Here is a 43,650-nt window from a genome sequence, read left to right as displayed (position 1 = left end):
ACTTCATGAACTTCTTAATCAAGGTGAAATTCATTTTCTGAATCTCCATCAAATCATTAATAATCGGTTTAATATTCTCTTCTGAAACTAATTTAAGACGTACTGAAATTAATAATTGCGTAATTAATTCGTTTGATGAACCATTCGCGATACCCAGAAAGTTTTTAAACTCGCCATCGGTATTTCTTCCAGCACCTTCCGCTATATTAGATGGGATTGATACCGCACATCTTCTTATTTGACTTTTTAATCCAAATTTTTCTTCAGGAGGAAATTGAGAAGAAAGTGTATAAACCTCTTCTACAACGGCCATGGCCATTTTCCAAATTTTAAGTTCCTGAAAGTTGTGCATTCTTTTATCTTCTTACGTCTAAAATCTCAGATCTATTATCTAGTTTCTTAAAGGTTTTCCTTTTTTCAACATATGCTGAAGACGTTCCAGCGTTTTTCTCTCTCCGGTCAAGGACAGAAATGCTTCTCTTTCAAGATCAAGTAAATACTGTTCACTTACCATCTGGCTGGATGATAGATCTCCACCGGCCATAACATATGCCAGTTTGTTCGCGATCTTATGATCATGTTCGCTAATGTACTTACCTGCAGCCATCTGGTCTGTTCCTACCATGAATGCTCCAAGAGCCTGTTTTCCTAATACCTTAATATCTGAGCGTTTGATTGGCATGGTATACCCATTTTCTGCCATCAACAACGCATGTTTCTTCGCGATCGCCAATTGTCTGTCTGGATTGATCACTACTATATCTTTTCCTTTCTGAAGAATATTAAGATCAAATGCTTCATATGCTGAAGTAGATACTTTTGCCATTCCAATTGCCAGGAAATTTTCTCTTAATCGGTTTAACTCTACATCATCCTTCTCAAAAGTATCAGAAGCGCGCAACGTCATCTCCTTGGTTCCACCACCGCCAGGTATGACCCCAACACCAAATTCAACAAGTCCGGTATAAGTTTCTGCAGCGGCAACAACCTTGTCTGCATGCAAAGAAAGTTCACAACCTCCTCCTAAAGTCATTCCATGTGGAGCGGCTACCGTTGGAATAGAGGAGTAGCGCATTCTCATCATGGTATCCTGGAAGTATTTGATGGCCATGTTCAATTCTTCATATTCCTGTTCTACCGCCATCATAAAGATCATTCCAATATTGGCTCCTACAGAAAAGTTCTTTCCATTATTCGCCACTACCAGACCCTGATAATCTTTTTCAGCCATATCAATGGCTTTGTTGAGTCCGTCAAGAACGTCACCACCAATAGAATTCATTTTACTTCTGAATTCTACGTTAAGGATCCCGTCGCCAAGATCTTCTACCACGACTCCGCTATTCTTAAATACCTGCTTGGATTCCCTGATATTGTCCAGGATGATAAAACTATCCTGGCCAGGAACTTTAGTTTGCTTCTTGTCATTGATGTTATAATAGTAAGTATTACCATCTTTTACAGTATAGAAGCTTTTACTTCCATTTTTCAGCATTTCACTTACCCAGGCTGCAGGTTCATAACCTTCAGCTTTCATCATCTGAATACCCTTTTCAACTCCAATGGCGTCCCAGATCTGGAATGGTCCATGTTCCCATCCAAAACCAGCTTTCATCGCATCATCGATCTTGTATAACTCGTCTGAAATTTCTGGAATACGATTCGAAACATAAGCGAATAGTGCAGAGAAATTCTTTCTGTAAAAATCACCGGCTTTATCTTTTCCTTTAATCAATACTTCGAAACGATCTGCTACATTATCGATAGACTTGGTCATTTCAAGAGTTGCAAAAGACGCGCTTTTACGATCTCTGTATTCCATGGTATCAAGATCCAGAGATTTGATCTCGCTTGAACCATCTTTATTTTTTACTTTTTTATAGAATCCCTGACCCGTTTTACTTCCAAGCCATTTGTTCTCCATCATAGTATCGATAAAGTTAGGCAGGGCAAATAGATCATGCTGCTCATCATTTGGAACATTTTCGTGAAGACCGTTTGCAACATGCACGAGAGTATCCAAGCCTACAACATCCACTGTTCTAAAGGTTGCCGACTTCTGGCGTCCTATCACCGGACCAGTCAATTTATCAACTTCCTCTATGGTCATTCCCATATCTTTAACGGTATGGAACAAGCTCATAATCGAGAAGATACCAATTCTGTTACCAATGAATGCAGGAGTATCCTTAGCTAATACAGCATTTTTCCCAAGAAATTTTTCACCGTACATTTTCAGAAATTCCAGAACTTCAGAAGAGGTTTCCTTTCCTGGTATGATCTCAAATAATCTTAAATATCTTGGTGGATTAAAGAAGTGAGTTCCGCAGAAATGCTTTTTAAAATCATCAGATCTTCCATCGGTCATGAAATTGATAGGAATACCTGAAGTATTTGAAGTTATAAGAGTTCCTGGTTTTCTGTGCTTTTCAAGGTTTTCAAATACCTGTTTCTTAATGTCCAAACGTTCTACTACAACCTCTATAATCCAGTCTACTTCTGAAACTTTTGAAATATCATCTTCCAGGTTTCCTGTAGTAATACGGTTAACGAAATCCTTGTGATAGATTGGTGATGGTTTGGATTTTACTGAAGCCGTTAAAGCGTCATTCACAATCCTGTTTCTTACGACCTTGTCATCCAGGCTAAGCCCTTTTTTCTGTTCTTTTTCATTGAGCTCACGGGGAACGATATCAAGTAGAAGTACTTCCACTCCAATATTTGCAAAGTGACATGCAATACCACTTCCCATTATACCGGACCCAATAACTGCAACTTTATTAATCCTTCTTTTCATTATTTGATTTTTATGGTTCAAAAAAACCAAACCTGTCAAGGCCTGGTTTATTATTGTTTTACACTAATTTCTTCAGTATATATTTTCTTCTCACTAATAAGACCAGTAATGGTGTTGGCTACCTGTATAAAAGTTTTAAGATCCTTATCGCTCACATTTTCCTTTACAGACTCATCGAATCTCAATACAACTCTCTTAGAATAATCGCGCATTTCTTTTCCGAAGTCTGTTAAATAAATAAGTACACTACGTCCATCATGTGGATTACGTTTTCTTTCTATTAAACCTTTTTCTTCCATGGTTTTTAAAATTCGCGAAAGGCTGGTAGCTTCCATTCCCATTTTTGGACCCAATGAGGTAGATGGCGTTCCATCTTCCGGATCGATACTCAATAAGGCAAAACCTGTAGCCATCGTACTTCCAGCCTTACCTGCTTCTTCATTATACATTTTAGAAACAGCCATCCAGGTGGCACGCAAAACATAATCTATGGTTTTCTCCTTCATGGGGGATTTTGGATTGATTCCAAAGTTAGGAAAAAATATTATGCGTGCATAATAAAATGTCTTTAAAAATACTAATATGTTGTTTTAATACTATTTAAATTCCTAAAACCAAAAAACTCCCCGGTAGTTGGGGAGTTTTTATTAGCATATTCTTAATGATAGATTAGAATCTACCATATAGTTTCTCGTAAAGATCCTGGTATCGATCACGAATATTACGTCGTTTTAGCTTCATAGTAGGAGTAAGGTGCTCGTCTTCTACCGTCCATGGTTCTGGGGTTAATTCAAATGTTTTAACTCTTTCCCATTTCCCGAATTTCTGGTTGTAGAAATCTACTTCTTCCTGAATACGTTCACGCACCATGTTGTTACGAGATATATCTGCAGGATCACCTGAGTCAAGATCGATATTCTTTCTCTGTGCCCATTCTGTTATGAATTCGAAGTTAGGCTGGATCAAAGCTGCCGGCATTTTTTCTCCATCTCCAACCACCATGATCTGCTCAATAAATCTAGATTGTTTCATGGTATTTTCGATAAGCTGCGGAGCAACATATTTCCCTCCAGATGTTTTGAACATCTCTTTCTTGCGATCTGTGATCTTAAGAAAACCATCTTTATCGATCTCTCCAATATCTCCTGTATGGAAGAATCCTTCAGAGTTAATTACTTCCCGGGTCTTTTCTTCATCCTTATAATAACCTTTCATTACATTAGGCCCTTTGGTAAGGATCTCACCATCTTCAGCAATTTTAACTTCAACATTATCCAGAACTTTTCCAACAGTTCCAATTCTGAAACCTCCATTACGTTCATCATTCACTGCGATTACCGGAGATGTCTCTGTGAGACCATAACCTTCCATCACCGGAATTTCAGCTGCGGCAAAAACTCTGGCAAGTCTTGGTTGCAATGCTGCACTTCCAGATACGATTAGGTCTATATTACCACCCAAACCTTCTTTCCACTTTGAAAATATAAGTTTACGGGCAAGTTTTAATTTTGTTTCGTACCACCAGCCATTCTGGCCGTATGGTTCATATTCAAGTCCAAGCTCTACAGCCCAGTAAAATAATTTTTGCTTCACGCCACCTAGTGCAGTTCCTTTAGCAATGATCTTATCATATACTTTTTCCAGCAATCTTGGAACGGCAGTAATTACATGTGGTTTTACCTCTTTCAGGTTATCGCTTATCTTTTCGATAGATTCAGCAAAATAAACCGATACCGAATAATACTGGTATAGATAAAGGATCATTCGCTCGAAAATATGGCAAATAGGGAGGAAGCTCAAACCTACGTAAGTTCCGGTATCGAAAGGAACACGAGGTGCACTTCCAAGTACGTCACTTACAATGTTCTTATGAGTTAACATGACACCTTTTGGTCTTCCTGTAGTTCCGGAAGTATAAATTAAGGTAGCCAGATCATCTTCTGTAACTGCCTTCTTAAGTTTTTCTACTTCATCCTGGTTTGCCTTATCTTCTCCAGATGTTAGAATTTCTTTCCAGTTCTTACAGCCAGCGATCTCGTCAAAACTATATACTTCCAGTAGACTGGTTGTAGCTTTGATACTGTTTAGCTTATTAAGGATCTCTTCATCTGAAACAAAGCAGTAAGTAGCTCCACTATGATTTAGAACATATTCATAATCTTCTTCGGATATCGTTGGGTAGATTGGCACATTTTGAGCGCCGATCTGAAGGATTCCAATGTCCATTATATTCCACTCAGTTCTATTATTAGTGGAGATAACTGCAATTTTATCATTCGGTTTCACGCCAAGTCGAAGAAGTCCCCGACTAATTGCATTCGCCTTATCAATATATTGCTGAGTCGAAACAGTTTCCCATTTTCCATCATATTTAGTAGCAAAAGCAACCTCCAGCGGATGATTTTCTAATTGATAGTAAGGAAAGTCAAATAGACGTTTAATGTCGTTCATGAAAAGGAAAGATTTTAGATATACCTTGCAAAATAGCAATTTTCAAAGCTCATTCAAATCAAATATGATAAAAAAAAATCTTATTGTTTGAGTATTTACTAAAAACTGACTAATAAGTGCTATCTCCTAAAACTGTTAATTATTCCTTAAACTCTTCAGTATCAATCTAAATTCGGCTTCATCAATAGATTATTATTCCCTAAATTTTTAAAGCTTTTCCAACCAAAAAAACTTGAATATTTAAGTCAAAACCAATTTGTTAATCTATTTTTTAAAAATATCAGCGCATTTGTGGATTCAATCTGCAATAGGTTTATGCATTTCTCGATTCTGAAATTCAGTATCTCAAAGAAGTGGTAGATTTTATTGATATGCGAAAACTCACTGCGACGTAAAATTATGCTGCTTATTGAAAAGAAAAAAGGAACCATTCGGTTCCTTTTTATACATTATTTCTCCAGCCATTTTCTGGCATTCACAAAGCCTTCCAGCCAAGGTGACACTTCATCTTCGCGTCCATCTGGATAATTTGCCCAGTTCCATTGGAACGTAGATCGTTCCATATGTGGCATCATTACCAGGTGCCTACCACTTGCATCTGTAAGTGCGGCAGCATTGTAATGTGACCCATTAGGATTTGCCGGGTAGCCTTCATAAGCATATTTTCCCACGATGTTATAGCGGTTTTCCTCATAAGGGAAACTGAATTTACCTTCACCATGTGCTGCCCATATTCCTAACGTACTTCCCGATAAAGTGGAAAGCATAACAGAATTGTTCGGCGGAATCTCTACGGAAGTAAAATTACACTCAAATTTCTGCGATTCATTATGTAGCATCTTCGGTTTTTGCTCATGTTCCGCATTAATAAGGCCTAGCTCAACAAACAGCTGACATCCGTTACAAACTCCAAGACTTAATGTATCTTCTCTCTTAAAGAAATTTTCCAGTGCAGCCTTTGCCTTTACATTATATAAGAAGGCTCCAGCCCATCCTTTTGCACTACCAAGAACATCTGAATTTGAGAATCCTCCAACAGCTGCAATGAAATGTATGTCTTCAAGGTTTTCTCTTCCGGAGATCAGGTCGGTCATGTGCACATCTTTCACGTCAAAACCTGCGAGGTACATCGCCCGGGCCATTTCCCTTTCAGAATTAGAACCTTTTTCACGAATGATCGCGGCTTTTATTCGCGGTTTCTTATCATCCAGTTCAGGTAATTTTCCAGTAAAATGTTCTGAAAATTTAAATTCGAGTGGTTGCCTCTTATAGTTGTTGAATCGCTCAGTTGCTTTATCGATCCCGCTTTGACGTTCATCCAGTAAAAAACTGGTTTTGTACCAGGTATCTCTTAATTCAGCAATATGAAAATGGAAATCATCATCACCAACTTTAATATTTAGCGCAGCACCTTCAGTCGCAGTTCCAATCTTATAATAGTCTATTCCAAGTTCCTTCATGAAAGATTCCGCAGTATCGTCCTTAGCCTGGAATACTATTCCGCAGTTTTCATTGAAGAATAACTTAATGATATCTTTTTCGCCTAGTGCACTCAGGTCAAGGTTTGCACCTAAATTGACATCGGCAAAACACATTTCTAGCAAAGTAGTGATCAATCCGCCAGATGCTACATCGTGACCAGCTGCGATCATATCGCTCTTGATCATGGATTGCATGGCGTTGAAGATATTGCTGAAACGCTCATCGTTCTTTACAGTAGGAGCTTCATCGCCAACTTTATTGAGAATCTGGGCGAAAGTAGAGCCTCCCAGTTTATAATCATCTCCGGAAAGATTGATATAATAAATACTTCCTGCGTTTTTCTTTAAAACCGGTTCTACAACCGCTTTAATATTGTCACAATGCCCGGCAGCAGAAATTATCACCGTCCCTGGTGAAAGAACATCGCCATCTTTGTATTTCTGTTTCATGGAAAGAGAGTCCTTCCCGGTTGGTACATTGATCCCCAGAGAAATTGCAAAATCTGAAATTCCTTTTACCGCTTCATAAAGTCTCGCGTCTTCACCTTCGTTATTACAGGGCCACATCCAGTTCGCGGAAAGTGATATAGATTTAAGTCCTTTTTCTAAAGGAGCCCAGATGATATTTGACAAGGCTTCTGCTATAGAATTACGGGAGCCAGCTACAGGGTCAATCAATGCAGAAATAGGGGAGTGTCCAATGGAGGTTGCAACTCCTTCCTTGCCTTTGTAATCCAATGCCATCACTCCGCAATTGTTTAAAGGCAACTGTAAAGGTCCTGCAGTTTGCTGTTTAGCAACGCGTCCAGAAACACAACGATCCACTTTATTAGTTAGCCAGTCTTTACAGGCCACAGCTTCTAGTTGCAAAACTTGTTGTAAATACTCGTGAATTTTCTCCTGTTGATAATTGAGTTTTTCATAATTGCGAGTAATCGTTCTGTCTTCCATGATCGTTTTAGGAGAGCTTCCAAACATATCTGCCAGAGCAAGATCCATTGGTTTATCGCCAGATTTCATGCCTTCAAAGGTGAATCTATAATCACCGGTTACGTTTCCAACTTCATACATTGGAGAACGTTCACGATCTGCGACTCTTCTCAAAGTATCGAGATCTTTCTCGCCAATGACCAGTCCCATTCTTTCCTGGGATTCATTTCCAATAATCTCCTTAGCAGAAAGGGTTGGATCTCCAACAGGTAAACTATCAAGGTCTATTTTTCCACCTTTTTCTTCTACCAGCTCACTTAAACAGTTCAAGTGACCACCAGCGCCATGATCATGAATGGAAACTATGGGGTTGTTCTCGCTTTCTACCATTCCACGAACCGCATTCGCAGCTCTTTTCTGCATTTCTGGATTGGAACGCTGGATGGCATTCAATTCTATACCACTGCTAAATGCACCAGTATCTGCTGAGGAAACAGCAGCGCCACCCATTCCAATTCTATAGTTTTCTCCACCAAGAACGACGATCCTGTCATTTTCTTCAGGAATATCCTTTAATGCCTGGTCCTTTTTTCCGTAGCCAATACCACCGGCGAGCATGATCACTTTATCGTAACCCAGGGAGCGCTCGTGTTCGCTATGTTCGAAGGTAAGTACAGATCCTGATATTAGTGGCTGACCAAATTTGTTACCGAAATCTGAAGCTCCATTAGATGCTTTTATTAAAATGTCCATTGGTGTCTGGTACAACCATGCACGTTTTTTCATTCCATTTTCCCACGGTCGATCTTCTTCAAGTCTGGAATACGAGGTCATATAGACTGAAGTTCCTGCCAATGGAAGTGACCCTTTACCCCCAGCAAGCCTGTCCCTGATTTCTCCGCCACTACCAGTCGCGGCTCCGTTGAATGGTTCCACAGTCGTTGGAAAATTATGAGTTTCAGCTTTAATGGAAATAACAGATTCAAAGTCCTTTATTTCGTAATATTCCGGAACATCGGGAGCTTTGGGAGCAAACTGTTCAACAACAGGTCCATTTATAAACGCAACGTTATCCTTATATGCTGAAACGATCTCGTTTGGATTTTCTTCGGAAGTTTTTCTTATCAGTTTAAAAAGAGATACTGGTTTTTCCTCGCCATCAATAACAAAAGTTCCATTAAAGATCTTGTGTCTGCAATGTTCTGAGTTCACCTGGGAAAAACCAAAAACTTCAGAATCCGTAAGTTTTCGATCCAGTTTTACTGAAAGATCTTCCAGGTATTTAACTTCTTCAGCATTCAATGCTAAACCTTCCTGTTTATTATAGGCTGCGATATTATCGATCTCTATAATTGGCTTGGGCTCAACATGAATATCAAAGATCTCCTGATCGAGTTGCTTGTATTTCTGAGATAACATTGGATCAAAGTCAGAAAAATGTTCGTCAACTTTCAGAAATTCTTCGATTCTAATGATTCCGGTAATTCCCATGTTCTGAGTGATCTCAACAGCATTCGTACTCCAGGGAGTGATCATTGCGGCACGTGGACCAACAAAAAAATCTGCCAAAGCAGATTTATTTATTTGAAGAGTATTTCCAAAAAGCCAGTTTAGTTTTGAAATAGACTGTGCAGAAAGGTTGGAATGCGTTTCAACCGCAAAAACCTTGGTAGTTTGATTTCCGAAGAAAAGGATCATGTAAGTTGTGTTTGTGTTGTTTTGAACAGGACACAAATTTACTTTTTTGCCTTCAATTCATGAAATTAAAACTTGTCAATATCTTATTTATAAATGGACAAATTTTAATGCTTTGGAAGTATTCCTATTTCTAAGCCTGTTTTTCCAGTAGCGCCATATAGAATCCATCATAGCCACTTTCGCTGGATAGAATCTTCTTTTCTCTTAGCAAACGGAATTCTTTACCATCATCTGTTTTTAGAAACTTCTGAACCTGTTTATCATTTTCTGAAGGAAGGATGGAACAGGTTGCATACACCATTTTTCCACCTTTTTTCAAGATCCTGGAATATTGCTGAAGGATCTCAGCCTGAGTTTTGTTGATCTTTTCCAGAAATTCTGGTTGTAATTTCCATTTCGCATCTGGATTTCTACTAAGAACTCCGAGTCCGCTACATGGAGCATCGATTAAAACCCTGTCTGCCGAATTATACAATTTTTTGATCACTTTCGTGGTCTCAATACTTCTGGTTTCCACATTATGAGCGCCAGCACGTTTTGCACGTCGTTTTAACTCCTTCAACTTATTCCCATAAATATCCAGCGCAATGATCTGGCCTTTATTCTCCATAAGTGCAGCCAGGTGAAGGGTTTTTCCACCTGCGCCTGCGCAGGTATCTACAACTCTCATTCCTGGTTGTACGTCAAGAAATTCTGCCACTCTTTGAGAATTTGCATCCTGAACTTCGAAAAGGCCATCCTGGAAGGCTTTCGTTCTAAAAACGTTAGAGCGCTCTTTGAGCTCCAGTGCCTCAGGGTAATTTCTAACTTTATTAGTTTCAATACCTTCTTCCAGTAGTATACCAGCCAGTTTATCAGGATGAGTTTTTAAGCTATTGGCTCTTAGAACTACCGGTGCCTGTGTATTTAAAGCGCTTAATTCCTGCGTCCATATTTTTTCACCTAATTCCTTAACACCAAGTTCATCCAACCAGTCTGGTACAGATTCTCTGTATTTTCGAGTTCTGCTTAGCTCGTCAAATTTCCCTTTGATTCGTCTTACCGGAGTACCTTCAAACTGTGGCCATTCCGGGATCTTAACGCCTCTAAGCACACACCATACAGCGAAGATCCTAAACAGGTCCTCTCTGGAAAATGGTTCTTTTACTTCAGCAATTTCAGCATATAGTCTTTTCCAACGAACTATATCGTACGTGGTTTCAGCAATAAAACTGCGATCTCTTGATCCCCATCTTTTATCACGCTTCAGCGTCTTTTCAATTACCTTGTCGGCATATTTTCCATCGTTGAAAATTTCAGCAAGAGCATCTATAGTTGCAAAAACGAGATTTCTGTGTAGGCGCATAATTCTTCTTTAAGCCGGCAAAGTTACGTTTTTTTGATTCGGAAAAATCTATATTTGAATCAAATCTATTTTATGAAAAAACTGGTACTACTTCTATTAGTCCTAACTGCAAGTTGCAAAAATAATAATGAGTCTGAAGCTGATGATTCAGCCTCTACAAGTAAGCGGGAAAAGTTTAGTGAGGTTCATATCGAAAATATACTGGAAGATGATTCATTGAGCATCAGGGCGATACAGGTGATTGGTGAGAACCTGGCCTTTGCAGCGAATAAAGGGACTTATGGCTTGTATAATGCAACGACCAAAACCTGGAAGACGAATACTCAGGCTTATGATAGTGTTTATCCAGAGTTTCGAGCCATCGCAAGCACTTCGAACGACTTCTTTATGCTTGGGGTAGGAAGTCCTGCGTTATTATACAAAACTGGTAATAATGGCCAGTTGGAACTGGTCTATAAAGAAGATGATGAGAAGGCGTTTTATGATTCCATGACTTTCTGGAATGATACAGAAGGAATTGCGATGGGCGATCCTACTGATGGCTGTATTTCTATTATAATCACGAGAGATGCTGGAAAAAACTGGGAAAAACTTGACTGTGAGCAACTACCTGCAGCTGTCGAGGGTGAAGCAGCTTTTGCAGCCAGTAATTCAAATATTGCAATTTATAAGGATGAAACCTGGATCCTTACAGGCGGGATGAAATCGAGAATTTTGTATTCACCAGATAAGGGGAAGAACTGGGAGATTTTTGATACCCCACTTGTTCAGGGAACTGCCACTTCAGGCGGTTATAGTGTTGACTTTTTTAATTCTGAAATTGGATTCATCATTGGTGGAGATTATACCAAATCAAAAGAGAATAACGGAAACAAAGCGATCACTACAGACGGTGGTAAAACCTGGAATTTAGTTGCAGAAGGGCAGGAGCCGGGCTATAGAAGTTCGATTAAATTCGTTCCCGGTGGTGATGGGGAGGAATTAGTTGCCGTAGGTTTTGAAGGCATTGATTATAGCAAAGATGGTGGAGAGACCTGGTCAGAATTGAGTAAAGAAGGATTTTTCACCATTAGATTTATCAATGACTCCACTGCATATGCGGCTGGAAGTGGAAGAGTAGCAAAGCTTAGATTTAAATAAAAACAGGCCCGACATTTAAAGCCGGGCCGTTTCATTCTAACCAAATACTTAACCAATATTATTCGTCACTCGATCTATTATTTTCCTTTTTCGCTCTGTATTCTCTAATGAGTTTTTTATGAAATTCGTCCTCGAGTTTATGTAGTTTTATAATGTCTTTCGCTGTAATAATTTGTTTCAAATCCTTGAAGAGTTGTTTTTTGATTTTGTATTCTTCGTTTTCTACAGAAAGGAATTCATTAAGAAGATCTTCAGCCTGGTCCTCATTATAGCAACTTACATCTTCCAGTTCTATATGCTCACGTTCGTGAAGTTTTCTCTTCTTACGCTCGTATTCATTATAAATTGGCCAGAATTCCTGAGCCAGTTTATCGGTGAGCTCGAGTTCCTGAGTAATAAAAGCTACTTTTAGAGCTTTGATCCTTTTGTGTTGTGCTTCCCGATCTTCGTTTTTTTCCTGTGCCAGTAAAGTATTCGCTGGCAAAAAAAATAGAATTATTAGTAGGTATCTTTTCATAATTAGTCCATTATATAAGATGGATCTTCCACGTTTTCATCGATATATTCGAAAGCTGCTTCAGTATCAATTTCAGTAAAGTCAGCTTCCAGATTACCTTGAGTAATCAAATCTGAATATTCAACACTATTAAGGTCGATACTTCCCATTTCATAACTGTCGTACAGGTAATTTTCTAAAGCCGTAACCTCTATATCATCCCAACCAAGATCGTTCGTTTGATTGGAAGGAAAGAAGTTGCCTAGCATGATGACCATGATTGCAGCTATGGCCGAAGCATACAGCCAGTATTCTTTCTTAAATAACGTTACAACTTTAGTTTCAGGAGCTAAAGATTTTGAGAGGATATTATCTTCAAGCTTATCAAAATAATTATGTGGCGTCGTAAAGCCTGAACTTTCGATTGCAGGTAGTTCATTTTCGTAAGAAATTTTATCCATAAGACTATTTTCAAAATCCTGGAAATAAGTTTCCGGGACTTTGAATCCAGAGTTATTCTTATGTTTAAAATTATCAAGTTTCATCGTACTTATGACTTAGTATTTAAGTAATGGTTTAATTAGACTTTAAAAATTCTTCGATCTTCTTGGTCGCAATGTGATACGAAGCTTTCAAGGCTCCCTCACTAGTACTCAAAATCTCTGCCATTTCTCTATATTTCAGTTCTTCGAAATATTTCATATTAAAGACCTGTTGCTGTTTCTGCGGAAGCGTGGCGATAGCTTTTTGTAATTTCAATTGTATTTCGCTTCCTTCAAAATAAACATCACTTTCAAGATTGTCAATAATTTGATCCTGGAGTTCTTCTGAAGTGATCTTTAAGCGCCGCGCTTTTTTATTGATGAATGTAATGGCTTCGTTCGTCGCGATACGATACATCCAGCTGTACAATTTGCTATCACCCTTAAATTTATCAATATTTCTGAAAATCTTTATGAAGGTATTCTGCAGAATATCATCTGTATCATCATGACTTTTTGCAATATTCCGGATATGCCAGTACAACCGCTCTTTATAAAGCGTTATTAATTCCCTGAAAGCTTCCTGGGAAGTGGATTGCTTCTGCAATCTTAGGATAAGATCCTGTTCAGCTTCTGGTGTGTTGGACATAATAGACGTTCAATACAAAGATATTTAATTCGATCATCGTTCAAAACGATGTTTAAAATAAATGCATGTAAGTAATAGCTTACAGGATAACTCAATAATCAGATGAAAGGAATGATTTTCGGATTAAATGCAAAATAAATTTGGTGAATATGTATTTTAACGTATATTTACAACAGTTAAAAGATTTAATCCTTTTTTTGCCCCTTAAAAATTGAATTATATCGAATTATTCTTGCTGCCCCAAGTGAGAATAATAATTAAAAAAAGGATGATACCTATGTAGTCATCCTTTTTTTTATGTCATTACTTCATTTGGTCATTCAAAAGACTGCATAGCTACCAGTTTCTTATAAGTACCATTGGCATCAATCAATTCCTGATGTTTTCCCTGTTCCACTATCTCACCTTTTTGCATCACGACAATCTTGTCTGCATTCTGTATCGTAGATAATCTGTGCGCGATCACAATAGAGGTCCGGTTCTTCATCATATTTTCCAAAGCTTTCTGAACCAGTTTCTCACTTTCAGTATCCAGGGCAGAGGTTGCTTCATCCAGTATCATTACTGGTGGATTTTTAAGTACAGCCCTAGCAATAGATAAACGTTGCTTCTGGCCACCACTCAATTTGTTCCCGCTATCTCCAATATTTGTATCCAGTTGTTTTGGAAGTTCTTTTACGAATTCCCAGGCGTTGGCAATTTTTAACGCCTCAATAATTTCTGCATCTGTAGCATCATCTTTACCAAGTGCGATATTACTACGAATACTATCATTAAATAATATTGAATCCTGAGTAACCAGGCCAAGCAAATCCCGGAGATCAGATTTCTTTATCTTCCTGATATCGATTCCATCGATCTTAATAGTTCCGGAATTTACATCGTAGAATCTGGTGATCAAATTTGCAATCGTAGATTTTCCAGATCCAGATTGTCCTACCAAAGCGACGGTTTCACCTTTGTTCACGTTAATAGAGAATTGTTTTAATACCTTATCATCTTCATAAGCGAAATCCACATTTGAGATCTCTATGCCTGTTTCGAAATTCTTTTTATCAATGGCGTCTGGATGGTCTGTTATGGTAGATGGTGTTTCGAGAACCTGCAGGATCCTTTCTGCTGCCGCATCACCTTTCTTTACGCTGTAAGTAGCTTTAGAAATTTGTTTTGCCGGAGTCAGGATGTTGTAAGCCAATCCCAGAAAAGCTATAAAAGTTGCTGCATCCAGAGATTCCTCAACAAGAACCATATTACCTCCAAACCATAAAATTACAACAATAACAAAGATCCCCAGAAATTCACTGGTCGGTGATGCTAAATTTTGCCTGTTAATAAGACTATTCAGGATTTCCTTGAGTCTATTTGTGCTTTGCTGAAACCTCTCATAAAATTTACTTTCTGCATTAAAACCTTTTACGATCTTTAAACTGGAAAGTGTCTCCTCAACAATACTAAGAAAATGTCCGTTTTCTTCCTGAGCAAGATTCGACTTTCGCTTTAATTGCTTTCCAATCAAACTAATGATAAATCCAGCGATTGGAAGAAATATAAAAACGAAGAGCGTCAATTGTACACTCATCACTAACATTGCCAGGATCGTAAATAAAATGGTGAGGGGTTCTCGTACAATGAGTTCCAGAATGGAAAGAAACGAAGTTTGAACCTCGTTTACATCGGCAGTAATTCTTGATATCGTATCACCTTTTCTTTTTTCTGAAAAATAAGCTACTGGCAAGGCAAGAATCTTTTTATACATTGCATCACGAAGGTCGCGCAACACGCCATTCCGAAGAAATGTAAGAAAGAAAGAACTTAGATAGCCAAACAGGTTTTTGAGAAAGAAAAGGAGAACCACAATTCCGCAGATAAATATAAGTGCGGCAACTTCATCCTCGTTCACTCTCTGCGTGACCTCGTAATTAAAGTAATCTGAAAAATAATCTTTAGCGTTGGAAATTCCAGTATAAACTGGTTTCTCAGCAACCCTTTTTGTTTTATCAAAGAGTACCTGGATAACAGGTATTAGCGCGATAAAAGATAATGTACTAAATATCGCATAGAAGATATTACAAATAATATTGAGGATCGCAAACTTCCTGTACGGCATTGCGAACATCATGATCTTTCTAAAATAGGTCATTTAAAGAAATTTAGCCCAGTTTTAATTCATCTTTGATTCGGGCAATCTTATCACTTAATTTCTGATTTTCAGCATCATAATTGTGAATATCATCCAGCTGAGAATTTACGCTGATGTAGAACTTGATTTTTGGCTCTGTACCACTCGGTCTTGCCGCGATCTTCGTTCCATTTTCAGTATAATATATCAGAACATTTGATTTTGGAATATCGATAACGGATTCTTTTCGCTCTAAAACATTTTTTGCAGTAGAGGCGTGGTAGTCTTCAACTAAGACCACTTTTTCTCCATCGATCTCTTCCCATGGATTTTCTCTGAGATCTACCAGCATTTGTTTGATCTCCTGCTCACCTTTGATTCCTTTTTTGACGAGGGATATAAGTTCTTCGCGAAAAAGACCATGTTCTGTGTAAAGCTCAAGAAGTTTCTGGTAGAAAGACTTTCCTTCTGCCTTCATTTTTGCTGCGATCTCACAAGCAAGTAGTGTAGCGGTTACCGCATCTTTATCTCTAACAAAATCACCAACCATATAACCAAAACTTTCTTCACCGCCACCAATAAAATTCATTTCGGGGTGGTCCTTGATTAGTTTTGCGATCCATTTAAATCCTGTAAGAACTTCTTTGTATTCTACTCCGTATGATTCGGTCAAATTCTTCATCATTGGAGTGGAAACTATCGTAGAAGCAACAAACTCCGATCCTTTGATCTTATCCTGTTTTTTCCATTCCTCAAGCAGAAACCAGGTCATCACCAACATGGTTTGATTTCCATTAAGAAGTACCATTTTACCATCTAAATCACGAACGGCAACTCCAAGCCTGTCACAATCAGGATCTGTTCCAATAACAATATCTGCATTGATCTCTTCTGCTTTTTCCAAAGCCATTTTTAATGCTTCAGGTTCTTCCGGATTGGGTGATTTCACTGTCGGAAAATTGCCATCTGGTTCACGCTGCTCCTCAACAATATGAACATTACTGAATCCTGCCTTTTCCAGAACTTCAGGAACCATTGTAATAGAAGTTCCGTGGAGAGAAGTGAATACTACTTTAAGATCGCTCTTTGCGGTAGCTGAAGTATCAAAACTTCCATTTTCTACAGAAGCTTTTGCAAATGAATCGTCAACCTTCTTGTCGATCTTCTCGATCAAAGATTCGTTCGCTTCAAATTTAACTTCAGTATAGTCAAGATTATTAATGGTTTCGATCACTTCTTTGTCCTGCGGTGGAACTAACTGGCCACCATCCTGCCAGTAAACCTTGTAACCATTGTATTCTGGTGGGTTATGGCTTGCGGTAAGCACAATTCCACAGTGACAATCTAATTCTTTAACGGCAAAAGACAATTCAGGAGTCGGTCGTAGTTCAGAAAAGAGATATACTTTGATATCGTTCGCCGAAAATACATCTGCGACAACTTTGGCTAACGTATCGCTATTATGCCTGCAGTCGTAAGCAACCGCAACTTTAACCTGCTCTCCAGGAAAAGATTTTTTCAAATAATCTGAAAGTCCCTGGGTATTTTTACCTAAAGTATATTTGTTGATACGATTTGTACCAACACCCATAACACCACGCATTCCACCTGTACCAAATTCAGCATTTTTATAAAAGCTTTCTTCCAGCTCACCTGGATCATCATTTATAAGTCTATTGATCTCGGTTTTAGTGTCTGCATCAAAGATATCAGTAAGCCACGCCTGTGCCTTCTGAAGAATTTCAGGTTTATTAGTTGCCATAATTAGTTGGTTTTGCTAAACAAAAATAATGATTAATACGGGAAAGGTACTAAATATTACTGGTGGTTTTTCGTATCAGGTAGCGCTCTTTCTCGCGTTTTGAACGAAGAATAAGCTCTCCCAGAAAACCAGCAAGAAAAAACTGTGTTCCTATGATCATCACTGCAAGTGAAATATAGAACCATGGATTCTGAGTTACCAGTACGTTGGGTAGGCCATGATAAAGTTTATAAAGCTTGGAGACACCAATAAGGAATGCAGAGACAAAACCAATGATAAACATTAGAACGCCCAGTGCTCCAAATAAATGCATAGGTCTGCGTCCAAATTTGGAAAGAAACCAAATGCTAATTAAGTCCAGGAAGCCATTAATAAATCTACTGGCACCAAATTTTGTGTTTCCATATTTACGAGCCTGGTGTTTAACTTCCTTTTCGGTAATCTTATTGTAACCAGCATTTTTAGCAAGTACAGGAATGTATCGATGCATTTCACCATAGACATCGATGTTCTTGATCACTTCTTTTCTGTAAGCCTTTAGTCCGCAATTGAAATCATTTAATTTTACTCCGGAAGTTTTTCTGGCAGCGGCGTTGAATAGTTTGGAAGGAAGATTTTTGGTGATCACATTATCATAGCGCTTCTTTTTCCATCCTGATACAAGGTCATATTGCTGCTCCTTGATAAGCGCGTATAATTCTGGAATTTCATCAGGATTATCCTGAAGATCGGCATCCATAGTGATGATCACTTCACCCTGGGCTTCGATAAAACCAGCATGTAAGGCCTGGGATTTCCCGTAATTTCTATTAAAACGTATGCCTTTCACACGATCATCGGCTTCAGAAAGTGATTCGATCGTCTTCCAGGAACCATCTGTGCTGCCATCATCAATAAAGATGATCTCATAAGAAAAGGAATTGGATCGCAATACTTTTGCGATCCAATTATATAATTCAACCAAAGATTGCTCTTCGTTGAGTAATGGTATGACTACCGATATCTGCATTTATTATGCGTTTGTCTTATCTTTCTCTCTAAAGATCAAAGCTACGATTAATCCTATAATTGAAAAGAAAATCAATTGTCCTCCAAAACTAATAGCAATATTTTTGAGCGAAAAGTTGTCCTGTTTTGCAGCTTCAGCCATGCCAGCATTGATCTGCTCTTCTGTCATTCCGAAGCCTTCCAGCATTTCGGCTTGTTTCTCTAATGTCAATTCTTTTACGGTTTCTGCAGCTTCCGGATCTATGACATTAAAAAGAAGTAGGGTAAATATGGTAGCCAGGAGCAAGCCAATAAAAACGGTTAGAAAATAAGGTGTAAAGGCCTCTTTAAAGCTAAAAAGTGAGGCGCTGGCGGCTTTGGATTTTTTAACAGCCATGGTCGCAAGAGTCACGATCAATATTAAATTAACGAAAAACATATACCATTCGGTCATCAATGAGACATCGAAGGCATAAATAAGTACAGTGATTAGAATTAAAGCGATCCCAAGGTACATTCCGTAACTGGTTCCTAATTTTTTAGTTGATTGTTCCATTGTTCAATTAAAGTTTGATTAGTTTAGCAGTTAGTTAACAAATATAAGGAAACGTTACACTCCATAATAAATAAAAACTTTTTTCAATTTTATTTGTTCGTAAGTAGTAATTAGTTAAATTTGCACCTCGAAAATTAAAAGATCAAAGCGATGAAGCAGGGAATCCATCCGGAAAATTATAGATTAGTAGCATTTAAAGATATGTCTAACGAAGACGTGTTTTTAACTAAATCTACAGCAAAAACAAAAGAAACTATTGAAGTTGACGGAACTGAATACCCGTTGGTAAAACTGGAAATTTCCAGAACTTCTCACCCATACTATACTGGACAGACCAAATTACTGGATACTGCAGGTAGAATTGACAAGTTCAAGAACAAATATTCAAAATTCAAGAAGAAGTAATTCTTCCGGATTTTCGATATACAAAGCCGCTTTTAGCGGCTTTTTTCATTTTAGCAGCAGTCCGTTTCGCTGGAAACTTTATTTTTGCTGAATCAAAGCATACGATATGAACTATATTCTATTTGACGGTACTTTCCGAAATAATCTATTACCATTTACATTCACCAGGCCAGTAGCTGATCTACGAATCGGGATACTAACTATCCGTGAAAAATGGGAGCAACGATTAAATGCTACTACTTCAACTAAGACTGAAGAATATCTTTCTGAAAAGTGGCCATTGAAATTAGAGAGTTCAAATATCTTTATCAATGCTTCTGTGTTACCGGATGATATATTGCTGGAGGAAATTTCAGTACTTCGGCATGGCGAAAAATTAGTTTTTGAAGATATCCTAATAGCATACAAGTTTGAAGGGAATTCAGAACCATCTATTGAAGATCTTCAGCTAAAAGAATCATCCAGAAAGCCTTTTATAGTTGCTCATACCTGGGATATATTTTCGAAAAATGCAGAGGCTATCCAGATAGACTTTGATCTTCTAACTAAGGAAAGAACTTCTCAAAAAATAGATTCTTCAAATTACACCAAGAATTCAGAAAACATATTTATTGAGGAAGGTGCAAGCGTAGAAAATTGTTCATTAAATGCCAGCGATGGCCCTATTTATATTGGTAAAGATGCTACAGTTATGGAAGGATCGCTTATCAAAGGCCCTTTCGCATTAGGAGAATCTGCAACGATCAAAATGGGTGCTAAAATCTATGGCGCGACTACTATTGGACCTTCATGTAAAGCGGGCGGTGAGATTAGTAACTCTGTATTGTTTCAGAATTCTAATAAAGGACATGACGGCTTTTTAGGAAATTCTGTACTTGGTGAATGGTGTAATATAGGAGCCGATTCTAATAACAGCAATCTTAAGAATAATTATGCCCCCGTTCGTTTATGGGATTATGAGACAGAAAGATTTGCCGATACCGGCTTGCAATTCTGCGGACTTATAATGGGAGATCACAGTAAATGTGGTATCAACACCATGTTTAATACCGGGACCGTGGTAGGAGTGAGTGCTAATATTTTTGGAAGTGGTTTCCCTAGAAATTTTATTCCTTCTTATAGCTGGGGTGGAAGTGCAGGAACAACTACATATAAACTAACTAAGGTTTTTGAGACCGCCAGACTGGTAATGCAACGCCGGGGAGTAGAGCTTACCACAGCCGATGAAAAGATTATGGAGCATATTTTCGATTATTCCGCGAAATGGCGACGGGATTAAACTCTAGAAACCCGAGTTGATCATTTGATTTTCAGTTTCATAAATGATTTTTCAGAAACACTTTAAGTTGGTATCTTTGCAGCCCGAAATACAGGATTAGACGAATTGATCATGAGCGCAAAAAAAGTAGCATTTTATACCCTTGGCTGTAAGCTGAATTTTTCTGAAACTTCCACGATCGCTAGATCTTTTGAGAATGAAGGATTTCAGAGGGTGGAGTTTGATGAAGCAGCAGATGTTTATGTGATCAATACCTGTTCTGTTACTGAAAATGCAGATAAACGATTTAAAACCATTGTAAAGCACGCACAGAAGGCAAATGAAGATGCATTTCTTATTGCTGTAGGCTGCTATGCTCAATTGAAACCAGAAGAACTAGCCGAGGTAGATGGTGTGGATATGGTCCTGGGTGCTACTGAAAAATTCAAAATTACAGACTATCTGAACGACCTCACTAAGAATGATCATGGTGAAGTTCATAGTTGCGAGATCGATGAAGCCGATTTCTACGTGGGTTCTTATTCTATAGGTGATCGTACCCGGGCTTTTTTGAAAGTTCAGGACGGATGTGATTATAAATGCACATATTGTACCATTCCTTTAGCCAGAGGTATTTCGAGAAGTGACCGCCTTGAAAATGTCCTTCAGAATGCTTCGGAAATTTCAGAACAGGGAATAAAAGAGATCGTTCTCACAGGAGTAAATATTGGAGACTACGGGAAAGGTGAATTCGGAAATAAAAAGCATGAGCATACTTTTCTTGAGCTCGTACAGGCACTGGATGAAATTGAAGGGATTGAAAGACTTCGTATTTCATCCATAGAACCAAACCTGCTAAAAAATGAAACGATCGATTTTGTAGCTTCAAGTAATACTTTTGTGCCTCATTTTCACATTCCACTTCAAAGTGGAAGTGACGATATGCTCAAGCGTATGCGCAGGCGCTATCTGAGTGATCTATATGTGGATCGTGTAAATAAGATAAAATCAGTTATGCCAGATGCCTGTATTGGAGTTGACGTCATTGTTGGCTTTCCAGGTGAAACTGATGAACATTTTCTGGAGACCTATAATTTTCTTCAGGAATTGGATATATCATACCTGCATGTTTTTACTTATTCAGAAAGGGATAATACTCCGGCAGCAGAGATGGATGGAGTAGTCCCATTAAAAGTGCGAAAGAAGAGAAGTAAAATGCTAAGAGGCTTATCTGCTAAAAAACGCAGAGTTTTTTATGAAAGTCAACTTGGGAATACATCAACGGTTTTGTTCGAAGGCGAGAACAAATCAGGTTATATTCACGGGTTTACAGAAAACTATGTGAAGGTAAAAGCACCGTGGAATCCTGAAATGGTAAATACACTTAAAAAAGTGAATCTTACCGAGATCGATGAAGATGGCCTGGTAAGATTCGAAATGCTTCAGGAAGAATTGGTTTAAATATTTATCCCTACAGGAAGTAGATCTTTATATTTTCTTCTGTTTTTCCGCATGAAACCGGCAATAGTTGGGTTTGTAGGAACCACTCTCATATTGGTTTCGCTTATCCTGGAAAGAACCGCTTCAATAAAATCATTTTGCCTGTCCAGAACTTTCTCAGATACTTTGATCTTGGTTAAGAAGATCTTTCTATCCTGTTGAGAATATTCTATAATGCAGAGTTCTCCATCAATCTCAGTTTCAAACTGTCTCAAGAATTCATTGTCTGTAATCTTCATTTCTTCTACATTCATATTTCAAGATTTAATTCATAGGTACTTCAATAAAAAGCACCATTGATTCATTTTTAACGTCAACATTTATCTTAGGAGTATTCCAGATACCAGCAGCATCGCGTTTTGAAAGCTTTAAGTCATCAATTTCTGAATCTCCTTCTATCATAAAGATGTAAACACCATTGGCCTTGTTACTTAGGTTATACTCAATATTCCTGCCAGCTTCGGTCTTTTGGATTGATAGGAAGGCGTTTTGATGTATTTTCAAGGCATTTTCATCATCATGACCCATTGGAGCTACTACTGTAACCAACTCACCAGCATCTAACTGTTTGCTATAATTCTTTTGGTCATAGCGGGGTTCATGTCCGATCCTATCCGGGAAGATCCAGATTTGGAGCATGTTCAATTCTTCAGTAGACGAATTAAATTCGCTATGTTCCACACCCGTTCCGGCGCTCATTACCTGAACTTCGCCTTTCTCAATGACTGCGGTGTGTTCCATTGAATCTTTATGTCTTATTGCGCCCTGAAGAGGGATAGAAATGATTTCCATATCCTTATGTGGATGGGTGCCAAAACCCATTCCGGATTTAACGTAATCGTCATTAAGTACACGAAGCAGTCCAAAATTTGTTTTATTAGGATCGAAATAGTTAGCAAAGCTAAAGGAGAAATTAGCGTTCAACCAGCCATGATTAGCGGTGCCACGAGATCCTGCAGCGTGAAATATTTTATCCATTATTTATGAGTTATAAGATTTGAAAGTCTAAGATTAAAGGCTAATTTTGATTGTTCAATTTACGATTTTGTGAGTGCATTTCATGTAACTCGCATGTTAAAAAGATTAGTTTGCAGAAGCGTACACATGTTTATTTCATGCCTGGTATGGCAGCAGCTCCAACAATTTTTGAAAACCTGATTTTACCTGCAGAAAAGTATGAAACACATTTGCTTGAGTGGGTAATTCCTGAGACAGATGAATCACTTGAGGATTATTCGAAAAGAATGCTTCAGTTTATCAAACACGAAAATATTGTATTGATAGGCGTTTCTTTTGGAGGGGTTATTGTACAGGAGATGGCAAAGTTTCTGGACTTACAGAGACTTATTATCATTTCCAGCGTGAAATGCACGCATGAGTTACCTCCCCGTATGAAGTTTGCGGCTAGAACGGGCTTATTTAGAATTGTGCCCACAAGTTTGGCGAATTATGTAGACCATTTCGAGAAGTATGCCATTGGACCTTTTCTTAAAAAACGTGCGAAATTATATAAACAGTATATTTCAATTACAGACAAGCAGTATCTGGACTGGTCTATAAAACAGATGGTGAGCTGGAAGTGTGAAAAGCCTGATGAAAAGGTAATTCATATTCATGGTGATCAGGATGAAGTTTTTCCAGTAAAAAATATTGACAATGCGATTATCGTTAAAGATGGAACGCATATTATGGTAGTAAATAGATTCAGGTGGTTCAATGAAAATCTACCTGGAATTATCGAAACCGGTAAATTGATTAAAAGAACTTAAATAAAAACATATGAATTTATTGAAAAGCGCATTGATCTTTGTAGGGATTCTAACAGTCCTGGGAATAAGTATTAATGCATATGTACAGGATGGGGAATTAAATTCAAGTGAATCCGGTAGTATATTAGCTGATACGATCAGGAATCGTAGTGTTGCAACTAACTACCGAATCAAGGCGTTGCCTGTACCAGCAAACCTGGATTTTGCAGGAGAGCCCGTTCCATTGGAAGATCCTGATGTTTATGAAAGAATGGATAGAGAACTTTTGGTGAATACTTATTGGCAATCGAATGCTTTGCTGCTTATAAAACGAGCTAATAAGTTCTTCCCGATCATCGAGCCGGTTTTAGAAGAAGAAGGTATCCCTGAGGACTTCAAGTATCTTGCGGTAATAGAAAGTGGTTTGACTCAGGCTGTATCACCTGCAAAGGCAGTTGGTTTCTGGCAAATCCTTGAAGGAACAGGAAAGGAGTATGGATTGGAGATCAATTCGAATGTTGATGAACGGTATAATATTGAGAAGTCCACCCGTGTAGCTGCAGATTACCTGAAGAAAGCAAAGGCACGTTTTGGCTCGTGGACATTGGCCGCGGCTTCATATAATGCAGGTCAGTATGGTGTGGATAAGCAATTGGATAGACAGAAGGTTGATGAATACTATGAATTATTGCTAGGAGAAGAGACCGGTAGATATGTGTTTAGAATTCTTGCCTTGAAAGAGATCATGAACAATCCGGAGAAGTATGGATTCGATTACGAAGAAGAAGATCTTTACGCGCCAATTCAGCTTAATAAGGTTAAAGTAGACACTGCTGTAGAGAATTTCCCAAATTTTGCGAGAGAATTCGGAATCAACTATAAAACTTTAAAGATTCATAACCCCTGGTTAAGGGATGATCATCTCAATAATTCGTCAAGAAGGACTTATTATATTGAGATCCCTGAAAAAGGTCAGTATCCCAAACTAGATTAGTCTACACTAACATTATCTGCATAAACTTCATCGTACTCGGGAACCAGGTTTTTTGAAATCGAGGTTTCCAGTGCGATATAGTTTTTTTGATAAGCCGTTTCGAGATCGGTTGCCGGTCCTGAGAATACGCTTCTTCGAATGGAGGTGATCCTTTTATCTTCGGAAAGTAAGAAGCAAGTTGGAAGTCCCAAGGAATGCTTCAGTTGTTTCACGACGTAACCACCGTTATTTTCTGATTCATCCACATAAACTACTGAAATTTCTGAATCAAATTGATCTGAAAGTTTCTTTACAGTTTTTCGCTTATCCCAGAACAACACCACAAAATCCACCTTATCAGAGTATTCTTTCGCTAATTTGTTAATTGCAGGAATTTCTCCCTTAGCAGGAATACACCAGCTGGCATAAGTAATAAGGAAAGTTGGTTTATTAAAATCGTAAAGCTCAACTTCACGATTTCGAAGGTTTTTGAATTTAAAATTATTCATGTAAGAACCTGCAAGTTGTTCCGAAGTGAATTCTTCGAAGAGCTCCTGGGCTTCTTCATATTTATTAGCTCTAAATGCAGCATCTGCCTTTTTATTATAGTCAGATAAATGCTCAAAAAGCGCTTCAGTAAAATAATATTTGTCGTCCAGATCTTGCTGGGCGAATAAGTGGGGCGTAATAAAAAGAAGCGTTAACAAAAGTAACAGTCTCTTCATAATCTATTTTTCGGGGCTTACCCTTTAAAAGTATTATGAATAAAGACGATTCAGAAAAATACTCGTTTAAATACCAATTTACTTGTTGAAAGAAAAAATCTTAAAAAAAACTCTTAATTAGATCTTTTTCATTTGCTCTTTCATCATTCGAATCTGGTCGTTTAGCATTCCATGTTTGTCGAGTTTTTTAGCTTCACTAAGTAGTGTAGTCGCTTCTCTCTTTCTTCTTTTGGTCATGGCGATTCCAGCAAGGTTTAATTTTGCCATGGCAAGGTCATGATCCATTGAAAGTCCAAGTTTGATCGCACGCTTAAAGAACTTTTCAGCCTGAGTCATATTGGTTTGAGAAACCATTAGACCATGCAGGTACCAGTAATATCCCTGTTGCTTTGGTACTAGTGCCTTTTCGGGATCTTTAATCTTATCAAGCCATTTTTTTGCGCCGGGAAAATCTTGTTTTCTAAGTCTAAGAAAAGCCAGAAGTATCATTTCATTCTTAAAATAAAGGAAGATAAAAATCCCGGAAAGTAGAATGAGAGCAATTCCATTTCCAATTTCACCTTCAATAAATTGCCAGACAGCAACGGCGATAAGTAATCCTGCGATAAATAGTTTGATATTCTTATTGAACATAGATAAGTTTGTTTTCCGGCGGCAAAGGTAGTAAAAACAATTAAAATTTTTTATGTTTAGTATTTGCAGTACATAAAAAGCTTTGTATATTTGCACGCAGTTTTTAAGACAGATAAACGAATTTTAGAAGATAAAAGATATTCACAATGAAAAGAACGTTTCAACCATCCAAAAGAAAAAGAAAAAACAAGCACGGCTTTAGGGAGCGTATGGCAAGTGCCAACGGTAGAAAAGTCCTTGCTAGAAGAAGAGCAAAAGGAAGAAAGAAACTATCTGTATCTTCTGAAAACAGACATAAGCATTAATGATTATCATTAATTGAAATATTAAAGGTGTTACTTTTTGAGTAACGCCTTTTTTTATACCCCAACGCTTCTTAATTTTATAGAACACAACTAACAACACGATCAAATCTTAATCATGCCTAAAAACAACAACATCAAGTGCGTTTTAATCATTGGTTCTGGTCCAATTATTATTGGCCAGGCCTGTGAGTTCGATTACTCAGGTACTCAATCTCTTAGATCTCTGCGAGAGGATGGGATTAAAACCATACTTATCAATTCCAATCCTGCAACGATCATGACCGACCCTTCCATGGCCGATCATGTATATCTTAAGCCACTTACCACAAAATCCATTATTGAAATTCTGAAAGATCATCCCGAGATTGATGCTGTTCTACCAACTATGGGTGGCCAGACTGCACTGAATTTATGTATAGAAGCAGATGAAAAAGGGATTTGGAATGATTTTAATGTAAAACTTATTGGTGTTGATATCGATGCGATCAATATTTGTGAAGATCGTGAGCAGTTTAAACAGCTAATGGGAAGACTTGGAGTGCCAGTCGCTCCGGCCAAAACGGTGACTTCTTATTTACAAGGAAAGGAAGTTGCCCAGGAATTTGGATTTCCATTAGTTATTAGAGCGTCATTTACTCTTGGTGGGGGTGGAGCCAGTTTTGTGCACCGTGCTGAAGATTTTGACGAGATGCTTTCCAGAGGTCTTGAAGCTTCTCCAATTCATGAGGTGTTGATCGATAAAGCATTGTTAGGCTGGAAAGAATATGAACTGGAACTACTACGCGATAGAAACGATAACGTAGTAATTATTTGTGCTATTGAAAATATGGATCCAATGGGAATCCATACCGGTGACTCGATCACAGTTGCTCCTGCGATGACGCTTAGTGATAAGACGTATCAAAAAATGCGTGATCTTGCAATTAAAATGATGCGCAGTATTGGTGATTTTGCCGGAGGTTGTAATGTGCAATTTGCGGTTAGTCCCGATGAAAAAGAAGATATCGTTGCAATCGAGATCAATCCTCGTGTATCGAGATCTTCAGCTTTAGCCTCTAAAGCAACGGGATATCCTATTGCAAAGGTCGCTACAAAACTGGCTTTAGGTTATAATCTGGATGAACTTGAAAATCAGATCACCAAATCAACTTCAGCATTATTCGAACCTTCACTTGATTATGTGATCGTAAAGATCCCGCGCTGGAACTTTGATAAGTTCGAAGGATCAGATCGTACATTAGGTCTTCAGATGAAATCTGTAGGGGAAGTGATGGGAATTGGGCGTTCGTTCCAGGAAGCTCTTCATAAAGCTACACAATCGCTTGAGATCAAACGAAATGGATTGGGTGCAGATGGAAAGGGTTATAAGGATTATGACCAGATCATAGATAAATTAACCAACCCAAGCTGGGATCGTGTCTTTGTGATCTACGATGCCATACAAATGGGAATACCTCTTAGTAGGATTCACGAGATCACGAAGATCGATATGTGGTTTCTGAAACAATATGAGGATCTTCACGCTCTTGAAGTGGAGATCACTAAATATAATAAAGAAAATCTTCCGAAAGATCTTCTGCTGGAAGCCAAACAGAAAGGTTTTGCTGATAGACAAATTGCACATATGCTTGACTGTCTGGAAAGCGAAGTTTATAAGAAGAGAGAAGAATTACAGATTAACCGGGTTTACAAACTTGTGGATACCTGTGCTGCGGAATTTGAAGCTTTAACTCCATATTATTATTCCACCTTCGAGGAAGGAATTCGTTCCAAAGACGGAACGCATTATACAGATAACGAAAGCAAGGTTTCAGACAAGAAAAAGATCATAGTGCTCGGTTCCGGTCCTAATAGAATAGGACAGGGGATAGAGTTTGATTATAGCTGTGTTCATGGTGTTCTTGCTGCTGCAGAATGTGGTTACGAAACGATCATGATCAACTGTAATCCTGAGACAGTATCTACAGATTTCGACACTGCAGATAAATTGTATTTTGAACCTGTGTTCTGGGAGCATATTTATGACATTATTCAGCATGAGAAACCTGAAGGGGTTATAGTACAACTTGGAGGTCAAACGGCTCTTAAACTTGCAGAAAAACTTGATCGCTACGGAATCAAGATTATGGGAACCAGTTATGAGGCCTTGGATTTGGCTGAAGACAGAGGTAGTTTCTCAACTTTATTACAAAAGAACGATATTCCTTATCCAGACTTTGGAACTGCAGAAAATGCAGACGAAGCCCTTAAACTTGCTGAAGAACTGGATTTCCCTATCCTTGTAAGACCATCATATGTACTTGGAGGTCAGGGGATGAAGATCGTGATCAATAAGGATGAACTGGAAGCTCATGTGGTAGATCTTCTTAGAAAAATTCCTAATAATAAATTACTTCTGGATCATTATCTTGATGGTGCAATAGAGGCTGAAGCAGATGCTATCTGTGATGGTGAAGATGTCTACATTATCGGGATCATGGAGCATATCGAGCCTTGTGGAATACATTCTGGTGATTCTCATGCCTTGTTGCCGCCTTTCAACTTAGGAAACCTGGTAATGCAGCAAATCAAGGATCACACTCGCAAGATCGCTCTGGCGCTCAATACTGTTGGATTGATCAATATTCAATTTGCGATCAAGGATGATAAGGTATTTATTATCGAAGCGAATCCAAGAGCATCGAGAACAGTGCCGTTCATTGCAAAGGCTTATAAAGAGCCTTATGTAAATTACGCAACCAAAGTGATGCTTGGTGAAAAGAAGGTGAAGGATTTCAACTTTAATCCTCAGCTGGAAGGTTACGCCATTAAGCAGCCTGTCTTTTCATTCAATAAATTCTACAATGTGAATAAGCAGCTAGGACCTGAAATGAAGAGTACCGGGGAAAGCATCCTGTTCATTGATAGTTTGAAGGACGATGAGTTCTACGATCTATATTCCAGAAGAAAAATGTACTTAAGTAAGTAATTAAAATTTTATAAGCTAAAGGTCATTCTGAATGCTATGTTCAGAATGACCTTTTTTAATAGTTGAAAATGAAAGAATTCGTTTTAATCTTTGGTGGAATAATGGGGGCGCTCGCTGTAATCTTAGGAGCCTTCGGAGCTCATGCCCTTAAAAAAACCTTTAATGATGATCAATTAAAGAGTTTTGAAACCGGTGTGAAATATCAAATGTATCATGCGAACATATTGATCATTACAGGAATAGTATTTCCTTTTACTCAAACTGGACAGCAGCTCACCGCCTGGTTTTTTATGATCGGGATCTTGCTATTTTCCTTCAGTATTTACGGTCTCACTTACAGTAGTTCGATCGATAAAAAGCTAAAAATACTCGGTCCGGTTACTCCTCTGGGTGGGTTGTTTCTAATCCTGGGATGGATCTTTTTCACTATAAATATTGCTGAAATAGCTGTTTATCTAAATATCTGATTATCGGCAATCTGTACGCTGTAAGGTGTAGCGATCATTCAGCTTAAAATCTTTGTTTCTGAAGCTGGTTTTTCCATTAGATTCTTCAGTTTCTGTAAAGCCTTCAACGAAGCCATCAGGGCTTTTCAAAAAGAATACTTCTCTTTCTGATTCCTTCCCTTCTGAAGTATATTGGTAGCTGGCAAAAAGAGAATCATTGGAAATTCTTCCTCTAATACTACCTTTGTTCTGGTCTTTCTCGAACAGTGAATAAGACAGATCGCCTTCTACAATAGAATCATCTTTGATCCTTAAAGCCATATAGATCGTATCCTTACTTTCAAGGTAAGTGTAGCATTCGATCTTTTGAATACTTTCGGTCTTCGGAGCCGCTATTTCCTGTTTTTCTACTGAAACCTCATCAACTTTTTCGGGTACTTCAGATTTACAGGCAAATAAAAAAATGCCTAGAGAAAAGAAAATGTAGGTAGTGCTTTTCATAATTCAGCATAAAAATAGGACAATTATTGAATATCTGATTTTCTGCTTCTATATTTTTCAGCAAACCATGCGATCAAAATAAGTTGTGTGGAATGATATAGCATTATGGGAAGTAGTATCAATCCAGAATTTGCTGTACTTCCGAAGATCACCCGAACCATTACAGAACCATGAACTAAGGATTTTTTCGTTCCGCAGAATTGAGCAGTAATGGTATCGCTTGTGTTCAATTTTAACGCCTTACTTGCGAACAATGTGCCGTAATACACCAGGAAGAAGAGAACAATAACGATTCCTGCCATTTTTAAGATCTCACTCCTGCTAATATCAGCAAAGATGTTTGAAGAAAATGAATTGCTGAAACTTGTATAAATGATCAATATAATCGTAGCCTTGTCAAAATTACTAAGCTTTTTACCGTGTTTTCTGGCCCAGTTTCCCAGAAACTTTTGAAGAAATAATCCAATTAGCAAAGGTGCTACGATTTGCAACATCAATTTTTGCAATACGCTAAAAAAGTCAAAATCTGTTGAGCTTTCCAGTACCAGTCCCAACCATAGTGGCGTTGCAAATATTCCAATAAGTCCGGATAAACTAGCATTAAATATAGCCGCAGGCAGATTTCCTTTCGCCAGCGCGACCATTACTATAGATGATGAGACGGTAGAAGGTAAGGTTCCCAGAAAGAACAGCGCAATCCAGGATTCAGATTGCAGTCCCTCTTCAAATAGAGGTAGACAAGCGATACATAGAAGTGGGAAAACAATAAAAGTGGTTAAATGAATAATGATATGAATCTTATAGTTCATCAAACCCTGTTTAAACTCTGCCGGCGATAATTTGAGTCCGTAGAAAAAGAATATGAGTCCAATTCCTATGTCGGTAATAGTTTTTAAAGGTAGAATTTCCGGGCCCTGCGGAAGAAAGTATGCTATTACGATCGCAACAAATATCGCTATGATAAACCAGTTGGATTTCACGAATGCATCTCAATTTTAGCCTTATGATCTTCCAGAATATGCAAATATTTTTCAGAAGCAAAATCGGTTTCATGAAATTCATTTACTCTGAAATCCTTCATTTCCTTACGTTTTATACTTTTAGCGAAACGCCGAATTTCATCATCAGATTTCAGGACTAAACCTGGAACTTCAATGGAATTCCCTTCTTTATCCTTTGCAACCATTGTGAAATACGAACTGTTGCAATGTTTAATATCACCCGTTTGAATATTTTCAGATTCCACGCGAATTCCTATTACCATAGAGCTTCTACCCACATAATTTACAGAAGCTTTCATCGTCACCAGTTCACCGATCTCAATAGGCTTCAGAAAATCAACGGTATCCACGCTTGCAGTAACGCAATAGGCTCTTGAATGTTTCGAGGCACATGCGAAGGCTATTTGATCAAGAAGTGATAATATATAGCCACCATGAATCTTGCCGTTAAAATTGGAGTGAGAGGGCAGCATCAATTCGGAGATAACGACCTGGCTTACTTCAACGCTTTTATAATTTTGCTGCATATTATCTTCTAAAATGTGGACTTTGAGATTGCTCTACTTCAGTAATAAAATATTTGCTGTCTCCCCAGAAAAAGAAGGTGGAATAGCGTTCTATGTAGGTGAGCTTTACGTAATTCCCTTCATATTCCTGAAGATCTTTGATCACTTCGTCATTTTTATCGAGAACAGAAAAACTAAATATCTGAGCACCGCTTATTCCCTGGCTTATTTCACCTTCCCAGGTTTTTGTGATCACTCCTTTGCGGCTGAATTTGATGAGCTCACCGCTTCTGGTTCCTTCACTATAAGGCACAAAATATACAAATGCATAATAAAGCAGCCAGAGTATGAATATACCACCTAGTATATATATTAAAGTTTTTTTCATATTATTGATTTTTATAGATCAGGTTGAGGAAATCTTCAAGTTTGGAAGGTTCAAGCCATCGGGTAACTATAACTAATTTTTGTTTTTGGTCAATGATGATAAAATTACCTCCAAATCCCGCTGCGTAAAAAAGATCATGATCTAAACCATCCATATGTCGGTCTCCTTTGGCATTCAGCCACCACATATAACCATAATTAGTGTTGGAAGTAGAAGGTATTAAAGCCTCTTTAATAAGATCTTTTTCAAGAAGTTTTTGATCGTTCCACACGCCATTACTCAGGAATAATAATCCGAACCTGGCCATATCTTCAGTATTGATAAACATGCCGCCACCAGAATGACCACCGCCGCTTACAGATTGCATTTTATAGCCATCGATGGTTGTCCAAGAATTGTCATAACCAAACCAGCGCCAGGAATGTGATGCCCCAATTGGGTCCATAATATTTTCCTTCAAAACGGCAGGCAAAGGCTTTCTGAAGACTTGCAGTAGGCTGTAAGCGAGTACATTTACTCGCACATCATTATATTTAAAAAATGTACCCGGTTCATTTAACTTACGGGATCTCCAGCTATCGATATTTCCATTTGCCGAGGGTCTGTCTGCCCAGTCATGGCTATCCCACAACTCACCACTCCAGTCAGAATTTTGCTGAAGTAAGTGTTTCCATGTAATTTTAGAATTGTGTGGCCCGTCAAATGTGCCATCCCAAACATATCCTGATACGGTATCATTGAGGTTGTGAATGATATTTTTCTGTATAGCAATCAACGCGGTAGTAGAAAGAAAGCTTTTGGTAACGCTAAAGGTCATGTCCACTCTTTGAACATCGCCCCATTCAGCAATTTTATAGCCGTTTTTTAGTATCATTCCTGCCGGACCACCACGGCGCTTTACTGGTCCCATAATCTTGTGAAAAGGTTCCCGTTCAAAACCTTTTAAAATGGCTTGTTCAAGGTCTCGGGCTCCGGAATATTCATTTTTCTTAGCAAAGTCGATTGCTGCATCCAGGTTGAGATCGAAAGTTTCAGGTGACCTTGATTCCCAAAGTGTATCTGAAGGGAAATAGATCTCCTGCGCCTGGGTGGTGCATAAAAAGATGTATAAAATTGAACTGATCCAGAATTTCATGGCTGCAAGATATTTAATTCTTGTTCAAAGTTTCTGAATTTGAGTCTCGAATTAGCTTAGGATCGATCTGTTTTGAGGCTTTAGCTCCAAGTTTTTTCAATCGCTCCACTTTTCTAATAAGATTTCCTTTTCCAGTTAGTTTTTTCATGGCTCCGTCATACGAATTCTGAACTGTACCAATCTGTCTGCCTACTTTTTCCAGTTCTATAGTGAGATTTGTAAATGAATCATACAAAGCACCGGCCTGGTTCGCGATCTCTATCGCATTTTGCTTTTGCTTTTCATTCTGCCAGATACTTTCGATCGTTCTTAGTACCGCGAGTAGTGTAGTAGGAGTAACCAGAATAATGTTCTGCTCAAAGGCTTCGTTATAAAGATTAGGGTTTTCGTTGCTGGCAACTGCAAAGGCAGCTTCAATAGGTATGAATAGTAGTACAAAATCCGGACTTGCTTCCTGGTGAAGCATCTGGTAATTCTTTTTACTTAATTCCTGTACATGCTGTTTCAGGGCCAGCAAATGATCTTTTAAATGAGTAGATTGCTCAGTGAGATCTTCAGCATTTATATATCTTTCATAGGCATTAAGTGAAACTTTAGAATCCACGATCATCTTTTTATCACCCGGCAGATTGATCACTACATCCGGGATTACACGTTTTCCTTCCTGTGTGGTGAAACTTTGCTGCACATCATATTCGTTGCCTTTGGTAAGTCCGCTTTTTTCCAGAACCCGCTCCAGGATCATTTCGCCCCAGTTTCCCTGCATTTTGGTGTTCCCTTTTAAAGCCTTTGTCAGATTGTTTGCTTCTTCGCTAATTTTAATATTTTGCTCATTCAGAAACCGTAAGTTTTCTCCCAGTTCTGCATGTCTTTTTACTGAAGCCAGGTTGCTATCATTAATTTTATCTTCAAATTCCTTTAATTTTTTATCAAGTGGATTCAAAATTGCAGAAATATTCTTTTGATTCAGATCAGTGAACTTTTCAGATTTTTGCTCGAAGATGCGATTAGCGAGATTTTCAAACTGCTCATTGAATTTTTCGTGCAGTTTCTCAATTTCCAGCTTCAGGGTCTTACTTTTCTCTACCAGGTGCTCATTCTCGGCTTCTTTCTGTGTTAGTAGAATCTGAATTTTTCCACGTTCATTTCTAAGAGTTTCCAACTGCTCTTCTTTTTTATGAAGCATCTCTATACTTTCATTTTTGAGCTGTGCTATATTATTTTTGTAATCCTCTAACTGACTGTTATAAAGCTTTTTATCACTATCTATCTGAAGTTTAAGTTGATCGATTTGATACTCAGCATTTTTTAAAACCTCTTTAGATTTTGTGCCTTTCACAAAGTATGCAAGCGCGAAACCTAATGCGAAAATGAATAGACAGAGTATTATCAGGAAAACCGGTTCAGGCATAAATCGTAGTTTGCTAAATATAATTATTTCGGAAATTCTTCAGCGTATTTTATCGGTTTTAGCTGCTTATTCTGAAGCTAGCCGATTGCCTGTCGAAGGTAATAAGTTCAGAAGGAAATAACGAATCGAATACACCAGAAGCCATCAATTCATTCGGTGTACCAGTAAATGAGCTGCCTTCCTTTAGAATGATTAACTTATCACAAAGTTGTATAGCCAGGTTGATCTCGTGAGTGGCAAAGATGATCGCCTTACCGGTCTTTTCTGTAAGTTGTTTCAGTAATTTCAGCATGAACGCTTTATGGTAAATGTCAAGATGAGTGGTAGGTTCATCCAGGATGATCAAAGAAGTGTCCTGTGCAATTGCTCTGGCTATTAAGACCTTCTGAAACTGTCCGTCGCTAATTTCATAGCACTTTGCATTTGCGAGTTCTTTTATATTAACAAGTTCTATTGCATTTTGCACGGCTTCTTTATCTTCCCGATCCAGTTTCCCGATCCAGTTCGTGTATGGTTGCCGACCCAGAGCGATCAATTCCCGGGCGCTTAAATTCCTTGAAACATGTTGTTCAGTAAGTACAAGGCTAAGCTGTTTTGAAAGCTCTTCTGAACTGATATTGCTTATGTTTTTGTTGTTTACAATGACTTCACCCTTAAGAGGTTCAAGTGACCTACTTAATGTTTTAAGTAAAGTGGATTTACCAGCGCCATTTACTCCTATAACTGCAGTAAGTTCGTTTTCATCGATCTCAAAATCAATATTTTCAGCAATAATCTTCGATGTAGATCTTTCAGAATAACCTATGGAGAGTCCGCTAGTTTTTAAAATGCTATTTGAGCTTTTGTTCTCCATTAAAAATTAAATCTACGTTTTCTTATAAGAAGCCAGATAACTACGGGGGCTCCAATAAGCGATGTAATAGCATTTATTGGTAAACTAAATTCACTGCCGGGCATTTGAGAGACTATATCACATAATAACATTAAGATAGCTCCACCAAAAATTATCGCCGGGAACAAAATAATATGGTTTGCAGAAGGGATGATCTGTCTAATTAAATGCGGTACCGCCAGCCCTATGAATGCAATTGGACCAGCGAATGCGGTAATACTGCCAGCGAGCAGGCTGGTTGCCAAAATCACCAGAAATCTATTTCTTTTAATATTGGTTCCCATACTTTTTGCGTACTGTTCACCAAGAAGCAAGGAATTGAGATTTTTTATAGAAGCAAGAGTGATCAGGATGCCTACGCTCCAGAAAATAGTCAGGATACTTACTTCTTCCCAACTCAGGTTTCCCAGGCTTCCGTAAGACCAGAATATATATTGCTGTAAATCTGCAGCCGGGCTAAAATAAGCCAGCACACTAACAATAGCAGCAGTGAAACTGGCAAACATAAGGCCAATGATCAATATCGCCATAGTGTCTCTAAGTCTTAATGACGCAACGATAACAGCCAGTAGCACCAGTAAACTACCTAAACTCGATGCTATGACGATACTCCATTTTGATAATAATATTACGGCAAAACCAGCACCAAATAGTGCAGATCCCATAAATACAATGGCAACTCCCAGGCTTGCACCACTGCTTAAACCCAGAACATAGGGTCCGGCGAGCGGATTTCTGAATAACGTTTGCATAAGCAAACCACTAACTGCCAGGCCAGATCCTGTAATGATCGCTGTGATTGCCTTCGGTAATCTGAATTCCAGAATTATATATCTCCAGGTTTCTTTTTCTACTGCAAAACCAGTAAGAGAGGCAATGACTTCAGAAAAAGGTATGCTTACTGATCCCAGGCTAATATTGAGTAGCAGGCAGCATAGAAGGGCAACTCCCAGGAAGACTATGGTTAAAGTATACTTTTTCCTGCTCCACATTAGTTGAGAGGTTTAAAAAATACATTCTCATGATCCTGAAGAAGATTAGGATGAAAGATTGTGATTAGGTCTTTTAAGATTAGATCTGGGCGTTGTGGACCAAGTTCATAAAAAAGAACTCCGCCAGTAGCGCCTTTTGATAAGCTCACGGTATAAACCTCTTTATACTTAACTGCTTTGAATTTATCGTAGTGAACCGAGTTCTCAGTAAGTTGACCATAGCTCTCAAACTGGCCGGAACTTATCCAGGTATCGGCATTACCAGCTTTGTCAAGTACACTTTCGAATGAAAGCGCCAGACTGCCTTCTCCTTCAGTATCAGCATATAAATAACTCGCATTAGCATCTTTAATAAATTGCGCCTGCCAGCTATTACCATAGGGAACATACCACTTGTCGTTATACATGGAACCGGCTATCACTACTGGTTTAGTTTTAGATAGAGAAGCTAATTCTTTTGCTTTAAGGTAGGAGGTTTCAATATCATCGAATATTTTTTCAGCCTCCTCATTTTTGTCAAACAACACACCAAAAAACTTGATCCATTCAGCTTTACCTAAAGGTGTTTTTTCAGTCCAGTCTCCGTTGTAAAGTACAGGAATTCCGGTTTTTTTTATTGTTTCAAGACTTTTATTAGAGGCATCGATCGCAAATCCAACAACCACATCTGGCGATAGATCGATAAGAATTTCTGTATTGATGTTCTCATTTTGACCAAGTTCCTGCACTTCGCCTGAATCGATCAGTTTTCTTGTTTTTTCTGAAGATATATAACGAGTTCCGGGAAATCCACTTAATTTATTTTCCAGGCCCATGGCTTCGAGCGCAGGAATATGGGTCGTAGAGGTTACCACAATTTTTTTTACGGGAATCTCCAGTTTTTCATCAAAATCAATACTATCTGGAAATGTGGAATTAGCAGAATGCAGCAAATATCTAAAAGGCGCTTTAGCTCCGGGCCATGGCGATGCAACTTCCAGAATTTTATAAGTTTCATAGGATTTAATGCTAAAGCCCTGCGCATATTTCATGGTGATAGTTTCACCTTGCTGGTTTTCAGGTTCCTGCCGGGATGAATGGTCCTTGCAGGAAATGAATGCTATGAATAGGAAAATGAATGTTAACTGCTTCACGAATGTAATTTGGTCATCAAAAGTAAGATTATTTAAATTTTTGAAAGACTTACCAAACTTAATTGTTTATTTTCGCCTCGAAATTTTGGTTTGACGTCGATTTATTTCTGCGTTAATTAAAAGGGAATCAGGAGAGATTTTATCATTAACCTGAGCTGTTCCCGCAACTGTAAGCTTAGCCCAATTGGGTGGCTGCAATTATTCTTCAAACCACTGCCAACAGGCGGGAAGGTAAATTGTAGTACGTAAGCCAGGAGACCTGCCCGAATTTCGACTAGTATCGAGTGACTTTCGGGATAAAGGTCGGCAGATTATGAACAGAACTAACTACATTTTTATAATCCTTATTGGCATTTGCTGTTTTTCAGCTCGTGCTCAAACTGATTCTATTCGATGGTTACAGGAGGTAGAGCTCAGCGATAGCAAACTTAAGAGTAACTCTTCAGGTCAGCATTTGCATTCAATCGCCGATTCTATTGTACAATACAGCGATCCAGCTTTAACAAACGTGCTTAAATTCAATTCTCCTTTTTTCTTTAGAGAAAATGGTTTTGGGATGGTTTCTTCAGCATCTGTGAGAGGTACTGGTGCTTCTCAAACTGCGGTGGTATGGAATGGGATTAATATAAACTCTCAGTTTACCGGGCAAACCGACTTTAATACTATCAATTCCAAAGCGTTTGATGATATTAATCTAAGGCCTGGCGGTGGCAGTGTTTTATACGGAAGTGGCGCAATTGGAGGAACCATTCATCTAAATAATTCTTTGAGATTCAACAATGGAAGTTCGATTTTTGTATATGCCGGAGCAGGTAGTTTTGATACCTATCAGGCTAGCGCAAACGCTCAGGTTTCTAGCGACAAAACAGCTCTGAATATCTCTTTATCCGGTATACGTTCAGCGAATGATTATGATTATCCAGTAAATGATTTTAAAAATGAAAATGGAGACTTTGACAATATAGCTTTGAATGCAGCCATAGGTCACTGGCTTACGGAAGACCACTTGGTAAAATTTTACTCTAATCTTTACCAGGGAAATCGCGGTTTTTCTGGTACTGTATTTATAGATGCAAATAGTAAATATGAAGATAGAAATTATCGAAATTTACTGGAGTACAAGGCTTTCTTGGGAAAATTCACAAGTAGCCTGAAGTTTGCGTTGCTAAGTGAGGAGTTCAAATACTATGAAAATAGAAATTCATTTGACCATTCCTTTGGTTCAGCTAAAACCGGAATTATAAAGTATGATCTGAAGTACGAAGTATTTGAAGATGCTTTTCTGAATTTGATTGCAGACTATACAAATATTGATGCTGAAGGTTCGGGGATTGAAGACCAGAAACGAGAAACTTCAGGAGTTGCGCTACTTTATAATCAATCCTTGAGAGATTTTCAATATGATATAAGTCTCCGAATTGAAGAAACTTCAGATTTTGAATCACCGATACTATTCTCTGTAGGATCCAAATATCAACTAACAGATAATTACCTGCTAAGATTCAACTTTTCAAAAAATTATCAAATCCCAACCTTTAATGACCTATTCTGGTTACAAGGTGGAAACGAGGATCTACAACCAGAAAACTCATTGCAATCTGAAATTGGAGTGGATTTCAGAAATAAAAAGCTGGAAATCAATGCGACCGTATTCTATATAGATCTTGAAAATCTTATACGCTGGATACCTAATGAAACTGGAGTCTGGCAGCCTAATAATACAAAATCTGCCTACAATTACGGTCTGGAACTTTTTGCAACATGGCAGAATAATTTTAAAGCCTCAAACCTAAAGCTTACAGGAAACTACGCCTATACTAGATCTATTGATAGATCAAATGGAAATCAATTGATCTATACTCCTTATCATAAAGCAACTGCGCAAGCTTCGTACACCTTCTCAAATTGGAATCTATTCACTCGGGGATTATATAATGGGAAGATTTTCACTTCAACCGATAATATTTATGAGCTCGATTCCTATGCCATCGCCGATCTTGGAATTACGCGGCATTTGAACACAAAACCTGCAATTCGAATAGGTGCCGAAGTCAATAACCTGTTTAATAAAGACTATCAAAGTCTTCCAGGCAGATATATGCCCGGAAGATCATTTAAAACTTTTCTAACTATTAAATTTTAACCATGAATTTTAAACACTATTTCAGCCTGTTGGCACTAATTTTTTTACTGAACTCCTGTAGCGACGATGAGGATTGCTGTGCAATTCCACCAGGTGAGGATAAAGAAGCATTTGAAGAAGGCATTTTTGTATTGAATGAAGGGAACTTTGGTTCGGGAAATTCTTCTGTATCCTTTATTGATGAAGAAACCGGGGAAGTTCAGTCCCAAATATTTAATTCAGTAAACGGAACCTCACTAGGCGATACTGCGCAGAGTATTTACCTTTCTGAAGAGCTGGCATTTGTAATTTTAAATGTATCCAATACAATTGAGATCGTAAATCGAAATACATTTGAAACTGTTGGCCAGATTTCAGAAAATTTACAAAATCCGAGATTTGCGACGATATCAGGAAATTCTCTATACGTAAGCAACTGGGGAGATGCTACCAATCCTGATGATGATTATGTTGCTGTTTTTAATTTATCTGACTATTCTTTTGAATCTTCTATTGCTGTTGCTGAAGGACCGGAGAAGATACTAGCAAATCATGGTTCGATCTATACTGCACACAAAGGTGGATATAATTTCAATAACATCATTTCAGTAATCAATACCTCTACGAAGGAGGTTTCTACTGAAATTGAAGTAGGAGACGTGCCAACTTCAATAATCCTTGATGGTTCAAACTTAATCGTATTATCTGCAGGGAAACCATCATATGCAGATGTTGAGACTGCGGGAAGTATTAGCGTAGTCGATATGAATGTGAATACAGTATTGAATTCTGCAGAATTTCCTACATCGAGCATTCATCCAGGAAACCTGGTACAAAGTGATGACAGGTTTTACTTTACAGTAGGTAAGGCAGTTTACGAGTACCAAAGTGGTGGAGACCTTCCTTCCGGACCAAAGTTCAGATTGGAAGATGTGGAGTCTTTATATGGTTTTAATGCCAGAAATGGGATGCTGTATGCTGCTTCAGCGAATGCAAGTTTTACCGGTAACGGACAGATTTTTGTCTATGATGCTTCTAATGGAAGTCTTTTAAATTCTTATGAAGCTGGAATAAACCCCAACGGAGTCTATTTTAATTAATGCTGAAATCTATATTATAATAAAAAACCCAGCTCATTGAGCTGGGTTTTTTATACTTATAAATTAAAATTACTTAGAAAATTCTAATCTTTTATTCTGACCTGGAAGTTCAGGTAATTCGTCAATATACATTTTCTGATATGTTGCCTTTTGAACTCCAGACTCGCTGAACTCGTTATACCAGTATTCTTTCTGAGTGGAAATCATACCTCTGTTTCCAGCGATCACATTTAAAGCAGCATTCAGTAATGGATCTGAAGGTTGGCCTAGAACCCCGAGATCTGAGATACTCTCAACTATTTCAGTATCTGGTGTAATACCGTCGAATGGTACACCTACATCATTTGAGTTAACAGACTCATAAACCAATGGCTGAATCGCATACGTATGATCTGGATTAGCTCCAGTTCTTCCAAAATTACTTGAGTCATATAGGGTTACAGATGCCTGTGATTTCCCTACAGTTTGGTCTCCTATTGTAACCACATCTATGTAAGGAGCAAGCCCATTTACTACCAGTTCACTGGCCGAAGCTGTAGAACTGGAAACGATTGCGTATAATCTTGTAAGATTTAGACTGTTGATCGCCTCACCTCCCTCAAGAGTTGTAGTAAATCTGTTGAACAACCTGTCTGGATCATTGCTAAGGAAGTAATTCTGGTAATCGGCATTCCACTGTTGTTTAGCGAATATCTCACCGGTAAACTGTCCTGTGATCATACTAGCTAGCCTGGTAGCTGAACTAACACGGCCACCACCATTATAGCGCAGGTCAAGAATCAATTCGGTAATTCCCGCAGCCTGGAAATCTGCAAATGCAGCGTTCATTTCATCGTCAAAGTCGGCTACAAAGCTATTGTAAAGCATATATCCAACCTTGGTTGCATTTACATCAAGTACATTGGTAACAAGGATCGGGTTTTCTGTTAATACCTGAGTATCGATAGTTACTTCTTCCCCAGTTGAAGATACAGTATTATCTTCAATAGTAGCAAGTCCAAAGGTAAGTGTAGTTTCCTCTAGTAATCCGCGATAATTAGAAATGTTAAGCGTTTGTCCATTTAATGTGGTAAACAGGTCTCCTCTTTCTATATCAGCATTTTCGGCGTTAGATCCAGGAATGATATAACGAACTACACCAAAAAGATCATCACTTCCAGAAAATCTATAAAGTCGGAAATCAACGCCCGTCGTTTCAGAAACACCAGCAAAGCTATTCTCTAGGGCTATATAATCATCGGTAATAAAACTAAAACGGTCCTGGTCTATCGTCAAACCATCATTGAAAAGACTTTCAGGAGAATCGAAGGTCATTAAATACTCGTTAAGTTCGCTTTGCGTGTTAAAAAAGCTATTTCCAAGTTCAGGAACCTGACTTTTATAAACATAAATCTCGTTCATTCCTTTCCAAACAAAATCCTTGATCTCCAATTCAAGATTTTCTTCCGGAGTTTCACCAGTTACGGGTGGCTCTACGGGTTTTTCAGTTACTCCGGTTCCATCATCACTAGAGCATCCGGTAAGTAAACTTCCCGCAACAGCAAAAAGCATTAAGTATTTACTTATTTTCATAATATAATTAGGGTTTAATTTTTCTAATTTTTTTCTAAAAATACTTACATATCGACAAATAAAAAATTTATTGTAACAAATCTGTTGTCTATTCGTCGTAAGTATATCAAGGCAGTACAAACTAACCATCTATCAATGCAAGAGCGCATCTTTCTTAATCATATCAATCCTGTAAAGGATAAAATATATCGATTGGCGTTGAGACTCCTCACATCAAGAGATGCGGCTGAAGATGCTACTCAGGAAGTGATATTAAAACTATGGAGCCGAAAGGATAAGATCAAGCATTATGCCAATGTAGAAGCTTTTGCGATGACGGTCACTAAGAATTATTGCCTGGATCAATTAAAACTAAAGCAGAATAGTAATCTGAGAATTGTACATCAAAATTACGAAAGCAAACAAATTCCTTTACAGAGAGAGATAGAAGTAAATGATGAAATGCAGTGGTTGGGCAGGATTATTGACAGTTTGCCTGAACAGCAAAAATTGATCTTTCAGCTAAGAGATGTGGAACAATATGACTATGATGAGATCGCTGAAATTACAAACATGAATCATACAGCTATACGCGTTGCGCTTTCCAGAGCAAGGAAAGCAATAAGAGAAAAGCTGATTAAAAAACATAACTATGGAATTAAATAGAATAGAAAAGTTACTCAGTCGCTACGAGGAAGGTGAGACCACTCTTTCTGAAGAAAAGGAATTAAGAGAATATTTTATTGAGGAAGAAATTCCTGAACATTTGGAAACGTATGCATTGCTTTTCAAATTTCAATCACAAGAAAGTAGGACTACATATAAGGAGAGTGAACCCTTAGAACTAGATAAGAGAAACTACAGGTTTGCATGGACTTCAATAGCTGCAGTGATCATCGTTGCCTTGGTTTTTTTTTACTTCAACCAGCCACAGGCATCTTTAACAAATTCTGAAATGAGTTCTATCACCGAACAGGAGCAAGCTCTTGAAAGGACGAAACAAACCTTGAAAATGGTTTCAGCAATGATGAATGAAGGCGCCGCAGACCTTGTTTATTTGCAGG

At 38.2% G+C, this 43,650-nt stretch carries 40 protein-coding genes and 1 riboswitch; of the genes, 13 read left to right on the top strand and 27 right to left on the bottom strand.

Features of this window, described 5'->3' with window-relative positions:
- The 6 genes from ACNKXS_RS12750 to ACNKXS_RS12725 form a co-directional block, all read right to left on the bottom strand.
- On the bottom strand, positions 1–313 hold a 313-nt coding region (locus tag ACNKXS_RS12750), incomplete at its 3' end, for a four helix bundle protein (RefSeq protein ID WP_417921171.1).
- A gap of 78 nt (positions 314–391) precedes the next feature.
- Positions 392–2,797 (bottom strand): 3-hydroxyacyl-CoA dehydrogenase/enoyl-CoA hydratase family protein, encoded by a 2,406-nt coding sequence (locus ACNKXS_RS12745; protein WP_417921170.1) that lies wholly within the window; start codon positions 2,795–2,797, stop codon positions 392–394.
- A gap of 50 nt (positions 2,798–2,847) precedes the next feature.
- The gene (locus tag ACNKXS_RS12740; RefSeq protein ID WP_295179317.1) at positions 2,848–3,303 is read right to left on the bottom strand and encodes a MarR family winged helix-turn-helix transcriptional regulator; all 456 of its coding nucleotides are present in this window, start codon (positions 3,301–3,303) and stop codon (positions 2,848–2,850) included.
- Between the two features lie 163 nt (positions 3,304–3,466).
- Positions 3,467–5,248, bottom strand: a complete 1,782-nt coding sequence (locus ACNKXS_RS12735) for an AMP-dependent synthetase/ligase (protein ID WP_417921169.1) — start codon at positions 5,246–5,248, stop codon at positions 3,467–3,469.
- 449 nt (positions 5,249–5,697) lie between these two features.
- Positions 5,698–9,357 carry a phosphoribosylformylglycinamidine synthase gene (gene purL / locus ACNKXS_RS12730; protein WP_417921168.1) on the bottom strand — a complete coding sequence of 1,220 codons (3,660 nt, stop codon included), beginning with the start codon at positions 9,355–9,357 and terminating at the stop codon, positions 5,698–5,700.
- A gap of 130 nt (positions 9,358–9,487) precedes the next feature.
- Complete coding sequence (locus ACNKXS_RS12725; protein WP_417921167.1) at positions 9,488–10,702, bottom strand: RsmB/NOP family class I SAM-dependent RNA methyltransferase; 1,215 nt, start codon at positions 10,700–10,702, stop codon at positions 9,488–9,490.
- Positions 10,703–10,774: 72 nt separating this feature from the next.
- Between ACNKXS_RS12725 and ACNKXS_RS12720 the strand changes: the two genes are divergently transcribed.
- Entirely contained in the window at positions 10,775–11,842 is a 1,068-nt protein-coding gene (locus ACNKXS_RS12720; RefSeq protein ID WP_417921166.1) for a WD40/YVTN/BNR-like repeat-containing protein, read from the top strand.
- 58 nt (positions 11,843–11,900) lie between these two features.
- On the opposite strand, the gene ACNKXS_RS12715 is transcribed toward ACNKXS_RS12720, so the two are convergent.
- From ACNKXS_RS12715 to ACNKXS_RS12685, 7 genes are all read right to left on the bottom strand, one after another.
- Positions 11,901–12,359 (bottom strand): hypothetical protein, encoded by a 459-nt coding sequence (locus tag ACNKXS_RS12715; RefSeq protein ID WP_417921165.1) that lies wholly within the window; start codon positions 12,357–12,359, stop codon positions 11,901–11,903.
- 2 nt (positions 12,360–12,361) lie between these two features.
- Positions 12,362–12,883, bottom strand: coding sequence for a hypothetical protein (locus ACNKXS_RS12710; RefSeq protein WP_417921164.1), 522 nt, complete (start codon positions 12,881–12,883; stop codon positions 12,362–12,364).
- Positions 12,884–12,914: 31 nt separating this feature from the next.
- Positions 12,915–13,469, bottom strand: coding sequence for an RNA polymerase sigma factor (locus ACNKXS_RS12705; protein ID WP_298526336.1), 555 nt, complete (start codon positions 13,467–13,469; stop codon positions 12,915–12,917).
- A 316-nt stretch (positions 13,470–13,785) separates the two neighbouring features.
- The gene (locus ACNKXS_RS12700) at positions 13,786–15,609 is read right to left on the bottom strand and encodes an ABC transporter ATP-binding protein (protein ID WP_417921163.1); all 1,824 of its coding nucleotides are present in this window, start codon (positions 15,607–15,609) and stop codon (positions 13,786–13,788) included.
- Positions 15,610–15,619: 10 nt separating this feature from the next.
- The gene (locus ACNKXS_RS12695) at positions 15,620–17,350 is read right to left on the bottom strand and encodes a phospho-sugar mutase (protein ID WP_417921162.1); all 1,731 of its coding nucleotides are present in this window, start codon (positions 17,348–17,350) and stop codon (positions 15,620–15,622) included.
- Between the two features lie 49 nt (positions 17,351–17,399).
- A complete protein-coding gene (locus tag ACNKXS_RS12690; protein WP_417921161.1) occupies positions 17,400–18,359 on the bottom strand; it encodes a glycosyltransferase family 2 protein in 960 nt (319 codons plus the stop codon).
- Positions 18,360–18,362: 3 nt separating this feature from the next.
- The gene (locus ACNKXS_RS12685) at positions 18,363–18,893 is read right to left on the bottom strand and encodes a DUF4199 domain-containing protein (RefSeq protein WP_417921160.1); all 531 of its coding nucleotides are present in this window, start codon (positions 18,891–18,893) and stop codon (positions 18,363–18,365) included.
- Between the two features lie 150 nt (positions 18,894–19,043).
- Between ACNKXS_RS12685 and ACNKXS_RS12680 the strand changes: the two genes are divergently transcribed.
- The 3 genes from ACNKXS_RS12680 to mtaB all read left to right on the top strand — a co-directional run bounded on the left by ACNKXS_RS12680 (position 19,044) and on the right by mtaB (position 22,017).
- Positions 19,044–19,298 (top strand): type B 50S ribosomal protein L31, encoded by a 255-nt coding sequence (locus ACNKXS_RS12680; protein WP_026916023.1) that lies wholly within the window; start codon positions 19,044–19,046, stop codon positions 19,296–19,298.
- Between the two features lie 106 nt (positions 19,299–19,404).
- On the top strand, positions 19,405–20,577 hold the full coding sequence (locus ACNKXS_RS12675) for a GlmU family protein (protein WP_417921159.1): 1,173 nt from the start codon (positions 19,405–19,407) through the stop codon (positions 20,575–20,577).
- A gap of 111 nt (positions 20,578–20,688) precedes the next feature.
- Positions 20,689–22,017: a tRNA (N(6)-L-threonylcarbamoyladenosine(37)-C(2))-methylthiotransferase MtaB gene (gene mtaB, locus ACNKXS_RS12670; RefSeq protein ID WP_417921158.1), complete on the top strand. Its 1,329-nt coding sequence runs from the start codon at positions 20,689–20,691 to the stop codon at positions 22,015–22,017.
- Here the strand turns inward: mtaB and ACNKXS_RS12665 are convergent.
- Together ACNKXS_RS12665 and ACNKXS_RS12660 are read right to left on the bottom strand one after the other, a co-directional pair.
- Positions 22,014–22,310: a GNAT family N-acetyltransferase gene (locus tag ACNKXS_RS12665; protein WP_298526325.1), complete on the bottom strand. Its 297-nt coding sequence runs from the start codon at positions 22,308–22,310 to the stop codon at positions 22,014–22,016. The genes mtaB and ACNKXS_RS12665 overlap by 4 nt on opposite strands.
- Before the next feature lie 10 nt (positions 22,311–22,320).
- Positions 22,321–23,034 carry a pirin family protein gene (locus ACNKXS_RS12660; protein WP_417921157.1) on the bottom strand — a complete coding sequence of 238 codons (714 nt, stop codon included), beginning with the start codon at positions 23,032–23,034 and terminating at the stop codon, positions 22,321–22,323.
- Positions 23,035–23,144: 110 nt separating this feature from the next.
- On the opposite strand from ACNKXS_RS12660, the gene ACNKXS_RS12655 reads away from it, so the two are divergent.
- Both ACNKXS_RS12655 and ACNKXS_RS12650 read left to right on the top strand, forming a co-directional pair.
- Complete coding sequence (locus ACNKXS_RS12655; RefSeq protein WP_417921156.1) at positions 23,145–23,825, top strand: alpha/beta hydrolase family protein; 681 nt, start codon at positions 23,145–23,147, stop codon at positions 23,823–23,825.
- Between the two features lie 10 nt (positions 23,826–23,835).
- Complete coding sequence (locus ACNKXS_RS12650; protein WP_417921155.1) at positions 23,836–24,798, top strand: lytic transglycosylase domain-containing protein; 963 nt, start codon at positions 23,836–23,838, stop codon at positions 24,796–24,798.
- Here the strand turns inward: ACNKXS_RS12650 and ACNKXS_RS12645 are convergent.
- Both ACNKXS_RS12645 and ACNKXS_RS12640 read right to left on the bottom strand, forming a co-directional pair.
- Positions 24,795–25,502: a TlpA family protein disulfide reductase gene (locus ACNKXS_RS12645; RefSeq protein ID WP_417921154.1), complete on the bottom strand. Its 708-nt coding sequence runs from the start codon at positions 25,500–25,502 to the stop codon at positions 24,795–24,797. The genes ACNKXS_RS12650 and ACNKXS_RS12645 overlap by 4 nt on opposite strands.
- Positions 25,503–25,619: 117 nt before the next feature.
- Positions 25,620–26,135: a DUF2892 domain-containing protein gene (locus ACNKXS_RS12640; protein WP_298526316.1), complete on the bottom strand. Its 516-nt coding sequence runs from the start codon at positions 26,133–26,135 to the stop codon at positions 25,620–25,622.
- Between the two features lie 146 nt (positions 26,136–26,281).
- On the opposite strand from ACNKXS_RS12640, the gene rpmH reads away from it, so the two are divergent.
- The 3 genes from rpmH (at position 26,282) to ACNKXS_RS12625 (ending at position 29,875) form a co-directional block, all read left to right on the top strand.
- A complete protein-coding gene (gene rpmH, locus ACNKXS_RS12635) occupies positions 26,282–26,440 on the top strand; it encodes a 50S ribosomal protein L34 (protein WP_011708966.1) in 159 nt (52 codons plus the stop codon).
- Between the two features lie 115 nt (positions 26,441–26,555).
- On the top strand, positions 26,556–29,408 hold the full coding sequence (gene carB / locus ACNKXS_RS12630) for a carbamoyl-phosphate synthase large subunit (RefSeq protein WP_417921153.1): 2,853 nt from the start codon (positions 26,556–26,558) through the stop codon (positions 29,406–29,408).
- A 68-nt stretch (positions 29,409–29,476) separates the two neighbouring features.
- Entirely contained in the window at positions 29,477–29,875 is a 399-nt protein-coding gene (locus tag ACNKXS_RS12625) for a DUF423 domain-containing protein (protein WP_417921152.1), read from the top strand.
- Here ACNKXS_RS12625 and ACNKXS_RS12620 read toward each other — a convergent pair whose 3' ends face one another.
- Genes ACNKXS_RS12620 through ACNKXS_RS12580 form a run of 9 tightly spaced genes read right to left on the bottom strand, consistent with a single transcriptional unit; the run spans position 29,876 to position 37,813 of the window.
- Positions 29,876–30,355 (bottom strand): hypothetical protein, encoded by a 480-nt coding sequence (locus ACNKXS_RS12620; protein WP_417921151.1) that lies wholly within the window; start codon positions 30,353–30,355, stop codon positions 29,876–29,878.
- Positions 30,356–30,378: 23 nt separating this feature from the next.
- Positions 30,379–31,335 carry a bile acid:sodium symporter family protein gene (locus ACNKXS_RS12615; RefSeq protein WP_417921150.1) on the bottom strand — a complete coding sequence of 319 codons (957 nt, stop codon included), beginning with the start codon at positions 31,333–31,335 and terminating at the stop codon, positions 30,379–30,381.
- A complete protein-coding gene (locus ACNKXS_RS12610; RefSeq protein ID WP_298247747.1) occupies positions 31,332–31,883 on the bottom strand; it encodes an acyl-CoA thioesterase in 552 nt (183 codons plus the stop codon). The genes ACNKXS_RS12615 and ACNKXS_RS12610 overlap by 4 nt, the downstream gene beginning before the upstream one ends.
- Before the next feature lies 1 nt (position 31,884).
- The gene (locus ACNKXS_RS12605; RefSeq protein WP_298247748.1) at positions 31,885–32,250 is read right to left on the bottom strand and encodes a 6-phosphogluconate dehydrogenase; all 366 of its coding nucleotides are present in this window, start codon (positions 32,248–32,250) and stop codon (positions 31,885–31,887) included.
- A 1-nt stretch (position 32,251) separates the two neighbouring features.
- Positions 32,252–33,385: a serine hydrolase domain-containing protein gene (locus ACNKXS_RS12600; RefSeq protein ID WP_417921149.1), complete on the bottom strand. Its 1,134-nt coding sequence runs from the start codon at positions 33,383–33,385 to the stop codon at positions 32,252–32,254.
- A 13-nt stretch (positions 33,386–33,398) separates the two neighbouring features.
- Positions 33,399–34,796 (bottom strand): DNA recombination protein RmuC, encoded by a 1,398-nt coding sequence (locus ACNKXS_RS12595; protein WP_417921148.1) that lies wholly within the window; start codon positions 34,794–34,796, stop codon positions 33,399–33,401.
- A gap of 58 nt (positions 34,797–34,854) precedes the next feature.
- Positions 34,855–35,649 (bottom strand): ABC transporter ATP-binding protein, encoded by a 795-nt coding sequence (locus tag ACNKXS_RS12590; RefSeq protein ID WP_417921147.1) that lies wholly within the window; start codon positions 35,647–35,649, stop codon positions 34,855–34,857.
- Positions 35,649–36,680 carry an iron chelate uptake ABC transporter family permease subunit gene (locus ACNKXS_RS12585; RefSeq protein ID WP_417921146.1) on the bottom strand — a complete coding sequence of 344 codons (1,032 nt, stop codon included), beginning with the start codon at positions 36,678–36,680 and terminating at the stop codon, positions 35,649–35,651. The genes ACNKXS_RS12590 and ACNKXS_RS12585 overlap by 1 nt, the downstream gene beginning before the upstream one ends.
- Complete coding sequence (locus ACNKXS_RS12580; protein WP_417921145.1) at positions 36,680–37,813, bottom strand: ABC transporter substrate-binding protein; 1,134 nt, start codon at positions 37,811–37,813, stop codon at positions 36,680–36,682. The genes ACNKXS_RS12585 and ACNKXS_RS12580 overlap by 1 nt, the downstream gene beginning before the upstream one ends.
- A gap of 69 nt (positions 37,814–37,882) precedes the next feature.
- A riboswitch (cobalamin riboswitch) is annotated at positions 37,883–38,094 on the top strand.
- 32 nt (positions 38,095–38,126) lie between these two features.
- On the opposite strand from ACNKXS_RS12580, the gene ACNKXS_RS12575 reads away from it, so the two are divergent.
- Both ACNKXS_RS12575 and ACNKXS_RS12570 read left to right on the top strand, forming a co-directional pair.
- On the top strand, positions 38,127–39,956 hold the full coding sequence (locus ACNKXS_RS12575; protein WP_417921144.1) for a TonB-dependent receptor: 1,830 nt from the start codon (positions 38,127–38,129) through the stop codon (positions 39,954–39,956).
- A gap of 2 nt (positions 39,957–39,958) precedes the next feature.
- Positions 39,959–41,035: a YncE family protein gene (locus ACNKXS_RS12570; RefSeq protein ID WP_417921143.1), complete on the top strand. Its 1,077-nt coding sequence runs from the start codon at positions 39,959–39,961 to the stop codon at positions 41,033–41,035.
- A gap of 69 nt (positions 41,036–41,104) precedes the next feature.
- On the opposite strand, the gene ACNKXS_RS12565 is transcribed toward ACNKXS_RS12570, so the two are convergent.
- Positions 41,105–42,607, bottom strand: coding sequence for a S41 family peptidase (locus ACNKXS_RS12565; protein ID WP_417921142.1), 1,503 nt, complete (start codon positions 42,605–42,607; stop codon positions 41,105–41,107).
- A gap of 135 nt (positions 42,608–42,742) precedes the next feature.
- On the opposite strand from ACNKXS_RS12565, the gene ACNKXS_RS12560 reads away from it, so the two are divergent.
- Complete coding sequence (locus ACNKXS_RS12560) at positions 42,743–43,252, top strand: RNA polymerase sigma factor (protein ID WP_417921141.1); 510 nt, start codon at positions 42,743–42,745, stop codon at positions 43,250–43,252.
- On the top strand, positions 43,239–43,650 hold a 412-nt coding region (locus tag ACNKXS_RS12555), incomplete at its 3' end, for a hypothetical protein (RefSeq protein ID WP_417921140.1). The genes ACNKXS_RS12560 and ACNKXS_RS12555, both read left to right, overlap by 14 nt.

Origin of the sequence: Christiangramia marina (genome assembly GCF_048285865.1) — a bacterium.
GTDB lineage: Bacteria > Bacteroidota > Bacteroidia > Flavobacteriales > Flavobacteriaceae > Christiangramia > Christiangramia marina.
The sequence above is the reverse complement of the archived record's forward strand: the minus strand, read 5'-3'. Positions and strand labels throughout refer to the sequence as shown.

Bases quoted from the DNA above. Each gene is read 5' to 3' on its own strand.
- ACNKXS_RS12675 (WP_417921159.1), top strand. From the start codon at position 19,405: ATGAACTATATTCTATTTGACGGTACTTTCCGAAATAATCTATTACCA.
- ACNKXS_RS12665 (WP_298526325.1), bottom strand. From the start codon at position 22,310: ATGAATGTAGAAGAAATGAAGATTACAGACAATGAATTCTTGAGACAG.
- ACNKXS_RS12720 (WP_417921166.1), top strand. From the start codon at position 10,775: ATGAAAAAACTGGTACTACTTCTATTAGTCCTAACTGCAAGTTGCAAA.
- ACNKXS_RS12695 (WP_417921162.1), bottom strand. From the start codon at position 17,350: ATGGCAACTAATAAACCTGAAATTCTTCAGAAGGCACAGGCGTGGCTT.
- rpmH (WP_011708966.1), top strand. From the start codon at position 26,282: ATGAAAAGAACGTTTCAACCATCCAAAAGAAAAAGAAAAAACAAGCAC.
- ACNKXS_RS12740 (WP_295179317.1), bottom strand. From the start codon at position 3,303: ATGAAGGAGAAAACCATAGATTATGTTTTGCGTGCCACCTGGATGGCT.
- ACNKXS_RS12625 (WP_417921152.1), top strand. From the start codon at position 29,477: ATGAAAGAATTCGTTTTAATCTTTGGTGGAATAATGGGGGCGCTCGCT.
- purL (WP_417921168.1), bottom strand. From the start codon at position 9,357: ATGATCCTTTTCTTCGGAAATCAAACTACCAAGGTTTTTGCGGTTGAA.
- ACNKXS_RS12700 (WP_417921163.1), bottom strand. From the start codon at position 15,609: ATGACCTATTTTAGAAAGATCATGATGTTCGCAATGCCGTACAGGAAG.
- ACNKXS_RS12590 (WP_417921147.1), bottom strand. From the start codon at position 35,649: ATGGAGAACAAAAGCTCAAATAGCATTTTAAAAACTAGCGGACTCTCC.
- ACNKXS_RS12660 (WP_417921157.1), bottom strand. From the start codon at position 23,034: ATGGATAAAATATTTCACGCTGCAGGATCTCGTGGCACCGCTAATCAT.
- ACNKXS_RS12735 (WP_417921169.1), bottom strand. From the start codon at position 5,248: ATGAACGACATTAAACGTCTATTTGACTTTCCTTACTATCAATTAGAA.
- ACNKXS_RS12715 (WP_417921165.1), bottom strand. From the start codon at position 12,359: ATGAAAAGATACCTACTAATAATTCTATTTTTTTTGCCAGCGAATACT.
- ACNKXS_RS12595 (WP_417921148.1), bottom strand. From the start codon at position 34,796: ATGCCTGAACCGGTTTTCCTGATAATACTCTGTCTATTCATTTTCGCA.
- ACNKXS_RS12600 (WP_417921149.1), bottom strand. From the start codon at position 33,385: ATGAAATTCTGGATCAGTTCAATTTTATACATCTTTTTATGCACCACC.
- ACNKXS_RS12650 (WP_417921155.1), top strand. From the start codon at position 23,836: ATGAATTTATTGAAAAGCGCATTGATCTTTGTAGGGATTCTAACAGTC.
- ACNKXS_RS12610 (WP_298247747.1), bottom strand. From the start codon at position 31,883: ATGCAGCAAAATTATAAAAGCGTTGAAGTAAGCCAGGTCGTTATCTCC.
- ACNKXS_RS12585 (WP_417921146.1), bottom strand. From the start codon at position 36,680: ATGTGGAGCAGGAAAAAGTATACTTTAACCATAGTCTTCCTGGGAGTT.
- ACNKXS_RS12690 (WP_417921161.1), bottom strand. From the start codon at position 18,359: ATGCAGATATCGGTAGTCATACCATTACTCAACGAAGAGCAATCTTTG.
- ACNKXS_RS12560 (WP_417921141.1), top strand. From the start codon at position 42,743: ATGCAAGAGCGCATCTTTCTTAATCATATCAATCCTGTAAAGGATAAA.
- carB (WP_417921153.1), top strand. From the start codon at position 26,556: ATGCCTAAAAACAACAACATCAAGTGCGTTTTAATCATTGGTTCTGGT.
- ACNKXS_RS12605 (WP_298247748.1), bottom strand. From the start codon at position 32,250: ATGAAAAAAACTTTAATATATATACTAGGTGGTATATTCATACTCTGG.
- ACNKXS_RS12640 (WP_298526316.1), bottom strand. From the start codon at position 26,135: ATGTTCAATAAGAATATCAAACTATTTATCGCAGGATTACTTATCGCC.
- ACNKXS_RS12685 (WP_417921160.1), bottom strand. From the start codon at position 18,893: ATGGAACAATCAACTAAAAAATTAGGAACCAGTTACGGAATGTACCTT.
- ACNKXS_RS12575 (WP_417921144.1), top strand. From the start codon at position 38,127: ATGAACAGAACTAACTACATTTTTATAATCCTTATTGGCATTTGCTGT.
- ACNKXS_RS12570 (WP_417921143.1), top strand. From the start codon at position 39,959: ATGAATTTTAAACACTATTTCAGCCTGTTGGCACTAATTTTTTTACTG.
- ACNKXS_RS12705 (WP_298526336.1), bottom strand. From the start codon at position 13,469: ATGTCCAACACACCAGAAGCTGAACAGGATCTTATCCTAAGATTGCAG.
- mtaB (WP_417921158.1), top strand. From the start codon at position 20,689: ATGAGCGCAAAAAAAGTAGCATTTTATACCCTTGGCTGTAAGCTGAAT.
- ACNKXS_RS12620 (WP_417921151.1), bottom strand. From the start codon at position 30,355: ATGAAAAGCACTACCTACATTTTCTTTTCTCTAGGCATTTTTTTATTT.
- ACNKXS_RS12565 (WP_417921142.1), bottom strand. From the start codon at position 42,607: ATGAAAATAAGTAAATACTTAATGCTTTTTGCTGTTGCGGGAAGTTTA.
- ACNKXS_RS12680 (WP_026916023.1), top strand. From the start codon at position 19,044: ATGAAGCAGGGAATCCATCCGGAAAATTATAGATTAGTAGCATTTAAA.
- ACNKXS_RS12745 (WP_417921170.1), bottom strand. From the start codon at position 2,797: ATGAAAAGAAGGATTAATAAAGTTGCAGTTATTGGGTCCGGTATAATG.
- ACNKXS_RS12710 (WP_417921164.1), bottom strand. From the start codon at position 12,883: ATGAAACTTGATAATTTTAAACATAAGAATAACTCTGGATTCAAAGTC.
- ACNKXS_RS12645 (WP_417921154.1), bottom strand. From the start codon at position 25,502: ATGAAGAGACTGTTACTTTTGTTAACGCTTCTTTTTATTACGCCCCAC.
- ACNKXS_RS12725 (WP_417921167.1), bottom strand. From the start codon at position 10,702: ATGCGCCTACACAGAAATCTCGTTTTTGCAACTATAGATGCTCTTGCT.